Here is a 57,671-nt window from a genome sequence, read left to right as displayed (position 1 = left end):
CGCCGGCCTGACCTTCAACGACTTCGTCATGCACATGGCGCCCATCGTGGTGATCGTCTTCGTGGTGTTCGTGTTGTTCACCCGGGTGCTGTTCCGCAACTCGTTCCAGTACAACGAGGAGCACGTCGCCGCGGTGATGGCGCTCCAGGAGCGGCGGGCCATCACCGACCCGCGGCTGCTCGCCCGGTGCCTGGCGGTGCTGGCCGCCGTCGTCGTCGCGTTCGGGCTGCACGCCGTGGTGCACGTCGATCCGTCGATCGTCGCCCTGGTGGGCGCCGGGGTGATGCTGCTGGTGTCCCGCTCGAACGTGCACGACGTGCTGAGCGAGGTCGAGTGGCCCACGCTGGTGTTCTTCATGGGACTGTTCGTCATGGTCGCGGGCCTGGTCCACACCGGCGTGATCGAGGCGATCGGCACCTGGGCCGTGGACGTGCTGGGCGACAACTACTTCCTCGCCGCCACCTCGCTGCTGTTCGGCTCCAGCGCGCTGGGCGCGTTCTTCGACAACATCCCGTACGTCGCCACGATGGCCCCCATCGTGGAGGGCGTCGTCGCGCAGGTGCCCGACCCGCAGACCGGCCAGGCCCTGTGGTGGGCGTTCGCCCTGGGCGCCGACTTCGGCGGCAACGGCACCGCGGTCGCCGCCAGCGCCAACGTGGTCGCCATCGGCATCGCGGCCCGCACCGGACACAAGATCAGCTTCTGGCAGTTCACCCGGTACGGCATCGTCGTCACCGTCCTCAGCACGGCGATGGCCTGGCTGTACGTCTGGCTGCGCTACTTCACCTGACGCCGCCCCTGAGGACGGGCCAGGGTGAAATCAGGGACGATCACCGATGGGCCGGCCAGGCGCGAAGGGGCATCGTGATCCCATGAACCCTGCGAACCGCCTGGCCCAGGCGTCCTTCACCGCCGGGCCGGCCGCGCTGCTCGGCGGCTGGCTCCTCATGCGTCCCATCGACGGCGACCTCGTGCCAGGCCCCTGGTGGACGGCCGCTCACGTGGTCTGGCTGGCCGGCTTCGCGATGTTCGGCGTCATGACGCTGGCCCTGCGCGGCGTGGCCGGGCCCGTGACGGGCGGACGGCGCGCGGCGGTGGACGTGGCCGTGGCGGCGGCCCTGCTCGGTGTCGCCGCCAACGTCGTCCAGCTGGCCATCGACCTGTACGCCGGCTTCAACGCCGCCGACGAAGCGGCCATGCGGGCGGTCTTCGAGCAGGTGAAAGGCTATCCGGGGGTTGAGGTGCTGGTCTACTCGGCGGGGGCGCAGCTGTTCTTCGCCGCCCTCGTGGCACTGGCCGTCATCCTGGCCGCGCTGCGCCGGGTCACCCCCGTCGGCGCCGGCGTCACCGTCGTCGGGGTGGCCGTGATGGCGGTGGCGACGTTCCAGACGGGCCGCGACTCGGCGCTGGTGGCGGTGGGCATGGCGCTCATCTGGCTCGGCGTGCTGCTCCTCGGCCGCGGCCCCTCCACGGGCCTGTCCACGGGCCCCTCCACCGGTCCCTCCACCGGGCTCGGAGCCCCGCCCGCCGCCGGGCCCGGCCTCGGGACGGGCTCCGCCCGGATCGCCGGGCCGCGGGCCTCATGGGCGGCACCCCGCCCATGAGGCCCGTCGCTAGACGCGCCGGCCGTTGACCCATACGTTGCGCAGCACCAGGCCCCTCACGTCGGTCACCACGTCGTCCTCCGCCATCTCCTCGAACACGCTGTTCGTCACCCGCATGCCCCTGATCGGGTTGCCCGGGTTGCCGATGAGGGAGAACGCCCTGGGCGCCCGCCCGGCCCGCAGCCGCCGGATGTCGATCCGCCCGACGTCGGGAAAGTAGGGGCCGGTGTGCTTGTTCTCGTAGTTGAGCGCCACCTCGATGACCGCGTCGGCCGCCTGCCCCACGGTGATGTCCCTGAAGTAGACGTCCCTGACGTACCCGCCGCGCTCGGGGTTGGTCTTGACGCGCACCGCCCGCTCCAGGCGCGCGCTGCTCATCGTGCAGTTCCACGCGAACACCCAGCTCACGCCGCCGGTGGTCTCGCTGCCGATGGTCACCCCGCCGTTGCCGTCGCGCATCACGCACGAGTCCACGAGCACGTTCGTGGACGGCGCGTTCACCCGGCGGCCGTCGGCGTTCTTGCCCGCCTTGATCGCCACGCAGTCGTCGCCCGTGTTGAACTCGCACCGCTCGATGAGCACGTCCACGCAGGACTCGGGGTCGCAGCCGTCGTTGTTCGGGCCGTGCGGGCTGTCCACGGTGACCCCGCGGACTGTCACGTTCGTGCACAGGACCGGGTGGATGTTCCACATGGGGGAGTCCTTGACGGTGACGCCCTCGATGAGCACGTTGCGGCACCGGTAGAGCTGGATCAGGTTCGGCCGCAGGTGGTGGCCCTCGCCGAACACCCGCTCCGCGACCGGCACGCCCTCCTCGGCCATGCTCGCGAGCAGCTTCTTGTCCGGACCCTCCGTGGGGGGCGGGTCGCTCGACCAGTCCCACCAGTGCTCGGCGTCGGCCTGACCGTCGATGACGCCGTCGCCGGTGATCGCGACGTTGGTCCTGCCGTGGGCGTAGATGAACGGGGAGTAGTTCATCAGCTCGATGCCCTCGTACCGGGTGTACACGACGGGCAGGTAGTCGGCGGGGTCGCGGCTGAACCTGATCGTGGCGCCCGCCTCCAGGTGCAGCTCGACGTCGTCGGCCAGGTGGATCGCGCCCGTCAGGTACGTGCCCCCAGGCACCAGAACGCGCCCGCCGCCCGCCGCCGAGCAGGCCGCGATCGCGTCACGGAAGGCCTGGGTGCACATGGTGTCCCCGTCACCGGCGGCCCCGTGGTCGGTGATCGGGAAGGTGCGGCGGGGGAAGCGCGGCGGCCTGATGCGCCGCCTGATCCGCGGCACCCGGCTCCACGCCGCGGCGGCGGGGTCGGTGACGGCGCCGGTGGCCAGGGCGGCGTCCGCACGGCCGGCCACCCCGGCGGCCAGCAGGCCGCCCACGGCGCCGGCCAGCAACCTTCTGCGTAACTGGTCCATCGAATTCCTCCGTCTGCGATAGGGGGTCAGCCTTTTACCCCGGTCAGCGTGATGCCCTGGATGAACGTGCGCTGGGCGAAGAAGAACAGCACGATGACCGGGACGAGGATCACGGTGCTGGCCGCCATCAACGGCCCGAACTGGGTGCTGTACTGGGTCGAGTAGTAGGTCAGCCCGAGCGACAGCGTGTACATGTCGGAGTCGGACAGGTAGATCAGCGGCCCCAGCAGATCGCCCCACGCCGCCAGGAACTGGAACAGCGCGACCGCGGACAGCGCCGGCTTGGCCAGCGGCAGCACGATCCGCGCGTAGATCCGCAACTCGCCCGCGCCGTCCACGCGGGCCGCGTCCAGCAGGTCCTTCGGGATTCCGCGGAAGAACTGCCGCAGCAGGAACACGAAGAACGGCCCGCCGAAGAAGTGCGGCACGATGAGCGGCAGGTACGTGTTCGTCCAGCCCATCTCCCTGAACAACGAGAACAGCGGCACCATCGTCACGTAGAACGGGATCATCATGGTGGCCAGCAGCGCCACGAAGACGACGTTGCGGCCGGGCCACTCGATGCACGCGAGCCCGTACGCGATGAACGAGCTCGACAACACCGCGCCGAGCATCGACAGCGCGCAGATGACCATCGTGTTGACGAAATAGCGGGCGAACGGGAAGACCTGCAGTCCGTCCAGGTAGTTCGAGAAGGTGATCTTCTCGGGGAACCAGACGACGGGGAAGGCGTTCAGCACGTCGACGGTCTTCAGCGAGGTCGTCACCATCCACACGAACGGCAGCAGGAAGACGATCGAGAGCGTGATCAGCACCGCGTGCGCGGCCATCACCCGCATCAGCCGCCGCCAGTTGCGCCGCAGCCGCCCGGCGTCCCGCTCAGCCGCCGGGGCCATGGTCAGGGTGCCCATCACCGGCCTCCGTAGTAGACGCGGCGGCCCACCAGCCGGAACGTGGCGACGGTGATGGCGGCGACGAGCGCGAAGAGCATCCAGGCGATCGCCGACGCGTAGCCGACCTTGAAGTACTGGAACGCGTTCTGGTACAGGTACAGGCCCGACACCAGGGTCGAGCCCGCGGGGTTGCCCGTGCCGCCGGTCATGACGAAGACCGGCGTGAAGAACTGGAACCCGCCGATCAGCCCGGTCACGAGGGCGAACAACATGTGCGGGCTGACGTAGGGCAGCGTGACGTGCCGGAACCTGGACAACACGCCCGCCCCGTCGGTGGACGCCTGCTCCTGCAGCGTGGCCGGCACCTCCTGGAGCCCGGCCAGCATGATGACCATCAGGTTGCCGACCCCCCACGCGCTCATCACGATCAACGCCGGCTTGGCCCAGCCGGGGTCGGACAGCCAGCCGGGCCCGGCGACGCCGACCTTGGCGAGCGCGTCGTTCAGCAGCCCGTACTGCGGGTCGAAGATGTACATCCACAACACGGCGGAGGCGACCGCGGGCACGATCGTCGGCAGGTAGAACACCGTGCGGTAGACCGACCTGCCGCCCACGCCCATGTTCAGCAGCAGGGCCAGCCCGAGCGCGGCCACGATCCCGAGCGGCACCGACCAGACGACGATGTAGACCGTGTTCCACAACGACGACCACCACACCTGGTCGGTCAGCAGGTCCGCGTAGTTCGCCCAGCCGATCCACTTCGGGGGGCCGACCATCGTGTACGACGTGAAGCTGTAGTAGAGCGAGGCGAGAACGGGGTAGGCGGTGAACCACAGCAGCCCGATGATCGCGGGCGAGGTGAACACCAGCCCCCACATGAGGTCGCGGCGCCGCTTCCGTGAGCGCATGTCACAGTCCCATCTGGTTCTTGAACCGTTCGGCCTCCCTGCGGGTGTTCTCCTTGACCACCCGCATGGCCTCGCGCGCGGACACCTCGCCGTAGACCGCGCGCGCCACGTGAATCTCCAGTTGCTGGCTGAAGTAGTTGGTCTCCGGCAGCGACGGCTTGATGTTGGTCGCGGCCAGCATCGCGTCGTACGACGGCCGCAGGATCCCGTCGGACCGCATCCGCTCCATCGCCGGTGACTTGAGGTAGCCGGGCGGGTAGTTCACGGTCTCGAACTCGGCCAGCGTCCCCTCCGGCGTGGCGGCGAACCACCGCAGGAACTCCCACGCCGCCTCGGGGTGCTTCGCCTCCGACGGGATGAAGGCGCCCCACCCGCCGATCCACGTTCCCGCCCCGGGCCTGTCGGCGCCCGGCGGCTGGTACGGCAGCAGCGTCGAGCCGTACGAGAAGTCCGGCCTGGCCTCCAGGATCTGCTTGACGCTGCGCGGCCCGAGCGCGGCCATGCCCATGGCGCCGTAGCCGAAGGGGTTCATCTGCAGGGTCGGCGGCGCGACGTTGAGCCGGTCGGCGCCGCCCAGCGACCTGGCGTACCCGGCCATCCAGTCGACCGCCGCGACCACGTGCTCGTCGTCGGGCGTCACCTGGCCCGTCTCCGGGTCCACGAACGTCCCGCCGAAGGCGAAGCCCCAGGTGAAGGCGGCGTTGGCGAAGCCGGCCACCTGCCAGGGCACGGTGCCGACGCGGGACGCGCCCTGCCTGCCGACCTGGGTGATCTCCGCGGACAGCTCGTCGACCTCGGTGATCGTGCGCGGCGGCCGTCCGGGGTCGAGACCGCACTCGGCGAACAGCTGCTTGTTCCAGTAGAAGGGAAAGTTCGGGTCGACGTCCCACTGGAGCTGCCAGACGCGGTCCTTCCACCGCATGCCCTGCCACACGGCGGGCAGGAAGTCCCGCTCCGTCAGGCCGGCGCCGCGGGCGAGGTCCGTCAGGTCGGTCATGATGCCCAGCTCGGCCCACTGCGGCACCTGGAACGGGATGACCATCGCGAGGTCGGGCGGGTCGCCGGCGGCGATGGACACCAGCAGCTTCTGCTGCTCGCCCTGGCCGGTCGTCGGCGCGTAGACCACCTCGACCCCGATCTCGTCCTGGACCGCCTCGAACCGGGTGGCCAGGTCGACCCAGCCCTGCCCGTCCACGCCGCCGAACAGGCTGTAGAACGTGATGGTCGTGCGCCGCCCCGGCGCGGCCTTCTTGCTGAGCCCCTGGGTGCTGTCGGGCGGCTCACCCTCCACGACGGTGCAGCCGGGCAGCGCGGCCAGCCCCGCGGCCCCGCCGATCGTTCTGAGCGCCTGTCGCCTGCTGATCCTCATCGTGTTCCCTCTAGCCGCGGGCCATCGAGATGCCCCGCCTCTCCACCTGTGTGTGCTCGCCGACCTGGTACGGCGGGCAGCGCCGCACCGCCGTGTAGAAGTGGTACGGCCGGCCGTCCCGCGAGACGACCGCGGGTTTGTGCGCGTACGTGTCGTCCACCGACCCGGGCGGGCCCACGTCGACGAGGATCTCGCCGCTCTTGTGCCAGGTGCGCAGGTCGCGGGAGACCGCGTAGCTCTCGCGGGCGTGCCCGTCGAAGGAGAGCCCGAAGTAGAACATCACCCACCAGTCGCCGTCGCGCAGCACGCACGGGTCGGAGGCGAACCGTTCGTCGAAGGCTCCCTCGCCGCCGTGCGGCACGACCGGTCCGGGACCGGGCCGCGCCCAGCGTTCGAGGTCGGGGGATACGGCGTAGCCGATCTGCTCGCGCCAGCCGCCGTAGGTGCGGTCCTTGGCGTTGTAGAAGCAGTAGTAGAGGCCGTCGTGGCGCAGCAGCCACGACTTGTACAGCCCGCCGCGCTCCCAGGCGCCGCCGTCCTGCGGGCGCAGCACCGCGCCGGTGTCCTTCCAGGTCCGCAGGTCGTCGCTGGCCAGGAAGCCGATGACGCCGGCGCCCACCTCCATGCCGGCCTCCGGGTAGGCGTGGTAGGTGGCGAGCGCCCGGCCGTCCAGCCAGGTCACCTGGCCGGCGGAGCCGAGCCGGTTGTCGCGCAGGATCGACGTGAGCGCCGCGTTGTGGCGCCGGTGGGGGTGGCCCGGGTCACGCGGCAGGATCACCTCTCCGGGGCTCCACGACTCCAGGTCCGGTGAGCGGCTGAGCGCGGTCTGGTAGCCGGTCCCGTCGAAGCCGACGTACGTCATCAGGTACTCGCCGCCGTCGGAGCACACGAACGGGCAGTCCACGAAGAGGCTGTCGAAGCGGCCGGGTTCCCGCGACGGCTCGACCAGCAGCCGGCCCGCCTTGTGCGGGGTCCTGACGCGCGCCGGGTCGTACCCGCTCGCCGGCCCGCTGGTCGGCCCGCTGGTCGGCCCGCTCGCCGGCCCGCTCGCGGGCCCGCATGTCTCCTCGCTCATCGGGTCGCCCCGAACGTCCAGCGTCCGGCGGGCACCTCGTAGGCGCGGCCGCCGAGCGCGACGGCGCCGTCCGGGGAGGTGTGCCGGGGCAGGCCGAGGTCCGGCAGCCGCACCTCGGCCGACGAGCCGGGCGGGACCTCCACGTCGAGCGCGAACCCGCCGTCGCGCCGCTCCCACGACACCGCGACCCTCCCGTAGGGCGTCGCGGTGCCCGCCCGCACCGCCTCCAGGTCGCCGGGCGCGGCCGGCTCGATCAGCAGCCGGCGGAAGCCGTTCGAGCCGGGCGCCTGCCCGATGCCGCCGAGACCCCGGTAGAACCAGGAGTCGATGGCGCCGAGCATGTAGTGGTTCTGCGACAGCCCGCGCGTCGGACCGTCCCACGCCTCGGTGAGGGCCGTGGCCCCGTGCCTGACCTGGTAGCCGTAGCTCGGGTTGCCCGTGGAGACGGCGAACTCCCACAGCGCGTCGTGCCGTCCCGCGCGGGACAGCACCCGGAACAGCGCGGGCAGCACGACCTCGCCGACCGTGATGCCGCCGCCGCGCACGGCCTCGCTCACCTGGTCGAGCACGCGGGGCACGAGGTCGCCGGGCACGACGCCCATGTCGAGCGCGAGGACCTCCGACGCCTGCGTGGCCTTGCCGAATTCGCCGGAGAAGGCACCCGTGAACGCCGCCGAGATCCGCTCCGTCAGCGCGCCGTACTGTGCGGCGTCGTCGTCGCGGCCGAGCACGCCGGCGACGCGCGCCATCGTGCGGGCGGCCTGCCAGTAGCCCCACGTCGACACCAGCGGCACGGGCGTGGCGGGGTCGGGAGCGAGCCAGTCGCCGAGCCCGTGGCCGAGGATGCCGTCCTCTGCCCGCCCGGTCAGGTAGTCCACGTAGCGGCGCATCGCGTCGTAGTGCCGATCCATCGCCGACGTGTCGCCGTACCAGCGGTAGAGCTGCCACGGCACGCGCACCAGCGCGCCGCCCCAGTTGGGGTCGTCCCTGAAGGGGCCGTCGAACACGACGTACTCGGGCGCGATGTCCGGCACCAGCCCGTCCTCGGTCTGCGCCTCGGCCATCGTGACCAGCAGCTCGCGATAGTAGGCGGCCACGTCGTAGTTGTAGGCCACGACGTCGAAGAGCAGGTGGGTCTGCTCCAGCCAGCCCAGCTTCTCCCGGTGCGGGCAGTCGGTCAGGACGCTGTACATGTTGCCCCGCACCGCGCGGTCGATGATCTTGTGGATGTCGTTGACCAGCGGGTCCGACGTCTCGAACACGCCGGTGGGCGTGTTGTCGGCGCGCAGCACCAGCGCCGTCACCGCCTCGGGGCCCACGTGCTCGGGCAGGCCCTGCACCTCGACGTAGCGGAAGCCGTCGTAGCGGAAGCTCGGGTGCCAGGTCTGCGGGCCGTCCGTGGTGACGTACGTGTTGAAGATCGGCGCGCCCGTCGTGGGCTTCGACTGGATCACGCGGCCGAAGTCGTCCAGCTGGTCGCCGGGCAGCAGCCGCAGGTAGCGCCCGGCCGGGAGGTCGAGCCTGAGCTCGGCCCAGCCGGCGACGACCGTGCCGACGTCGAACACCGCCGTGCCGTCCTTGGCGACCAGCTTCTCCACGGCGGGCAGCGTCTCCGTGACCCGGATGGGCGGGCAGGTGCGCGCGCGCAGCGAGACGGCCGGCTCGTCCGGGACGGTCACCGGCCGCCAGCCCGAACGGTCGGCGCCCGGCGTGTCCCACCCGGCGACGGACAGGCGGGCGTCGTGGTCCTCGCCGCCGAACCAGTGCGAGCGCGTGGTCGGGCCCTCGGTGGCCAGCCAGTCCGGCCCGGTGCCGAACGTGCGCGACGACCCGTCGGCATAGGCCACCTCGAGCTGCGCGATCGCCTTCGGCGCGCCCTTGGAGCCGTAGAACTTCATGTAGCGGTCCTGGTGCGGGTACACGTGCGCGATGCCGGGGCCCAGCGCGATCCCGACGGCGTTCGCGCCCTCGCGCAGCAGCGCCGTCACGTCGTGCGTCGCGTACGCCACCCGCCGGGTGAAGTCGGTGTACGCCGGCTCCAGCACGGCGTCCGTCACCGGCCGGCCGTTCACCGACGCCACGTAGACGCCGAGCCCAGCGACGTGCAGCCGGGCCCGTGCGACCGGCCCCGCCGCGGTGAACTCGCCGGCCAGCAGCGGCAGCGGGAGCCCCTCGCCGGCGCGCGGATTGCCCGGGTCGTGCCAGCCGGGGTGGGTGATCCAGGAGGCCGTCCAGTCGTCCGCGTCCAGAAGTCCCGTCTCGAACCGCGCGCCCGGGCTCCACGCGGACCACGCGCCGCCCGAGTCGCGGACCCGCACCCGCCAGTGCACGACTGCCCGGCTCGCCGGCTCGGCGCCGCCGTACGTCACGCGCTGCCCGGCGGACTCGACCTCGCCGGTGTCCCACAGGTCGGCCGCGCCCTCCGCGGTGCCCGCCTGCACGTGGTAGGCGGTCTGCACGAGGCCGCCGGCCAGCTGCCAGCTCAGCGGGGGCCGGGTGATCTCGATGCCGAGGGGGTCGGTCAGGTCGCACGTTCGCAGGTTGCTCACCAAGACAGGGGCTCCTCAGGTGATTTTGATCATGTACGCGGCCGTGGTGGGCGGCTCCGGCGGCAGGTCGGCGTAGAGGGCCTCGGGGGCCAGCCGCCAGCCGACGGGACCGTGGCCGAGCAGCTCCACGGCGGCGGGGCGGCGCTCCAGCAGCCCCGCCGCCGTGCCCAGGCTGGTGATCCTGGCCGTGCGGTCGTCCGGCCAGGCGAGCAGGGTGGCGTACACGGCCTCGCCCTTGCGGGTGAAGCGGATGTCGCCCGGCCGGTACGCGCGGTCGGCCTCGTTGTAGCCCTCGTAGCCCTTGACCTCGCCCAATCCCGTCGAGCCCTCGCTCGCGCGCAGCCAGGGCGTCGTGCCGTAGACGCCCTCGCCGCAGACCCGCAGCCAGCCGCCCACCTCGGCCAGCAGCGCGCGGGCGCGGGCGTCGACGGTGCCGTCGGCGTGCTGGGGGACGTTCAGCAGCAGGCAGCCGTTCTTGCTGACCACGTCGACCAGCAGGTGGATGATCTGCTGCGGGGTCTTGCGCGGATGGAACATCGGGGCGTCGTCGGCGCAGTCGAACCACTCGCCGTCGCTGGTGTCGAACTGCCACGGGTGGGGCTGGGCCTCGTCGAGCTGGCGGCGCTCGCAGTCCATCACCACCGCGGTGCGGTCGGCGTCCGGCACGTCCTTGATCGTCACGATGCCGCCGGTCGGGCACGTGTTGTAGTACCGGGCCAGCAGCTGCAGCCCGGCCGTGCTGACCGGCTCCGACTCCACCACGCTGCCCGCGTCGAACGGCAGCCGGCCGTCGTCGAGATAGACCAGGTCAGGACGGTAGCGGTCGAGCGCCTCGCCGACGCGGGCGTAGAAGCGCTCGGCGACGTGCGCAGGCGGCCGGGCGCCCGGGTCGTGCCGCTCCGGGTAGAGGGTCGCGGGGTCGAGGCCGTCCCACCAGGTGCCGGCGCCGTCGGCCCTGGTCAGCGCCCCGTCGTACGGTTCGCCCGTCTCGGGGTCGCGCCCGTGCGCCACGTCGAGCCAGCGCCACGTCCAGTTGTGGTGGAAGCTGAGGCCGAAGGGCAGCCCCGCCGCGCGGGCCGCCCGCTCCCACGCGCCGACGATGTCGCGATGGGGGCCGACGCGGGCGGCGGTCCAGTCGTGCTGACGGGAGTCCCACAGGTCGAAGTTGTCGCAGTGGGTGGCCAGGGCGACGAAGTAGCGGGCGCCGCTGGAGACGTACAGGTCGATCAGCTCGTCCGGGTCGAAGCGCTCGGCGCGCCACCGGTGGAACAGATCCTTGGCCCCGCCCGCGCCGAAGTGGGCGCGGTGGTGGGCGTGCTGGCGGCCCGCGCGCACCCGTTCCCACGGCTCCGACCAGGGTTGCATGCCGTAGAGGTGGCGGGCGTACCAGTCGCCGGAGCGGGCCACGGACTGCGGGCCCCAGTGCGACCAGATGCCGAACTTCGCCTCACCGAACCACGCGGGCACGCTGTGCCGGCGCAACGACTGCCAGTCCGGCAGGAAACCGCTCACCGGATACCTACAGGTTGGAGGCCCCGTCCTTCAGGGCGGGGAGGAAAGCCGGAACGGCCGGACACTGTGGTCTCCCGGTTTTGTCGGTGGCGGTCGGTAGATTGATCGGTATGTCCCGCTACCGGCTCCAGCCCTCGCCTGCCCAGGAGGCAGCACTGCTGGAGCATTGCGGGCACGCCCGGTTCGTGTGGAATCTCGCGGTTGAGCAGCACGCGCACGGGAAGCCGGGACGCAAGAGCGCGCCAGGGTTCGTCGACCAGTGCCGCCAGTTGACGGATGCGCGGGCAGAGTTCGAGTGGCTGCGCACCGGATCGGTCATCGTCCAGCAGCAGGCTCTGAAGGACTTCGCGCAAGCCATGGCGAACTACTGTGGCGGAAACCATAGGCGTCCGACGTGGCGCAGGCGCGGGTGCGGCGAAGGGTTCCGGATCGTCGCCGTCAAAGGGGGTGACGTGCGCCGCTTGTCCCGCCACGTGGGCGAGGTGAAGGTCCCGAAGGTGGGATGGATTCGCCTGCTGCGCAAGCTTGCCAGGGCCGAGCGCGGATCGAACCGGCGCGCCAAGGTCAAGGCCGCCATCGCCCGCGTGAAGGCGCGGGAGACCGACCGGCGCAAGGACCGGGTGGAGAAGACCAGCACCGATTTGGCATGCCGGTTCGACGTGATCGCCGTCGAAGACCTGAAGATCCGCAACATGACCCGGTCGGTGCGCGGCACTGTCGAAGCGCCCGGGCGGAACGTTCGGGCCAAGGCTGGGCTGAACCGGTCGATCATAACCGCCGCATGGGGCCATCTCGTCCAACGACTGGAACACAAGGCACTCGGGCGGGTGGTGAAGGTCAACCCCGCGTACACGAGCCAGCGGTGCTCGGCGTGCGGGATCGTGGACCGGGTAGCGCGCGAGAGCCAAGCGCGCTACCGGCGCCGATCCTGCGGATACGCCTGCAACGCCGACGTGCACGCGGCCAGGAACATCAAACACGCGGCAGGGCATGCCGTGTCTACGCGGGAAGGGCCACGGGTTGCCGGGCCGGTGCACCGCGAACCTCAACGTGACCTCCTCCTCGTGGGGTAGTTGCCGTTGGAATCCCCGCGCTTCAGCGCGGGGAGGATGTCAAGTGATCACCCGTACGTCGAAGGGGGCCAGCCGGAGCGGGCCCCGGTCGAGGGGCCGCCGCTGCCCGGTGATCTCGACGGCCGGCCGGGTCACGGTCACCGCGTGCTCGCGGTCGGACCAGTTGTGCACGAACCAGAGGCGCTGCCCGCGCGCGTTCACCGCGGAGCGCACGGTGACCTGCGGCTGCCCGCCTTCGCCGACCAGCGGGGCAGCGTGCTGTTCGGTGGCCCGGGCGGCGATGCGGCGGAACAGCGCCGCCGCCAGCTCCCTGCCGGGCAGGGTGCCGACGTAGGTCACCGTGCCGCGCCCGACGCGGTGCTCGGTGACGGCGGGCCAGCGGCCGAAGTGGTGATGGTCGTAGCGGGCCAGCGCCTCGGCCCCCTCCGGCTCCAGCGCGTCCGCCCAGGCGCGGGCCACCCCCTGCTTCCCGAGCCCGTGCACGGGGACGGGGCCGAGCATCGTCGAGTACTCCAGGTAGCGCACCCCGGCCAGCTCGCGCAGCGGCCCCGGCGCCACCTCGGGCCGCGCCCGCGCCTCCTCGTCCGCGTACCCGGTGCGGAAGGTCAGCACCAGATGCCCGCCGTCGCGCACGTATCCAGTGAGCGCTTCGGCCGTCGCGTCGGACAGGCAGTAGAGGGCGGGCGCCACCACGACGGGGAAGCGCCGGGCTCCGAACTGCTCGGGCGTCACGAACCCCGCCTGCAGCCCCGCGTCGCTCGCCCCCTGGTAGAAGGCCGCGACGATCCGCTCGTAGGAGTCGCGGTCGGGGCTGCGCCCGTCGAGCGTGAGCGGCGGCTGGAACGCCAGCGCCCACTTGCTGTCGGGGGAGTGGACGAACCCTACGTCGGCGTCGGGGGTGAGCCCGTCGAGGTCGTCGCGCGCCCGGTCGAGCTCCGCGCCCAGCGCCGCGATCTCGTCGTAGATCCGGCCCGGCGTCACGGCGTGCCCGAGGATGCCGCCCCAATACGTCTCGGCGCCGTCGTGCAGCGTGTTCCAGTGCCAGTAAGAGATCATCTCCGCGCCGCGCGCGACCAGCGCCCAGGCCGCCTGGCGGAGCTGGCCGTCGTAGGGCGTGACGTTGAGCTGGGATCCGGCGATCGACGTCGCGTTCGTCTCGGTCACCCAGTAGCGGCGCTGCTTGGAGCCGTACATGCGGTCGGCCGCCTGGAACAGCGCGTCGGGCCCGGCGGCGAACCAGCCGAGCTCGGCTGGCCGGTCCTCGGCGTCGCGGGTCAGCGCGTCCTGCGCCAGGTAGTAGGCGTTCCCGCTGGTGACGGTCAGGTGCTCGGACAGCCGTACGTCGTCCAGGGCCGGCCGCTGGTAGGCCAGGCACGTGGTGAGCGCGCGGTCGCCGGGCACCAGCTCCCGCACGAGAGCGGCCTGCCAGGCGATGAACCGGGTGGTGAGCTCGGCCTGGAAGCGCCGCCACGCGAGGTCGTACGACGGGGTGGTGTTGCCGTCGGGCCGCCAGAGCTCGGCCCAGTCGCCCAGGCGGTGCGACCAGTACGCCAGCCCCCATTCCTCGTTCAGCCGTCCGACGTCGCCGTACCGTTCGGCGAGCCAGGCGGTGAACCGCTCGAACACCGGCTCGTTGTGGATGAGGTGCAGTCCCGGCTCGTTGTCGAGCTGGATCCCGATCACGGCGGGGTGGCCGCCGTGCCGGCCGACGACGGCGCGGATGACACGCTCGGCGTGGCGCAGGAAGGCCGGCGAGGTGAAGTCGACCTCCTGTCGCGCGCCCCAGGGGATGCGGGCTCCGCCGGCGCGCACGATGGCCAGCTCGGGGTGCTTGCGCTGCAGCCAGGGCGGGATGGCGTACGTCGGGGTGCCCAGCAGCACGCCGATGTCGCGCTCGTGCGCCGCGTCCAGGACGGGCGTCAGCCAGTCGAGGTCGAACTCGCCGTCGCGGGGCTCCCAGGTGGACCAGACGGATTCGCCGACGCGAATGCTGTCGATCTTGGCCTGGGCCATCAGGTCGAGGTCGCGCTTCGGATCGGGGGAGCGGAGGTATTCGGGATAGTAGGCCGTGCCGAAGCGGATGCCGGGGCTGCGGGTGGGGGGCGGTGGCGTCATGGGGGCTCTTGCCTCCTCCCCAGGTCGTGACGGACCGGTGGCATATCTTAAAACGATTTACCGAATGATATATTTATTCAGCCTCTCATGTCAATGCCCTGAGGGCGCTTCGTTGCTGTCCCGTTTCCTGTGTCCCGAGCCAGGGCGGCGGATCGTCGGAGGCAAGAGAGGGATGGTGTCGGCGGATCACCGCGTATAGGCTTAAAACGTTTTGTCTCACCGGAGGGACGTTCGGATGGTCGACTTCCACGAGGACCCCGGGCCGGGCTCCGGGCGGCGGGCGGCGCGCGCGGACTTCGTCTCCGACGCGCCGCGGCTGTCGCTCAACGGCCTGTGGCGCTTCCGCCTCTCGGACACCGCCGCGGGAACGGGTCCCGCGCTCCCCGACCCGGCGCTCGACGACGGCGGCTGGGACACGATCAGGGTGCCGTCGCACTGGGTGCTGGAGGGCCACGGCCGGCCCCTCTACACCAACACCGCCTACCCGTTCCCCATCGACCCGCCCCACCTGCCCGACGACAACCCGACCGGCGACTACCGGCTCCGCTTCGAGGTGCCCGCGGACTGGCCCGCCGGCCGGACCGTGCTGCGCTTCCAGGGGGTCGACTCCTGCGGCACCGTCTGGCTCAACGGCGAGCTGCTCGGGCACTCGAAGGGCAGCCGGCTGCCCTTCGAGTTCGACGTCACGGGGCTCGTGCGGGCCGGCGGCAACCTGCTCGCCGTACGCGTGCAGCGCTGGTCGTCCGGCAGCTACCTGGAAGACCAGGACATGTGGTGGCTGCCCGGCATCTTCCGCGACGTGGAGCTGCTGGCCAGGCCCGAGGACGGCATCGACGACCTCACCGTCCGGGCCTCCTACGACGCCGCCACCGGCTCCGGCGCGCTCCTGGTCACCGCCGACGCCCCGGGCCTGGTCGAGATCCCCGAGCTCGGCATCGCCGCGCCCACGGGCGAGGAGGTCACGGTCGCGCACGTCGAGCCGTGGAGCGCCGAACACCCCCGCCTCTACCGCGGCACCCTCCGCGCCGCCGGCGAGACGATCGACCTGCCCGTCGGCTTCAGGACCGTCGAGATCGCCGGCGGCCGGCTGCTCGTCAACGGCGAACCGGTGCTCTTCCGCGGCGTCAACCGGCACGAGCACGACCCCGTACGCGGCCGCTCGCTCGACCGCGCCACCATGATCCGCGACATCGAGCTGATGAAGCGGCACAACGTCAACGCCGTCCGCACCGCCCACTACCCGCCGCACCCCGAGTTCCTGCGGCTGTGCGACGAGTACGGCCTGTGGGTCGTCGACGAGTGCGACATCGAGACGCACGGCTTCATCTACGCGGGCTGGGAGGGCAACCCGCCCGCCGAGCCGATGTGGCGCGACGCCCTGCTCGACCGCGCCCGGCGGATGGTCGAGCGCGACAAGAACCATCCCAGCGTGGTCGTCTGGTCGCTCGGCAACGAGAGCGGGAGCGGTGTGGCGTTCGGCGACATCGAACGCTGGATCCGCGAGCGCGACCCGACCAGGCCCCTGCACTACGAACGCGACCCGAGCTACCGCCACTCCGACTTCTACAGCCTGATGTACCCGTCGCTGGACGACCTGGAGCGGATCGGGCAGCGCAAGGAGGAGACGCCGGCGGGGGTGACCGCGGAGTCGCCTGACGACGTGCGGCGGCGCGGGCTGCCGTTCCTGCTGTGCGAGTACGCCCACGCCATGGGCAACGGGCCCGGCTCGCTGGCCGGCTACCAGGCCATTCTGGAGTCGTACGAGCGGTTCTGCGGCGCGTTCGTGTGGGAGTGGATCGACCACGGGCTGGCCGGGACCGACGAGCACGGCCGCCCCTACCACCGGCACGGCGGCGACATCGACCACCAGCCGAACGGCGGCCGCTACTGCCTGGACGGGCTGCTGTTCCCCGACCGCACGCCCTCGCCGGGCCTGGCCGGGCTGCGCGCCGCCATCGCGCCCGTGGGGCTCGCCGTGGACACGGTCGCGGGAGAGGTGGCCGTCACCAACAAGCACGACCTGATCGACCTCGCCCACCTGGAGTTCCGCTGGTCCACGGAAGTGGACGGCGAGCCCTGGCACGGCGGGACGCTCCCCGTGCCGCGCTGCCCGGCCCGGGAGACGGTGCGCGCTCGCCTTCCCGCCATGGCGGTCGCGGCGGAGGGCGAGACCTGGCTCACCGTCGAGGCGTCGCTCGCCGCCCCCGCCCGCTGGGCGCCCGCCGGCCACGTCATCGCCTGGACCCAGGCCCGGCTCGGCTCCGGCACCCACCGCCGCCCGGCCCAGCCCGCCGCCGAGCCCTCCACTGAGCCTTCCGCCGCGCCGTCCATCGAGCCCGCCGCCGAGCCTTCCGCTGCGCCGTCCGCCGAGCCTTCCGCCGTGCCCCCCGCCGGGGCCCCGCCTCGGGCAGGGGCGGGTGTCGTGCGCCTGGGCGCGGCGGCGTTCGACGGCAGGAGCGGGCGGCTGATCAGCCTGGGGGACGCCGAGCTCGACGGGCCGGTGCTGGACGTGTGGCGGGCACCCACCGAGAACGATCGCGGCCAGGGCCCCAGGAACGCGCTCGCCGCCGACTGGGAGGCCGTCGGCCTCGACCGTTTCATGCACCGCACCGCGAGCGTCGAACGCCCGGACGACCGCACGCTCGTGGTGCGCGGACGCAGCGGCCCGGCCACCCGCACCCTGGGCTTCCGCACCACGTACACCTGGCGCCTGCGGGACGGCGCGCTCCACCTGACGATCGAGGCCGAGCCCGTCGGCGACTGGCACGACACCGCCTACGGCCACCTCAGCGTCACCCCGCCGCGCATGGGCGCCAGGTTCGCCCTCCCCGGCGGCTACACCGACGTCGCGTGGTTCGGCCGCGGCCCCGGCGAGTCGTACGCCGACAGCCTGGCCGCCGCCCGCGTCGGCCGCTTCGCCCGTACGATCGACGACCTGCAGACCCCGTACGTCTTCCCGCAGGAGAACGGCAACCACGTCGGGACCCGCTGGCTTGAACTGTCGGGCGACGGCCTGCCGACGGTGCGCGTGGACGGCGAGCCGCACCTGGACTTCACCGCCCGCCGGTGGACGAGCGAGGCGCTGGCCGCCGCGCTCCACCCGCACGACCTGGCCGACTCCGGCCGGGTCTGGCTCAACCTGGACCACGGCCAGCAGGGCCTCGGCAGCGCCTCCTGCGGTCCCGCGCTGCCCGAGCGGTACCGGCTGCCGGTCCGCCGCCACACCTGGTCGATGACCCTGTCCTCCCCGGAGCCCCCGCGAAGGAGTTACCGATGACGTCGAAGTTCGACTTCTGCCCGTGGCTGTACTGGGACCACGCGACCGACGAGGACCGCCGCGCCCAGGAGAGCCACCTGGCCGGACTGCGCGCCAGGATCGCCGTCGAGGCCTCGGAGAAGGTCTTCGTCTCCCCGCTCGCGGCCGTCCACGCCGACAGCCTGCGCATGGGCGACCACAGCTACATCGCCGCCCACGCCTACGTCACCGACACCCTCGTCATGGGAGACGACTGCACGCTCAACCCGTACGCCGTGGCGCGGGGCCGCGTCGTGCTCGGCGACGCCGTACGCGTGGGCGCCCACACGTCCCTGCTCGGCTTCAACCACGGCGTCGAGCCCGATCGGCCGGTGTTCCGCCAGCCGATCAGCTCGAAGGGCATCACCATCGGCGACGACGTGTGGATCGGTTCCAACGTCGTCGTCCTCGACGGGGTCACCATCGGCGCCCACGCCGTCGTCGGCGCGGGCGCGGTCGTCACCAAGGACGTGCCCGCCTGGGCCATGGTCGCCGGCAACCCGGCCCGCCCCATCCGCGACCGCCGCACGGGGTCACGCCCTGGGGGCGACCTGGAGGGGCTGCTCGCCGCCTTCGCCGACCGCGCCAGGGACCAGGCCGAGGCGGTGCTCGCCCGCTGCTGGACGGGCGAGCGGTACGTCGACCGCCCGGACGCCCCGCCCACCGTACGCGCCTGGTGCGACGCCGTGGAGATCGCCGACCTGCTCCTTGGCGGCCCGCCGCCGGTGCCCGCGCGCGAGGAGATCGTCGCCTTCCTGCGCGACCGCCAGGACCCCGCCACGGGACTGATCCCGGAGATCGGCGCCCCGGGCTCCCCGGAACGCACGCCCGACCAGGGCGGCGGCGGGCCGGAGGACTCCGGCGGCGGGCCGGAGCTGGAGGGCGTCACGGCGTACCACGTGCTCTGCGCCGGTTACGCGCTCGACCTGCTCGGCACCGGCTTCCAGCACCCCGTCCACGCCGTCCACGACCTCACCGGCAAGGACCTGACCGCCGCGCTCGACGCACTCGACTGGGACCGCGAGGCCTGGACGTCGGGCTCGGTGGTGGACGCCATCGGCACCGGCCTCTACCGCAACGTCGCCGGCTTCGGGCTGCGCGGCGACCTCGAGACCCTGTACGGCTGGCTGACCACCCGCTGCCGGCCGAGCCACGGCATGTGGGGCGAGCCCGACTCCGACGCCGGCTGGCTGATGGTGGTCAACGGCTTCTACCGGCTCACGAGGGGCACGTACGCGCAGTTCGGGCTGCCGCTGCCGTACCCGGAGCGGGCCGTCGACACCGTGCTCGCCCACGCCCGCGACCCCCGCTACTTCCATGGGGACACCGGCAACGCCTGCAACGTGCTGGACGTCATCCACCCGCTGTGGCTGGCGGGCAGGCAGACGGCGCACCGCCGCGAGGAGGGCGAGGCGTGGGCCCGGCGGCACCTGCGCCGCGCGCTGGGCGGCTGGCAGGACGGCGCGGGCCTCAGCTTCGCCCTCACCGGCGGCACCGGCGCGGCCCGCCTGCCGGGCCTCCAGGGCACGGAGATGTGGCTGGCCATCATCTGGCTGCTCGCCGATTACCTGGGTCTCTCCGGCGCTCTCGGCTACCGCCCCCGCGGCATCCACCGCCCAGAACCGCCCCCCGGTCTTGAGGTGTGACGGCACGTCTCCCACCACAGGGGTAGACCCCGGCGGGAGATTCCCTCTCGCAGGGGAGGACACGAGGTGCGGGACGCATGTCGACTGGTCACATGGGTTCCCCCGCGTTTTCTCCTGATCGTGCCGAAGCCCCCGCGCGACCCGGCACGCGTATCGTCGTGACCGGCCTGCTGGTGGCCCTGTGCTGCGTCGGCTTCGCCGTCGTCAACGTCATCTTCGAGCTGACCGGTCGTTTCGACGGCGGCCCCTACGCCGCGTACGCATCAGGCCTTCTCGTGATGAACTGGCTGGTCGTCGTCCTGAAGGTGGTGGGTGCGGGTGCGGCGTTGTCGTCGATCGCCGGCCGCCCCAGGACCCTCCCCCCGGCGGTTCTGGGCGTGGTGTTGTGGAGCGCGTTCGCCCTGCTGTCCATCTACGCTCTCGGCGCCGTCGGTCAAGCGATCGGCATGGCGCTGGGCCTGATGGGCTCGGCCGACCAGATCACCCTGGCCGGAGTCGCTTACGTGCTGTTCTTCACGTTGATGGCGATCGGATTCGGCGCCCTGGCGATCTCCTACTCGCGGCGCCTGCAGATTCGTAAGGGCGTCATCGCCCTCGGCGTCCTGGGCGGGCCCGTCGCCCTGGGGCTGATCCTGATGGCCATGCCGATGCTCCTGACCGCCCTCGGCGTCATGCCCGCCGCCTGACCTCAGCGGTGTGCTGCCTCCCCAGGACCGCGGCGGCCATCGACTGGTGGCCGGACGTGCTCGGGTGGAGGTGGTCGCCGCAGTCGTGGCGGGGGAGCAGGCGGGCAGGGTCGGCGGGGTCGCGGAGGGCGGCGTCGAAGTCGGCCACGCCGTCGAACGCGCCCGCGCTCCGGACGTACGCGTTGACCTCCTGTCGCGCTCGTTCCCCCTCCTCGGTGTGGTAATCGGCGCCCGCGTACGGGGTGAGCGTGCCGCCGACCACGCGGACCCCGGCGGCGCGGGCGGTCGCGGCGATGCGGGCGTACGCGGCGATGAGGTCACCCGCCCGCGCGCCCGCCCCGAGGTCGTTGAGCCCGGCGAACAGGATCACGACGGCTATGCCGGGTTTGGTCAGGACCTCGGCGGTCAGGCGGGCCTCGGCGGGGCGTCCGGTGCCCGCCGTCAGCACGCGGCCGCCGGAGACGCCCTCGTTGACCACGGCCAGTGGTGGCGATCCCTCGGCGGCCAGGTCGGCGAGGAGGTCCACCCAGCCGTGGCCGGTCTCGGAGCCGACACCGGTGGCGATCGAGTCTCCCAGCACCGCCACGGTCGACACGGGGGTGGGCGCGGTGACCGTCAGCGCGTCCAGCCAGTGCCAGACCGCCACCTCCTCGGTGAAGGCCCCCGAGCCCTCGTCGGCGGCATGGTCACCGGGGACCGACCGGTAGGCCGGCGAGGTGGCGGGTTCCCGCTCGGCGCACGAATGCCGGTCGCGCAGTGGCCGGTGGGCGTGGGTGGCGGGCTGCGGGGTGAGGACGGGCGGCGGGCACGCGGGGGCGGTGGCGCGGTTGCGGCCCGTCAGCGTCCCCGCCTCGCCCCGGACGTACAGGCTGATCGCTAGACGGCGGCGCGGGCGCACCCGTACGGGGAGCGGGTCGCTGAGAATCGTCGCGCCCGGCGGCACCGTGACCTCGGGGCTCCCGCCGAACGTCAGCATCCGGTTCGACCCCGGCTGCAGCGCCGCCCCCGCCGACGGGACGCCCACGCAGACGCGCCCGAACGTCACGGGCCGGTCCCCGAAGGCGTTGGTCAGCCGTACGCGCAGGCCGCTCCCGCCCACGGTGGTCCGCACGATGTTGCGCACGGTCAGGTCACGCAGGCCGCCGCCGAGCCGTTCGGCGGCGGCGGCCCACGTGGTGACGGGCCGGCCCGTCACCGTCCCCACGACGCGGTGAACGTGTACCGGCCCGACGCGACCCGGCACACCAGCGCCGAGCCGGAGACCCCGGCCGCCTCGACCCCCGCGACGCCCGAGACCCCCGAGACCCCCGAGACCTCCGAGACGCCGGAGACCCCCGCGACGCCCGAGACCCGCGCCCGCCGGTCGCCGGTCTGCGGTGCCGCCGGCCCGACGGTCACCGGCGTGCCGGACTCGCGGACCGACGCCGGGTCCGTGGTGGGCACGTGCACGGTGGCCAGCGCGCCCGGCGGGACGCGCACCTCCAGCGTCAACGCGCCCTCGGAGACCTCCCACCGGCTGCTCAGCCGCCCCAGCGGCGTGTCGTACGCCGCGGCCGCCCACCGCAGCCGGCCTCCGGGCAGCGGCCGGATGAGCGGCCGCCGGAACCCCACCGAGTCCTCCTCCTGCCCGATCCCCGCCACCCCGCTGTACAGCCACTCGCCCACCGAGCCCAGCGCGTAGTGGTTGAAGGAGTTCATCGCGACGGGCCCGAAGCCGTTCTCCTCCGTCCAGCCGTCCCACCGCTCCCAGATCGTGGTGGCCCCGCGCTTGATCGAGTAGCCCCAGGACGGGTAGCGGTCGTCGTGCAGCAGGTCGTAGGCGAGGTCGTGGCGTCCGTACGCGGACAGGACGGGGCCGAGCAGCCCCACCCCGGCGAACCCGGTGGTCAGCCGCCGCCCCCGCCGCTCCAGGTCGGCCACCAGGTGCCCCACGGCCGCGGGCACCAGGTCGTCGGGGACGAGGTCGTGCGCGAGCGCCAGCAGGTATCCCGTCTGCGTGTCGCCCGAGACCCGCCCGTCGGCGGACACGAACTCCCGCACGAACGCGTCCCCGATCCGCGCCCGCAGCCCCGCGTACCGTTCGGCGACGTCCGCGAGACCCAGCACGGAGGCGGCCCTGGCGGTGAGGTCGGCGCTCAGCGCGAAGTACGCGGTGGCCATCACGTCCCGGGAGGTGCGCACGCCCGCCTGCAGCCAGTCGCCGTAGTGGCTGCCCACCCGGTCACGCCAGACCAGGCCCGGGTTGTGGCGTTCGACGTGGTCCACCCACCGGCGCATGCTGGGCAGGCTGTCGCGCAGGACCCGCTCGTCGCCGTAGACCCGGTAGAGGTGCCACGGCACGACCGTGGCGGCGTCGCCCCAGCCGGGGGCGCCGTGCCGCTCCGTCATCACGTGCGGCACCACGTCGGGCACCGCGCCCTCGGGGGTCTGCGCGCAGCGCAGGTCGGCCAGCCAGCCGGTGAAGAACGCGGCCACGTCGGCGTTGTAGCAGGCGGTGGGCAGGAACACCTGCGCGTCGGCGGTCCAGCCGAGCCGCTCGTCCCGCTGCGGGCAGTCGGTCGGCACGGACACGAAGTTGCCCCGCTGGCTCCACCGGATGTTGCTCGTCAGCCGCCGCACCATGGCGTCGGAGCAGGAGAACTCGCCGGCGACCGGCGTGTCCGAGTGCATGGCCCGGCCGACCAGCTCGACGTCGGCGTGCCCGGTGACCTCCACGTAGCGGAAGCCGTGGACGGTGAAGCTCGGCTCGAACGTCTCCTCCGGCAGCCCCGCGGCCACGTAGTGGTCGGTCGCCTCGGCCGAGCGCAGGTTGGCGGTGTAGAGGCCGCCGCCGTCGTCGAGCGTCTCGCCGTGGCGCAGCGTGACGCGGGTGCCGGCCGGGGCGCCGCGCAGCGTCAGCCGCACCCGGCCGGCGATGTTCTGCCCCAGATCGACGATGGTACGGCCGTCGCCGTCCCGCCGGGTCTCGACGGGCACGAGGTCCTCGGTGACGCGGACGGGCCCGGCCGCGGCGGGCACGAGGACGTCGTGGTCGGTGTCCACGACGCGGACGGGGGCCCACGACGAGTCGTCGAAGCCGGGCAGGTCCCAGCCGGGCTGTTCCAGGCGGGCGTCGTACCACTCGCCCATCAGCAGGTCGGCGTAGCGCAGCGGCCCGGTGCTCTCCCGCCAGCTCCCGTCGGTGCCGACGACCGTGCGCGAGCCGTCGGCGTGCTCGGCCACGAGCTGGACGAGCAGTTCAGGACGCCTGCCGTACCGCTGGGCCTGCTGCCGGCCGTCCCAGCCGAGGCTGCCCGACCACCAGCCGTCCGCGAGCACCGCCCCCACGCAGGCGGGGCCGTCGCCGATCAGGTCGGTGACGTCGTACACCTGGTACGGGACGCGGTAGCGGTAGTCGGTCCAGCCGGGGGTCAGCTCGCCGTCGCCCACCCGGTGGCCGTTGACGCGCAGCTCGTACAGGCCGCGGGCGGTGCACGCGATCCGTACGGCGGTCACCGGTGACAGGTCGACGACGCGCCGGAAGTAGCGGGGCGCGGGCAGGGACCCGGTGCGTACGCTGCGGGGCTCACGGTCGTCGGCCGGCGGTTCGAACGGGGGCAGGGTCTCCGGGTCGTGGCCGATCCAGGCGGCCGCCCACTCGTCCGGGTGCAGCACGCCGGTGCCGAACCACGACTCGGCCGCCGCGACCGCGCCTTCGCTTGGGCCGTCCGCGGGCCGGACATGGACCTGCCAGGTGTAGCGGGCGAACGACGCCAGCGGCGCGCCCCCGTAAGAGGCGCTGGTGTCCTGGCCGTCGATCCAGCCGCTGTCCCAGGCCAGAGCGCCGCCGGAGCGGACCGTGATCCGGTACGCGGCCTGCGCGTCGCCGCGCCGGTCGGAGGCCAGCCGCCAGCTCAGCCTGGGCGCCCTGGCGGCGATGCCCTGCGGGGTGCCGAGGTGCTCGCAGCGCAGGTCGTACGGGTGCAGCGCGGCGCCGGCCGGAACCGCGGGGAGAGTCCATCCGCTCACCGCGTTCACCAGGCCCATTCCGTGGCCGGCCGGGCCAGCGTGTAGTGGCGCCGTGGCGCGGTGGGGTGGATCTTGCGCCCGCTGTACATCGGCCGGGCGGTGCCCTCGGGGCTGATGCCGATCACGTCGTCGCCGCGCCAGCGCACCTGGAACTCCCGGCCGGACGCGACCTCCGTGCTCGTCGACTCGGGCACGGGGAACGTGACGGTGACGCGCTCGCCCCGCCTGGGCGCGCGGACGGACAGGTAGCCGTCGGGCGCCCACGCCCCCGTCTCGGTCCCGCCGAACCCGTCGCCGTCGCGGGTCACGCGCACCTTGGCGTACCCGGCCCATTCGGGCACCCGCATCCGCAGCTCGCGCAGGTCCTGGTGCACGTCGAGGTCGACGCGGCCCTCGTGGGGGAGGTGGCTGAGCACGGTGACCCGCTCGGTGGCCCGGGTGAGCAGCAGGTTGACCCGCACGTCACGGTCGTCGCCGGTGACGATGGAGTTCCACCCCCAGAACAGCCCGCGCAGGCCGGAGCCGACGCAGCACGCCTGCACGTCGGCGGTGTGCCCGCGGCCCAGCTCGATGTCGCAGACGTAGTCGTTGGGCGCGCCGTACCCGGCGAAGGCGCCGCGCACCCGCTCGCCCACCCGCACATGCGTCACCCAGCCGGGCTCGTCGCCCGAGGTGTCGGGGGCCGACTCGACCCAGCCCAGGTCGAGCAGCTGGGACTCGACGAGGTGGTTGCGCAGGAACCGCTCCACCACGCCCCAGTAGCCGGTGTGCCCGGACCGGGCGAGCGTGACGCCGGTGCCGATCAGGTCGACCAGGGAGCAGCTCTCGTGCTCGTAGCGCTGGCCTTCGAGGTCGCCGGGCGTCCAGCCGAACCGGGTGGCCTGGGTGAGCGCCCAGTCGTAGGAGCGGCGTACGAACGCGGTCAGCTCGTGGTCGCCGGTGTGGCGGGCGTAGCGTGCCAGCCCTTCGAGGGTGCCGAGGCGGGTGTGGAAGTGGCCGCTGCGGTAGGCGCGGGCCGCGTTGAAGCTGCCGTCCTCGTGGTAGACGCCGCTCTTGTGCACGATCAGCCGGGCGAACCAGCCGCACAGCTCCAGCGCGTCCTCGTTGCCGGTCGCCTGGTGGTAGCGGAGCAGTGGCATGATCAGCCGGCCGCTGAACGACGCCGGGTCGGGGGCCAGGTGCAGCGCGATGGCGTTCGGGGACGGCCAGCCGTCGGGGGTGTACTCGGAGGCGGGGTAGAACCAGACGTCCCGCTCCTTGATCGCGATCCGCTTGAGCGCGGCCACGTGCCGGTCGGCCAGTTCCCTGGCCTTGGGGTCGCCGTCGGACACGTACCACGTGGTGAGCGACAGGAGCACGGCACGCTGGTCGATGAGGTTGGCGTTCGGGGCCCAGCCGGCGTCGGGGCGGGCCCGCCGATAGCTCAGCCCGTCGGGGCCGAAGAAGCTCGTCAGCCGCCGCCTGAAGCCGTCCTCGACCTCCCGCCAGGTGTCCTTGCCCGTCATGTGCCGGGCGAGCAGGCACGCGTCGAGCAGCCGGCCGTGGCTGGAGCCGTAGTCCCAGTCGCCGTGCCGCAGTGCCGCGGGCCGGGCGAGCAGGTCGGCGCTGAAGTACGGAATGCCGTCCATGTCCGCGTCGGGCAGTCCGGCCACCGCGTTCATCGCCAGCTCGGCCCGCTCTTCGAGCAGCACGGTGTCGGGGATCTCTGGCATGGGCCATCCCTTCGTCGCACATAAATATTCAACTGTGCATAGATGTCACATTCAGCCTGCTTCGCCGGTTGACTCGCGTCAAGGTGTGCATAGATATTCGTATCTTGTTGTATATGTAACGGTGAGGGAGGATGGTGGCATGAGCGTTGATCCGGTGGTGCGGCCAGGTGCTGGTGCGGCGGTGACCCTGCGGCCCGTGACGGGAGCCCGCCTCCAGGACGGGTTCTGGGGGGCGCGGCAGCGGGTCAACCGCGCGGTGACCATCCCGCTCGGCGGCGAGCGGGTGCGCGACTCCGGCGCCTTCGACAACCTGCGGCACGCCGCCCGCGGCGCCGGAGGGGAACACCCCGCCGAACACCGGGGGAAGGTCTTCGCCGACTCCGACGTCTACAAGTGGCTGGAGGCGCTGGCCTGGGAGCGGGGGAGGCGCGAGGACGACGGCCTCGCCCGGTCGTACGCGGAGGCGTCGGAGCTGGTCGCCGCCGCGCAGTGCGCCGACGGCTACCTCCACACGCACACCCAGCTCACCGGCCGGCGACGTTACTCCGACCTGGCCTCCAGCCATGAGCTCTACTGCGCGGGCCACCTCATGCAGGCCGCCGTCGCGGGCCGCCGCGCCACCGGCGACGAGACGTTGCTGCGGGTCGCCGCCCGCTTCGCCGACCACCTGGCCAAGGACCTCCCCGGGGACGCGCTCGACGGTCACCCCGAGGTCGAGATGGGCCTGGCCGAGCTGCACCGCGAGACCGGCGCGCCCGCGTACCTCGATCTCGCCGCCCGCCAGGTGGCCGCGAGGGGCCGCTCGCTCATCCAGCTCAAGGGCCACCACGGCCCCGGCTACCGGCAGGACCGCGTGCCGGTCGCCGAGGCCACCACGGTCGAGGGGCACGCCGTGCGCGCGATGTATCTCGCCGCGGGAGCGACCGACGTCGCCGTCGAGACCTCCGACCTCGACCTGCTCGCCGCCCTCGACCGGCAGTGGCGCGACATGGTGGCCACCAAGACCTACCTGACCGGCGGTCTCGGCTCCAACTGGTACGGCGAGGCGTTCGGCGGCCACCACGAGCTGGCGCCCGACACCGCGTACTGCGAGACCTGCGCGGCGATCGGCAGCATCCAGTGGTCGTGGCGGATGTTGCTGGCGACCGGCGACGCCGCGTTCGCCGACCTGATCGAGCGCACCCTCTACAACGCCGTGCTGCCCGGCGTCTCGCTCGACGGCGAGCACTTCTTCTACGTCAACGCGCTGCGCGTGCGCGCGGGCGCGGACCCCGACGACCTGCGCGCCCCCGCGCGGGGCCGGCAGGGCTGGTACGGCACCGCCTGCTGCCCGCCGAACGTGATGCGCCTGTTCTCCTCCCTCGACCACTACCTGGCCACCCGCGACGGCGACGGCGTCCAGCTCCACCTGTACGCGCCCGGCACCGTGCGCGCCGGCGGCGTGCTGCTGGAGGTGGAGACCGGCTACCCGTGGACCGGCCGCGTCGAGATCGTGGTCAAGGAGACCCCCGACCACCCGTGGACGCTGTCGGCCCGCATCCCCGCCTGGGCCGACGCGGCCGGTGTCGAGGCGGCCGGCATCGACGGGCGGCCGGCCGAGCCGGGCGGCTACCACCGCGTGCGCAGGACGTGGCGGCCGGGCGACCGGGTGGTGCTGGACCTCGCGATCCGCCCCAGGCTGACGGCCGCCGTGCCCCGGCTCGACGTCGCCCGCGGCCAGGTCGCGGTCGAGCGCGGGCCGCTGGTCTACTGCCTGGAGCAGGCCGACCACCCGGGGGTGATCGTCGACGACCTGTGCCTGGCCGCGGCGGACCTCCGCGACGCGAGCGCGGTCGCCGGCCTGCCCGCCGACGTGGTGCCGGTCACCGCGCGCGGCCGGGTCCACGTGCACCGGGAGGACGACGGCGGTTTTCCCTACCGCACCGCCGTCGCCCCCCAGGACCCGGAGCACGCGGGCCCGGCCGATCTCACGTTCGTCCCGTACTACGCGTGGGCCAACCGCGGGGCCGGGCCGATGACGGTCTGGACGCCCATGCACCGGGCCTGACCCGCGTGCCGGCGCGAGCGCGTCCAGCCTGGCGCGCTCCCTCGCCTGGCGCGCTCCCTCGCCTGGCGTGCTGCCCCGCCTGCCCGGCCTCCCCGGCGGCCGGGCAAAGGAAGGGTCATGATCTGTGATCACAGGTGGAAAACGGGTATGTCGTAGCGGCCGTTCACGATGACTTCCGATCGCGCCATGCACAGCCCGAGAGCGGAGGCGGCCCCGATGGAAGCGGTGCGGTGGAAGCGGTGGACGGCGGGATGTGATGATGTCCCCAACGCTACGGGGAGGAAGCGATCGTGGGGTCCCTCGCGGGCAGCGGGCTGCCCCCGGATGACGTCGTCGTCTCCGCTCTTCGGGCGGGCGACGAGGAGATGTTCGCGACGCTGCTCGACACCTGGGCGCGGGGCATGCTGCGGGTGGCCCGCTCGTACGTCTCCACCGACGACTCCGCGGAAGAGGTCGTGCAGGACACGTGGCTGGCGGTGATCGGCGCCATCGACGGTTTCGAGGGGCGCTCGTCCGTGAAGACCTGGGTCTACCGCATCCTCGTGAACACGGCGAAGAAGCGCAGCGTGCGGGAGAGCCGTACACTGCCGTGGAGCGCCTTCGAGCGGGACGCCGGCCCGGCCGTCGATCCCGCCCGGTTCGACGGGATCGACGCGGCCCTGCCGGCAAGCTGGAAGGAGGCACCCGCGGCCTGGCCGACGCCTGAAGGGCAGGCGCTCGCCGCGGAGGTGCGGGGCCTGATCGGCGAGGCGCTGGCGACGTTGCCCCCGCGGCAGCGCATCGTGATCACGCTGCGCGACGTCGAGGGATGCACCTCCGAGGAGGTGTGCGAGATCCTGGAGATCTCCGCCGTCAACCAGCGGGTGCTGCTGCATCGAGCCCGTGCGGCGGTCCGCGATCTGTTGGAGAGTTACTTCGAGTCGGTGAAGCAGCCAGAATAGGTGAAACGGTTCAATACGCGGAAGGTAAGGCGGTTAACGTCGTGAAGCGGTTCACGTGCGGCGAACTGGTGGAATCCATTACCGCTTACCTCGACGACGCCCTCGACCCGCCCGACCGCGCCGGGTTCGAGACCCACGCGGCCTGCTGTGACGACTGCCGGCGCTACGTCCACCAGTTCCGCGTCACCATCCGGGCGGTCGGCGACCAGCCTCCGGAGAAGTTGACGGACCGCACGCGGGAGCGGCTGATGTCCGCCTTCAAGCAGCGGCGACAATCCTGACAATTCCCCCGTAACGCTCGCGCGGCTGGCGGCTCTATAGAGCCATGTGCCACGCGAGGGCAAGACGATGATCGGGCTCACGGCCGAGGGCTCGCCGCTCAGAGACGCCTCGGAGGTCGGGGACTACGCGCACCGGTGCTTCCGCTCCACCGGTGACGACCGGGTGGGCGTGGAGCTGGAGTTCCTCGTCTTCGACCGCACGTCGGCCACCCGCCACGTCCCCATGGACAGGGTCGAGCGGGCGTTGCCGCCACTGCCCGGCGGGAGCCGGGTCACCTTCGAACCGGGCGGCCAGCTGGAGCTGTCCGGCCCGGCCGGCTCGCTGACCGGCGCGATCGACGGCCTCACCGCCGACGTGGCCGCCGCCCGCCGGGCCCTGGCGCGCGACGGCATGGTGCTGGCGGGCGTGGGCCTCGACCCGATGCGCCCGGCGGTACGGCAGTTACAGCAGCCGCGGTACGACGCGATGGCGGAGTTCCTCGGCCGGCCGTACGGGGCGCTGATGATGTGCTGCACGGCGTCCATCCAGGTCAACCTGGACCTGGGGGAGCAACCCCGGACGCGGTGGGAGCGGGCGCACCTGCTCGGCCCGGTGCTGACCGCGGCCTTCGCCAACTCGCCGCTGAGCCGGGGCCGGCCGTGCGGATGGATGTCGGGCCGCCAGGCCGTGTGGGAGCACCTCGACCCCACCAGGACGGCGCCCGTACCCGCGTCCGCCGACCCAGCGGACGATTGGGCCCGCTACCTGCTCGACGCCCGCGTCATGCTGGTGCGGGAGGGCGAGGAACGCTGCCGCACCGTCCGCGACGGCTCGACCTTCCGCGACTGGCTGGGCTCGCGCGAGCGCCCGCCCACCGCCGAGGACCTGGCCTACCACGCCACCACGGTGTTCCCGCCCGTGCGGCCCCGGGGCTGGCTGGAGCTCCGCTTCCTGGACGCCCAGCGTCCGGCGGACTGGCCGGTGTGCGTGGCCGTCACCCACGCCCTGATCAGCGACGACCGCGCCGCCGACGCCGCGCTCGCCGCCGTCGAGTCCTGCCTGGGACCCCGGTGGCGGCAAGGGTCCGGGCCGGAGCGCGCGACCTGGGCGGCGGCCGCGCGCCGCGGCCTGTCCGACCCCCGGCTCGCCCGCGCCGCGGACGCCTGCTTCCGCGCCGCCCTCGAGGCGCTGCCCCGCCTGGGCGCCACCCCCGCCCTGATCGGCGCGGTGGCGGCGTTCGCCGACCGGTACGTGACGACCGGCCGCTCCCCGGCGGCCGACCTGATGGACCTGGTGAGACAACCGGGGCGGCGGCTGCCGGCCTGGCTGACCGAAGAGGCACAAAGTTGACCTACTCCCCACGGCCGAAGCCGAGGGTCTCTGACGAAGGAGCAGCCTTGACGAGCGACTTCAAGGAACGCATCGCGAACGATCTGCTCGCGGTGCGCAGCCGGTCCCTGACCTACACGGAGGCGGACGACGACCTGCTCGTACGCCAGCATTCACCGCTGATGTCGCCCCTGGTGTGGGACCTCGCGCACGTCGGCAACTACGAGGAGTTGTGGGTGCTGCGCGAGGCCGGCGGCATCACACCGCTCAGGCCCGAGATCGACGACATCTACGACGCCTTCAAGACCCCGCGCAAGGATCGCCCCAGCCTGCCCATCCTCGGACCGGCGGAGGCCCGCCGCTACATCGAGGGCGTGCGCGGCCGCGTCCTCGACGTCCTGGACGCCGTCGACTTCGACGATCCCGCGCCGCTGCGCCGCGACGGTTTCGTCTTCGGCCTGGTCATCCAGCACGAGCACCAGCACGACGAGACCATGCTGGCCACGCTGCAGCTGTCGAAGGAGCCCGGCCTGGTACGCGACGGGCACCTGCCGCCGGCCCGCAACGCCGGACGGGACGAGGTGTTGGTGCCCGCCGGCCCCTTCCTCATGGGCACCGACAGCCAGCCGTGGGCCTACGACAACGAGCGCCCCGCCCACCGCGTCGACCTGCCCGGCTACTGGATCGACCGGCTGCCCGTCGGCAACGGCGCCTACGCCGCGTTCATCGAGGACGGCGGCTACCACGACCCCCGCTGGTGGACCCGGGAAGGCTGGGAGTGGCGGCAGCGGATCGGCGTCTTCGCCCCGCTGTTCTGGACCAAGGACGGCGGCGCCTGGCACCGCACCCGCTTCGGCCGCACCGAGCCCGTGCCGATGGACGAGCCGGTGCAGCACGTGTCCTGGTACGAGGCCGACGCCTACGCCCGCTGGGCGGGCAAGCGGCTGCCCACCGAGGCCGAGTGGGAGAAGGCCTGCGGCTGGGACCCCGAGGCGGGCCGGGCACGGAAATACCCGTGGGGCGACCACGAGCCCACCCCCGACCTGGCCAACCTCGGCCACCGCGCCGCCCGGCCCGCGCCGCTCGGCGCCTACCCGGCCGGCGCCGGCGCGTACGGGACCGAGCAGATGATCGGCGACGTGTGGGAGTGGACCGGCACGTGGTTCGACGGCTACCCGGGTTTCCGCAGCTTCCCGTACCGGGAGTACAGCGAGGTCTTCTTCGGCCAGGAGTACAGGGTGCTGCGCGGCGGCTCGTGGGCGGCCGACCCGGCGGCGATCCGCACCACGTTCAGGAACTGGGACTACCCGATCCGCCGGCAGATCTTCACCGGGTTCCGCTGCGCCCGTGACGGGGAGCGGGCCTAGTGTGCCGGCACGCGGCCTGGCTGGGCGCCCCCCGCGCCCTGGCCACGCTGATCCAGGAGCCCGAGCACGGCCTGCTCGCCCAGTCGTACGCGCCCCGGCGGCAGCGGCACGGCACGGTCAACGCCGACGGCTTCGGCATGGGCTGGTACGACCCCGCCCGCGCCGAGCCCGTCCGCTACCGGCGCGCCATCCCGATGTGGGCCGACGCCAACCTGCCCGCGCTCGCCCAGGTCGCCCTCTCGGGCTGCCTGCTGGGAGCCGTACGGTGCGCCACCGTCGGCATGCCGGTCGAGGAGAGCGCCACCGCGCCGTTCACCGACGGCCCGTGGATGCTCAGCCACAACGGCCGCGTCGAACGGGACGCGGTCAGGGCGCTCGCCGACAGCGCCGAGAGCGCCTGCGACTCCGCCTGGCTCGCCGCCGCCGTCTTCCAGCGGTTGCGCGCGGAGCCCGACCTCGGGGAGGCCCTCACGGAGGTCGTCGCCCACGCCGGGGAGAAGGACCCCGGCGCCCGCCTGAACCTGCTCGCCTGCGACGGCGCGTCCATCGCCGCGACCGTCTGGGGCGACACGCTCTTCGTCCACCGTCACCAGGACGGCGTGGTCGTGGCGAGCGAACCGCTCGACGACCTGCCCGGCTGGCAGGCCGTGCCGGACCGCAGCCTGCTGCTCGCCTCGTCCGAAGGCGTGCGCGTCCAGCCCATGTGACCCTTTCCTGAGGAGACACCGTGCCCGTCAGCCATTCGACCGTGCGTCTGATCAACCACCTCGACCTCGACTACTTGCGCTCCTCCCTCGAAAAGGATGTCAGGATTGGCCTGACATCGACGCCGAAGTCCCTGCCGCCCAAATGGTTCTACGACGAGGCCGGCAGCGACCTGTTCTCGCAGATCACCAGGCTGCCCGAGTACTACCCGACCCGGCGCGAGCTGGCCATCCTGCGGGAACGCGCCGCCGAGCTCGCCACCGCCAGCGGCGCCGACACGCTGGTCGAGCTGGGATCGGGCACCAGCGAGAAGACCGTGCTGCTGCTCGACGCCCTCACCGCGGCCGGCACGCTGCGCGGCTACACGCCGGTCGACGTCGACGCGGTCACGCTCGCCGCGGCGGCGCAGCGGCTGGCCGAACGCTACCCGGGGCTGGCGGTACGCGCGGTGTGCGCCGACTTCGAACGCCACCTGCGGCTGCTGCCCCGCACCGGCCGGCGCATGGTGGCCTTCCTCGGCGGCACGATCGGCAACCTCGAACCCGACGCCCGCCGGGTCTTCATGAAGGAGTTGCGCGGCACGCTCCGTCCCGGGGACACGTTCCTGCTCGGGGCCGACCTGGTGAAGGACAGGAGGCGGCTGGTCGCCGCCTACGACGACGCGGCCGGGGTGACGGCCGCCTTCAACCGCAACGTGCTGCACGTGATCAACCGGGAGCTGGACGCCGACTTCGAGCCGGACGCGTTCGAGCACGTCGCCCGCTACGACGAGGAGCACGACTGGATCGAGATGCGGCTGCGGGCGTCCCGGGCCATGCGGGTGCACGTCGCGGCGCTCGACCTGGACGTGGACTTCGCCGAGGGGGAGGAGACGCGTACGGAGATCAGCGCCAAGTTCCGCCCTGACGGCCTGCGCGCCGAGCTGACCGCGGCCGGCTTCACCGTCAGCCGCTGGTTCACCGACCCCGCGGAGGACTTCAGCCTGGCGCTGGCCCAGGCATGATCGGCCAGGCGTGATCGGCAAGGCGTGGCGGGCGGCACGATCCGTCGTGCCGCCGGGCCATCTCGACGCGGCCGGCTGCAACGTACCCGGCGACCGGGTGTTCGACGCGGTCGCCGGGCACCTGCGGCTCGAACGCGAGCGCGGCGGCTACGCGGCCGAGCCCGACCTCACCGGGCCGAAGTCCGCCCTGGCCACCCTGATCGGCGCTAGCGGTTCGGTCGGCGCGATCGGCGAGGGCTTCGCGGCCGGTCCGGTCGGCGCGGGTGGCGAGGGTTGCGCGGTCGGGGCGGTCGGCGCGGGCGGCGCGTCTCCCGGCGATGTGGCGTTCGTGGAGAGCGGTACGGCGGCCATGGCGGCGCTGCTCGGCGGCTGGCGGCTCCCACCGGGCAGCCGCGTCGGCTTCGCCCGCACCGAGTACGGCAGCACCCTGATGCTCCTGCGCCGCCTGGCCGCCGGCCGCTCCTGGACGCTCGTCGAACTGCCCGTGGACGCCGACTCCCGCCTCGACCTCGACGGCCTCGATGCCGCGCTCGCCACGGGGCTGGACCTGGTCACCCTGGTCCACATCGCCTCCCACCGGGGCGTCGTCCAGCCCGCGCGGGAGGCCGGCGCGTTGTGCCGCGCCGCCGGGGTTCCACTGGTGCTGGACGCCTGCCAGTCCTTCGGCCACACGGACGTGAGCGGGGTGGGCGCGACCGCCTACGTGGGCACGTCCCGCAAGTGGCTCGCCGGCCCGCGCGGGGTCGGCTTCCTCATCGTGCCCGGGCTCGCGACGGAGATGGACGCCGCAGCCCCCGCACTCGGCGGCCATGCGTGGGCGGCGGACGGCAGTCCTGAGCCCCTGCCGGGGGCGATCCGCTACGAGGGTTCGGAGGGAGCGATCGCGTCCCGGGTCGGGCTCGGCGTCGCCGTACGGGAATACCAGGAGCTCGGCCCCGCGGACCTGCACGAGCACGTGGCGGAGCTGGGCCGCACAACCCGGCACCTCCTCCACGGCGCCGGCGGCTGGCAGGTGGCCGAGCCGCTCGACGAGCCCTCGGCCATCGTCACCCTCCGGCCTCCGGCGGGCGACTCGGTCGAGGCCGCACGGGCCCGGGCCGCGGCGGCGGGACTGCTCGTGGGCGCCGCACCCGTCGCCAGGGCGCCGCTGGACCTGCGAGAGCCCGTGCTCCGCGTCTCGCCCGCCCCCGGTACGGAGGCCGAAACCCTGCACACCCTGGCCCGCGTCCTCAGCGCGCCGTACGGACCGACCCGGCCGCCCGCGTGCTGACCTGCGCGGGCCCGGATACTGTGGAGCGAATCAGCAGAGGGAAGAGGATGGATGAACGCGCGTTCCGGGGCGGGCGACCGCCTCACCGCTCTGGGCACGCAGCTGCTCGAGGTGCACATCTGGCTGCGCGAGATGCTGGACGACCTCCAGGACGGCATCGACGACTACTTTGACGGCAACGGGCTGCCGCCCCGCGACCTGCGCGCCCACTGCCTGTCCTTCTGCACGGCGCTGACCCGCCACCACACCGGCGAGGACAGAGGCGCGTTCCCGGCGATCGCCGAGGAGTTCCCCGAGTTGCGCAAGGTGCTCTCCGACCTGCGCAGCGACCACAACCAGCTCGACTGGCTCATGGGAAACCTGCGCAAGCTCCTCGAATCCCTCCCCGAGCAGCCGGACCCCGCCACGGCCGCCAAGGTGCGCGAGGAGGTGGGGGCGCTGTCGGCGGTCATGCAGACGCACTTCATCTACGAGGAGAAGAAACTGATCTCCGCGCTCAACTCGATGGACGTTCCCGAGTGGCGCGGCAACCGGCCCGACTTCCTGCTGACCGACCACGAGGACGGCGCCTGACACCTCCTTTACCTGGGATGCTTGATCAGCCAGGTTGATGATCTTGCTACGGGCGTCGCAAATCTTCTACACTTGTTGCATGACTGCTATTCCAGCCCGAGAACTCCGAAACCATACGGCCGATGTTCTGCGGCGCGTCGAAAGCGGCGAGGAGATCGAGGTGCTCAGGGATGGTCAGCCGATTGCGAAGATCATCCCGTTCACGCGCCGCCGCCGGTGGATCTCTGCTGTCGAGGTCGGCAGTGAGCTGGCTCGCCTGGGCTCGGACACGACAGGTCTGGCAGGGGAACTGCGGGAAACCCTCACCGAGACGACAGACGATCTACCGTGGTAGAACGCAAGCGCGCATTGGCCGACACCTCGGTCTTCATTGGCTTGGAAGCAGAGCGCTTCGATGCCGCTCGGTTCGCTGACTACGAATGGGGCGTCTCAGTCGTGACCCTCGGGGAGCTCAGACTGGGCGTGCTGCAGGCTCGTGACTCCGAGACATCGGCCCGGCGGCTGTCCACCTACCAACTCGCCGAGCGCTTCGAACCCATCGTCATCGACGAGGCTGTCTCGGACGCTTGGTCCCTGCTGGTCTCCCGCCTCAGAGTCGCAGGGCGCAAGGCGCCCATCAACGACAGCTGGATCGCCGCCACGGCCATCGCCCACAAAGTCCCCGTCGTCACTCAGGATTCGGACTACGACGAGATGCCCGGCCTCGACGTGATCAAGCTCTAAGCTCCGGGGCTCGCCCTGCCGATGCCAGAATCGATGTCACTCCAGCCGGGAGCCTGGTGCCGTGGGCCGCCGTGAAAATCCCTGAGGCCCGCGTCCGGTTGGACCGGCGGGGGAGCGCAGTCTCACGGGGTTGTCGCGGCCCGCTCGGACTCGCTACGGTCGTGCAACCGTGACCGGTCCCGCGCAGCGCCCCTTGCTCTTCCTCGACGTCGACGGGCCGCTCATTCCCTTCGGCCCGCCACCGGAGCACCACCCCGACGGGCATCCGGCCTATCCGACGAGCGGCGCGTCACTGGAGTCGAATCCCCTCCTGGCCAGGATCAACCCCGCGCACGGGCCCCGGCTAAGCACACTGCCCTGCGAGCTGGTCTGGGCCACAACCTGGATGGAGGACGCGAACGAGTGCGTCGCGCCCATACTCGGCCTGCCGCGGTTGCCCGTGGTGGACTGGCCGGAGCCCTCCGACGTCGACGAGCAGGACGAGCGGAACGGGATGCACTGGAAGACCCGCGCCCTCGTCGGCTGGGCGGCGGGGCGCCCGTTCGCCTGGGTGGACGACGAGATCACCGACGTGGATCGCGCCTGGGTGTCCGCGCACCACCGGGGGCGGGCACTGCTCCATCGCGTCGATCCCCGCCAGGGCCTCGGCGACGCCGACTACGCCGTACTGACCGAGTGGTCGCACAGGATGCGCGGAAACGCCTCGCTCAGGACGGGCCGGGGTGGGTAGGCGTGGTGGTCCGGCATCTGGCACTGCCCGGCCAAGGCGGTCCCTGCCGATCCGAGCAAGCATGGGCCGCCGCCCCGCGACTCCAGGGGAGCTCCGCATGATGCATTGGCACGCCTACCAGTGGGTCGGCCCGGGGACCGACTGCGAGAACGAGGCCGAGCGGCGGCCGTCCTCGCCCGCCTTCTCCTCGTCGGTGCTGCCGCCGATGAGGACCGGCGACTGGCTGGCCAAGCCCGCCTCGCACGTCGCTGGAACGTTCCATGAGGTCGAGCAGGCGGTCGGCTGGCTGGCGGGGGAGTACGGCAAGGTACGCGACGCGCTGCGGCCCGAGGGGATCCCGCTCCACGAGCGGCTGGACACCGCCCGCGATCTGCTGTCCGGGGGCGTGGACGTGCAGTGGGGCGAATGGCTGCACGGCGGCCGGTTCGTCACGCTCGGAGTGATCTGCTGCCCCAACCGCCACGCCTCCCACCCATGCCCGCTCCGCCGGGGAACGGTCACCCAGGTCGTGCGGGGCCCACCTTGACGTCTGAGAGCGTCAACCCGGCCACGTCGCCGGCCACGTCCGCGCGCTGCACGTGGGCGAACGTGCTGTCCCTGATCGTGATGTCCCTCAAGGGCTGCTCGGGATACCCCCGCAGCAGGTACGCGCTGCGCGTCCGGTCGCTGCGCAGCCCTGCCACGTTGATGTTGCGGATGGGGGGCGGGTCGTCGCCGTTGTGGCCGTCGCCGTGGTAGAGGTCGATGGAGACGGCCTCCTTGGTCAGCTCGCTGATCTCGACGTCCTTGACGTAGACGTTCTCCACGTAGCCGCCCCGCACGGAGTTCGTCTTGATGTAGAGGCCGAAGTAGAGTCCGGGGCCGCCCCAGCGGCAGCGGCGGACGAAGACGTTGCGGATGCCGCCGGTGGTGTCCGTGCCGATGGCGACCGAGCCGTACCGGTAGCGCATGTCGCAGTCCTCGATCAGCACGTCCTCGCACGGCACCCCCACCCGCCGGCCGTCGGGACCGCGGCCGGCCTTGATGGCGATGCAGTCGTCGCCGACGTCGAAGACGCAGCCCGAGATCACCACGGAGCGGCAGCTCTCCGGGTCGCAGCCGTCGTTGTTGGGCCCGCGCGAGTAGATCGAGACGTTCCTGACCAGGACGTTCTCGCACCGTACCGGATGGATCTCCCACATGGGGGAGCGCACGATGCGCACACCCTCGACGAGCACGTTGCGGCACAGGTACGGCTGGATCATGTTCGGCCGCAGGTGGTGGCCCGCGCCGAACACGCGCTCCTCGACCGGCACCCCGTCCGCGGCCATCCGCTGCAACGCGGCCCAGTCGCCGGCCTCGTGCGGCATGCCCGGCTTCCAGCCGAAGGCCGGCGTGCCCACCCACCACCACCAGTGCTCGGGTCCGGCCCCGCCGTCGAGCGTCCCGGTGCCGGTGACGGCGATGTTCTCCTGGCCGTGGGCGTAGATGAAGGGGGAGTAGTTGTAGCACTCGATGGCCGAGAAGCGGGTGAAGACGGCCGGGAGGTAGTCGGCGGGATCGGTGCTGAACAGGATCGTCGCGCCCTCCCCCACGTGCAAATCCACGTTGCTGAGCAGGTGGATCGCGCCAGTAAGGTACGTGCCGGGCGGCACCCGCACGTGCCCGCCGCCCCTCTCGTGGCAGGCCTCGATCGCGGCCCGGAACGCCCCGGTCCACGTGCCCCCGCTCCCGAAGTCGGTGACGTCGAACCACCGGTCGGGGAACTCCGGCGGACGCACCCGGTCACGCAGCTCGTCCGCGTACCGCCAGGCCTCTTCCTCGTTCATGACACCTTCCTCGTGCGCAGCGCGTGGTGGAGGGGCAGGGCGATCACCCAGGACGGGTTCCACGTGTTCGCCTCGCCCTTGCGCTGCCAGTTGGTCTGGAAGAACCCCTCGCCCTGCTCCCCGGGCACGTCGAAGCCCCAGTCGCCGGGCTCCGTGCAGATGCCCTGGCCCATGGCGTGCAGGATCGTCTCGGCGCGTTCCACGTAGCGGGCCTCGCCGGTCATCAGGCCGAACTCCATCAGCTCGGACGTCGGGAAGAACACGTCGAGGTGGTGGTTCTGCACGCTGACCGCCGGCCAGCCGCACGCCTTGAAGCCGCGCCGCTCGAACGTGCTGCCCTCGTCGAACTCGGGCGACCACACGTAGACGAACGTCAGCAGCCAGTCGGCCGCCGTCTCCGCCCACCGCGCATAAGTCTCCCGCCCGGTGAGGCGGTAGAGCTCGAAGGCGGCCTGGAAGTAGTACATCCCGGCCTCCTTGTCCTCCCCGCTGGCGTCGAGGGTGGCGTGGGCGAAGGGCCGCTCGAACGTGGCCGCGTGCAGCCGGTGGTACTGGCCCAGCATCTCCTCAGCGCGCCGCAGCCACACCTTCTCGCCGCCCAGCCGGTACGCGCCCAGCAGGGCCTGCACGCACACCACCCCCGCCGCGGTGATCATGGGGGAGAACGGGACGCCGCCGGGCGTCCAGCCGAGCGGGACGATGCCGTCGGGCAGCCGGGTCCGCCAGAAGAACGCGGCGGCGTCCTCCACCGCCTCCTCCCAGGCCGGCGGCGCCGCCAGGCCCGCCTCGCGGAACCGCAGCGCGAGCTCGGCCAGGTCGGCGACCGTCTCGCCGTGGGCGCGGCTGGAGACGAAGCCGGCGCCGTCCTTGCGGAACGTCTCCCACCTGTCCTCGTCGAGCAGGTAGCGGCCGTGGCGCAACCCGCGTACGGAGGTCCGGCTGCCCTCGACGTAGAAGCCGGCGGCGCGGCGGGCGCGCCCGACCCGCTCCGGCTCGTCGCGGTCGAGGCCGAGTTCGGCGTCGCAGCGGGCCAGTTTCATGCACTGGCCCGTCCAGCCGTACAGGTAGGAGCGGGGCCTGCCCGGCCGGGTGCCGTCGTAGGCGAGGTAGCCGTCGCCCGCCCAGCGCGCGTCCATGGCGTTCGCCTTGAGCCGGACGATCTCGTCGCGGGACAGCGGCCTGGCGCCCCGGTCGTCGTAGAGGCGGGTGTGAACGAGTTTCGTGAAGCCGAGGCCGCGCGGCTCGACCGGGCCCCAGTCGAGGGTGTGGCGGGTGGTGACGGTCTCGCCGGGTGCCAGGTCGCGGTAGCCGAGGGGCCGGTCCGCCACCTCCGCCTTGCTGACGTAGCAGACGTCCGGCTTGCCGTCGAAGGCGATCACGCCGGTCATGGCCGCGACGGTGAGGCCCGGCGCCCGTACGACGCCGAGCGAGCCGTACGCGACCGTGCCGTCGTCGAGCCTGGTCGCCGTGGGGTGCGCGAACAGGCTGACGTAGCGGCCGTCCCAGGCGGCGTTGACGGCGGGGATGGGCAGGCGGTGCTCCTCGCCCACGAACCCCTCGCGGGGGACCTTCCTGCGCGGGTCGGATGAGGGGTTGCCGTTGTAGAGGACGCCGGGCATGGTGACGTGCGCGTCCGCGGTGGGGAGGGGCAGCAGGAGGCCGGCCGCCACGTCGGTGACCTCCTGATCGGCGTCGTTGCGCCAGGTGGTGGTGAGGGTGAGCAGGCCGCCGGGGGCGAAGGCCAGCTCGAGCCGGGCGCTCAGCGGCCCGAGCCCGGCCGTGACGACGACGGTCCCGCCCGCCGAACGTACGCGGACGGAGTCGCCGAAGGCGGGCTCGATGCGCCACGGACGGCCCGTGGAGGCGGTGAGCATGCCGCTCAGCGGGGCCCGCAGGTACGACCCGTCCATGTCGCGGCGGCGCAGCAGCATCTCGGGCCCGCCCGCGCCGGCCACCACCTCGACGACCTTCCCGCCCGGCTCCTCCACGGCCATGAGGACGTCCGCCGTCATGGGCGCCGCCGGATCCTGACGGCCTGGCCGACCGTCCCGGGCAGCGGCACCGCGATCGTCCCGCCGTCCAGCACCCCGAGCGGCGTGACGGTCATCTCCCACGTGTCGATCACCTCGACCTCGTACCGCCCCTCCGGCACCTCGTACGTCCTGTCGGGGAAGCGGTGCTCCCCGCAGTACTCGAGGTAGAACTCCCCGGGCACCTCCAGCATCGGAGCGTCCCGGTCCTGGTAGCGCGCCTCGTCCGGGGTCGCGGCGACGACCTGGCGCAGCAGCGCGAGCCTGGGCACGGCGGCGCCGGTGAGGGTGCCGCCGTCCTCCGACCAGGTCAGCCCGTCGTCGTCCACGTACGACTCGCCGTGCGTCAGGTGACGCCGCCGCACCGACCCGTCCCAGGCCATGGTGACGACCTTCTCGGGCGGCAGGCTCAGCGACGGGTCCTCGGCGTCCCCCTCGTACCCGCACGCGTCCATCAGCACCGGCTTGTGGTGGTCGCGCGTCGGCACCCACGCGTCGCGCGGGCTGGGCGCGCGGACGCTGCCGTGCGTGAACGTGCGCCGCCACAACAGCGGCGAGTCCGCGGGGACGGTGATCGACCGCGGATGGTGGCCGGGGTCCTCCTCGGCCACCAGGTCGGCCAGCCGCACCCAGTCGTGCTCGCTGAACGCCGGGAACCGCGAGGGGTCGGCGGCCAGCGACCACCACACGTTCGGATGCGCGGCCAGGCGGGGTACCACGTCCCGCACGTAGCGGGACGCGGTCTCGACGTCGGAGACGCCCTCGCCGGGGTGCATGAGGACCAGCTCGGCGGTCACGCCGATCCCGGCCAGCTCCGCCACCCGCTCCTCCAGCGCGTCCAGCGAGCAGCGGGTGGCGAACGCCGCCATCCGCACCCGGTCGAACGGCGACGACTCGAGCGTGGCGAGGGTGCGCGCCCGCCGCTTCTCGTCGTGCAGGTGCCAGCCGAGCGCGGTGGTCGCCATCGGCCCGATGTTCATCGGTCTCCCACTCTCGTCATCCGCAGCGCCAGGTACGGCCTGCGCGGCAGCCCGACCCGCACCCGTTCGCGGTGCACCCCGTCGACCGGGGTGATGGTCATGTTCCAGGTGTCGATCAGCTCGACCTCGTAGGCCTCGCCCGCCGGCAGGTCCACCGTGACCTGGGCCGGTTGCCGCCGGCCCAGGTAGCGCAGGAGGGTGCCGTCACGGCGCTGCTCCATGACCGTGCGCAGGAAGGCGATCCTGGCCGGGCTCTCGCCGTACAGGCCGCCGCCGTTGCCGATCCACGCGCGTTCCTGGAAGCCGGCCAGCGACTCGCCGTGGCCCACGTAGCCGCCGCGCGACATGCCTTCCCAGAACCGGTCCATCAGCTCCTGGGCGGTGACGTTGCCCCAGCGTTTGCCGATGTTCCCCTCGTAGGAGATCTCGTCGATCACGACGGGTTTGGGGCAGGCAGAAAGCCAGGCGTCCGTCGGGGTGGCGTCCCAGTGCTGGATGCTCTGGTGCGTGATCCACGGCTTGGTGAAGTCGTACAGCGACGCGACCTCGAACATGCGCGTCCCGTTGTGGATGGAGCGCAGGTGCTCGTACGGGTCGTGCCGCACGATCGTCCGGAGGATGTCGTCCCAGTCGGCCACGGTCTTCGACCGGTTGAAGTCGTACTCGTTGGCGGCCGACCACCACACGTTGCGGTAGGCGGCCAGGCGGGCGACGACGTAGCGCACGAAGGCGTGGTCGACCTCGCGGCCCATGTCCTGGAAACCGCGCACCCCGCCGTCGTACGGGTGGAAGAGGATCACGTCCGCCTCCACGCCGATGTCGCGCAGTTCGCGGACCCCGGCCTCCAGGTGGCGGAAGAACACCGGGTTGAACCGGGTCAGGTCCAGCCCGTCCGGGTCCTTCCCGGCGAACGGCACCTCCGGCGGCGCCATCGGCCCCGTCGGCAGCACGCACATGCGCAGCTTGTTGAACGGCGACGACTTGAGCGTCCGCAGCGTCTGGCGTTCCCGCTCCTCGTCCATGTCGTGCGTCCAGTGGTACGCGGTCGTGCCGAACGGCAGGTACGGCGTGCCGTCCGCGTATTCGAAGCCGGTGCCGGCGGCCCGCACGGGGCCGTGGTTGCCCGGGCCGGGCGGCCCCACGTCGAAGCCGCCCGAGCACCCGTCCAGCTCTTCCACGTTGCTGACAGTCGTGAACCGCCACGGGCCCACCGCGTCCGGCATGAACCGGACGCGGTAGACGCCGTCCCCGTCGTAGAAGCCGTCGGCCTCGACGACGCGGTTGCGGTACTGGTACCGGGCCGACAGGCGAACGTCCGCGAAGGGGTTGCCGCCGGTCGGTCCGGCCAGTTCGATCTCGTGGACGCCCCAGCGTTCCACGGTGGTGGAGAACGTCACCAGTCCTTGCCCGCTTCCGCCTGTGCCTTGATGTAGTTGGGGATGTCCTGCTGCTGGGAGAGGCTCAGCGCCTGGTCGGGCGTCCCGCCGTCCCGCAGGATGTGCTGGCGGTAGACCGACCACAGCGGCAGGTCCCAGTACTCGGTGTTCCGGTAGTTCGAGATCGCGGCGTTCTCGCCCCAGTAGACGGCCGAGGTGTCGATGCCGGCCAGCTCGGGGATGGCCTTGCCGAAGCTCTGCACGACCTTGTCGGTCTGCAGGACCGCCTTGACGCCGTGGCTGGACAGTTCGGTCTGGCCCTCCTCGGAGACCAGCCACTTCACGATCTGCAGCGCCTGTTCCTTCTTGGGCGAGGACGGCGGGACGAACGCGGCCCGCGTGTTCGGCTGGTAGGTCGTCTTGGACCCCCTCTTGAGCACCGGGATCGAGCTGACGCCGATGTCGACGCTCTTGGCCTGCTCGGCGAAGGACTCCTCGTCGCCGTCCTCGATGAACAGCTCGCTGCCGGCGTACATGTTCAGCCGTGACAGCGTGTCGACCGCCATGGCCAGGTGGCCCGGCTGGCTCATGTCGCCCTTGAAGAAGTCGGTGACGGTGGTGAAGTCGTTGCGCGGGATCTCCAGGAAGCGGTACAGGTTGTCGACGTACGTCTTCCAGGCGTCACTGCTGATGTCGACCTTGACGTCCTCGGGCGCGGGCTCCTCGCCCGTCGTCGGCAGGAACGGGTAGAGACCGGCCTGGTTGAAGTCCAGGTACTGGTCAGGGTGCTGCATGTAGCCCTTGTAGTGGTCCAGGCCGTCGTCCTTGGTCAGCTGCTTGGCCTTCTTGTACGCCTCGTCGTACGTCATGCCGGGCTCGGGATACTTCACCCTGAACTTGTCGAAGATCTTCTTGTTGTAGAGCAGCACGTGCTCGTCGATGAACAGCGGCACGCCGTAGATCCCGCCGTCGGAGCGCGACCTGGTCAGCTCCACCGCGGACTTGTTCAGCGTGTTCAGGTCGATGCCCGCCTTCTCGAGGTCGGGGGTGAGGTCGCCGACCCAGCCCATCGGCTCGAGGTCGCGGTCGATGCGGTTCTTCGGGTCCTCGATGATGATGTCCGGGGTGACCCCGGCGGCCTTGAGGTCCTCGTACCGCACGGGGTAGTCCCACGTCGCGTACTTGATCTTGACGTCGGGGAACGTCTCGCGCAGCTTGTTGCCGATGATCTCGTCGAAGACCCTGGTCGCAGCGCCCTGCTCACCCTCGACGGTCGACTCGAACGGCTTGTAGTTGACGGCGAAGATGAACAGCTCGTCGTCGCAGACGCTGAACGGCAGGTTGTACCTGTTGGGCACGTCCTTGCAGGCGGCCGACGGCTGCGGTGCGGCGTTCGCGGCGGCGGGGACGGCAGTGGTCACGGCGAGGGCGAGCGCGAGCAGCGCGAAGCCGCGGGACTTCTTCATGTGATCTCCCTGAGACTGTTTCGCAGGCCTATTTCGCGGGCGAGTAGCTGCACCGGCGCACGACGTTGCGCCGGACGCCGTTCTTGAACTCGGTGATCGTGTGCTCGGGCCAGTTGGACAGCAGGCCCACCGCGTCGCGGAGATACGGCTCGTTGAAGACCACGTGCCGAATGTTGTTGCGGTTGTAGGAATAGACCATGTGGATGAAGCCGTCGCCGCTCTGGGTCAGCACGGGATAGGTGAACTGCGGCCCCGACTGCGCCTCCACGTCGACGGAGTTCTCCCACGTGCGGCCCTTGTCGGGCGACAGCGACAGCCGCATGGGGGAGCGGTGCTCGACCCACGGGTTGTAGGCCAGCACGAGCTTGCCGTTGTCGAGCTTGAGCGCGGCGACGCGCGAGTTCGGGTTGCCGATGGGCTCGGCCACGGGCGCGCTCCACGTGCGCGCGAAGTCGGTCGAGTCGCTCGTGTAGATGGCGCCGTCGCCGGTGCGCATGTAGGCGCGCAGCCGTCCCGGCTCGACCTCCACGACGGTCGGCTGGATCGACCCCTCGGGCGTGCGGATCCAGCTGCCGTGCTCCTCCGGGTACGCCTTCCACGACGACATGTCCTCGCTGAAGACGTAGAAGCCGGAGCTGGAGCCGCCCTCGTCGTAGATGGGCAGCAGCACCTCGCCGTTGGACATGCGGATCGGGTTGGTGCCCACCATCCATCCCCACTCCTTGCGGATGGTGGTGGGATCGCTCCAGGTCCTGCCGCTGTCGTCCGAGGTGATCAGCCGGATCGGGGCCTGTTCCCAGCCGTGTCCCTCGATCGTCACGAAGAACAGGTGGAGCCGCTTGCCGTCCGACCACAGCACGGGGTTGCCGTCGGCCTTGTCGGGCTCGTCGAACACCACCTCGGGCGCGGACCAGGCGTGCTCGCCCGCAGCCAGCCGCGACATGTAGAGCGCCTGGTTCGGCGCCCCTTCCGTGGTGCCGCCGTAGTAGACGGTCAGCATGTCGCCGTTCGGCGCCTGCGCCAGCCCGGCCGCGTGCACCTTGGGGACGTCCGGGTCGGGCGCGGCGACGTCCTGGCGGCAGGCGTAGGAGCCGGTCGGCTCCACCCGTACGTCACCGTCACCGGCGCTCTCGCCGGTGCCGTTCGCCAGGTAGGAGGGGACCGCCACCGTCACCGCCAGAGCCCCGTATAACATGCTCTGCCGAAGTTTCATCACAGGCCAATCTCTTGATATTTGATGGTTTTCCGGAGGTAGGAGAAGGCGACGTCCACGCGCCCGTCCCCGCCGTCAATGACGCTCGGATAGGAGTAGCCGAGCTCGTTCTGCCAGTACTCGCGGTCGGAGTCCTGCAGGACCCGCCGGTACGGCCAGCTCTCGCCGCCGTCGTCCGACACCGCGAGCACCAGGGGCGTGCGCAGCGCCTTCTTGCGCTGCTTCCCGTTCTTGACCACCCACCTGTACTGCTCGCGCTCCAGGCTCGCGTCGTTGTAGACGAGCGCCAGCCGTCCGTCCCCGAGCTTCGTGAGCTGGACGGAGGAGTCGTTGTTCGGCAGGCCGGTCCGTTCCGGCGCCGACCACGCCCGGCCGTCGGCCGAGGTGGAGGCGTAGATCCGTCCCGCCCGCCGGTCGCGGTACATCGCCAGCAGCCGCCCGTCGGGCCGCTCGGCGACGGTCATCTGCACGAGGTCGCCGCTGTCGGGGACCGCGTGCTCGGCCCACGTGCGCCCGCCGTCGTCGCTGACCTCGACCACGCTGCGGTCGCCGGCCTTGCCGCAGTGGTAGGCGGGCAGCAGCCATGTCCCGTCGGCCAGGATGACCGGCGGGTGCCGGACGAAGATGCCCGGCTCGGCGAAGAGCACGTCCGGCTCGCTCCAGGTGCGGCCCGCGTCGGCCGACGTCCTGATGACGACGTGCGCCGTCGTCTGGTCGTACGGTTCGCTGGAGGTGTGCAGCAGCCGGATCAGCCCGTCGCCGCCGTCGAACAGCACCGGGTTCTGCTCGCTGCGCAGCGGGTCCGCGGCGACCAGCCGGGGGGTCTCCCAGCGCTCGCCGGCCAGCCGGGAGACGACCACGTTGGTGCCGGGAGCGCCCTCCTCGGGGCCGCTGAACCAGGTGCACAGCAGCTCGCCGTCCCGGGTGCGCAGCAGGTTGGCCGCGTGGTTGTCCGGTCCGTGCGGCGCGGGCAGCAGCGCCTCCCGCACGCCCGGCAGCGCGCCGGACGGGCGGATGACGCCGTCGAATCGGTTGTCGGTCATGCGGTCATCACCGGGTCCTCGCGCACGTCCGGGTCGGGGACGCCGCGCAACTCGAGTTCCTCTGCGAAATGGCAGGCGACGCGGCGCCCTCCGACCTCGCGCAGCGGCGGCGGGTCCGTGCGGCACACGTCCTTGGCGTACACGCAGCGCGGGTGGAAGGGGCAGCCGGGCGGCACGTGCGCCGGGTCGGCGATGTCGCCGAGCAGCTTGATGCGCTCGCGGCGCTTCCTGGCCGCCGGGTCGGGGTCGGGCACCGCCGACAGCAGCGCCTCGGTGTAGGGGTGGAGGGGGCGTCCGTAGAGCTCGCCGGTCGGGCCCTGCTCGACGACCTTGCCGAGGTACATCACCGCGACGACGTCGGCGACGTGCTCGATGATGCCGAGGTCGTGGCTGACGAACAGGAAGCCGATGCCCGACTCCTCCTGCAGATCGGTCAGCAGGTTGAGGATCTGCGCGCGGACCGACACGTCGAGCGCGCTCACCGCCTCGTCGGCGACGACCAGCCGGGGCGACAGGGCCAGCGCCCGCGCGATCCCGACCCGCTGGCGCTCGCCGCCGCTGAAGGCGTGCGGGTAGCGGTTGGCGTACTCGGGGCGCAGGCCGACGCGGTCGAGCAGTTCGCCGACGCGGGCGTGGATCTCCTCCTTGGCGCCGTACCGGTGCGCCCGCATCGGCTCGCCGATGATCTCGCGCAGCGTCTTGCGGGGGTTGAGCGACGAGTGCGGGTCCTGGAAGATCATCCGCACCTGCCCCCTGTACGGCTTGAGCTCCTTCTCGCTCAGCCCCGCCACGTCGACCACCGAGCCGTCCGGCCGCCGGTAGAGCATGCGCCCGCCGGTGGGGTCGTGCGCCCGCACGATGCACCGGCCCAGCGTGGTCTTGCCGCAGCCGGACTCCCCGACCAGCCCGAGCGTGGTGCCCTCCTCGATGGTCAGATCCACCGCGTCCACGGCCTTGACCGCGCCCACCTGCCGGCCGAGCAGGCCGGTGCGGATGGGGAAGTGCTTGGTCAGCCCTTCGATCTTGAGCAGGGGTTCCGTGCTCATGGACGCTCCTCCTGCTCGTCGTCGTAGAGGAGGCAGGAGACCTCGCGGTCGCCCACCGGGATGCGGCTCGGGGTCACGGTGTCGCACCGTCCGGTCATGGCGCTGTCGCAGCGCGGGTGGAACGTGCAGCCGGCCGGCCGCGCGAACGGCGGCGGCACCATGCCCTTGATCGCCGCCAGCCGGGTCCGCGAGGCGCGCCCGAGCCGGGGCATCGAGCGCAGCAGCGCCTGCGCGTACGGATGGCGGGGAGCGGAGAGCACCTGCTCGGCGGCGCCGTACTCGACCACCCGGCCCAGGTACATGACCGCCATCCGGTCGGCCACCTGCGCGGCCACGCCGAGGTCGTGCGTGATCATCATGATCGCCATGCCGAACTCCGCCTGCAGGTCCCGGAGCAGTTCCAGGATCTGAGCCTGGGTGGTCACGTCCAGCGCGGTCGTCGGCTCGTCGGCGATGAGCAGGCTCGGGCGGCACGACAGCGCCATCGCGATCATCGCCCGCTGCCGCATGCCGCCGCTCAGCTCGAACGGGTAGGCGTCGACGCGGCGCCGCGGTTTGGGGATGCCGACGCGGTCGAGCATGTCGATCGCCCGCTCGCGCGCCTCGGCCTTGCCGACGTTCTCGTGCAGCCGGACCGCCTCGACGATCTGGCTGCCGATGGTGTGCACCAGGCTCAGCGAGGCCATCGGCTCCTGGAACACCATCGCGATGTCCCGCCAGCGGACCTGCCGGAGCAGCCGCTTGTCCGCCCCGACCAGCTCGACGGGTCCGTCCTCGCGGTGCAGCGTGATCCGCCCGCCCTCGATCTGCCCCGGCGGGTCCACCAGGCGCAGGATCGAGCGGGCCATGACGCTCTTGCCGCAGCCGGACTCGCCGACGATGGCCAGCGTCTCGCCCTTGCGGACGCGCAGGTCCACACCGTCCACCGCGCACACCACACCGTCGTCGAGCAGGAAGTGGGTACGCAGGTCCTCGATCTCAAGCAGCACGTCGTCTTCGGGCACGCCTGCTCACCTTCCTGTCGCCGTGTTGATGGTCGCGCTCGCTCGCCGCCCCGCGCGGCCACGCCAGAAGGGTTTCTTCCTCCGGGCCCGGCCCGCCGAGCCGTACGGGTCGGCCGCGTCTCTCAGGCCGTCGCCGAAGAAGTTCATGGCGACCACGACGACCACCACCGCGACGCCCGGCGCCAGCAGCCACGGCGCGTTCGCGACGACGCGCACGTTCTGCGCGCCCTCCAGCAGCACGCCCCAGCTCACCGCCGGCGCCTGCAGCCCCAGGCCGAGGAAGCTCAGGCTGGTCTCGCCAAGGATCATGGCCGGGATGGCCAGCGACAGCGAGGCGATGATGTGGCTGGCGAACGACGGGATCATGTGCCGGAAGATGATCGACAGCCGGCCGACGCCGTCCAGCCGGGCGGCCGTGACGAAGTCCTCCTCGCGCAGCGACAGGAAACGCCCGCGCACGTCTCTGGCCAGCCCGGTCCACCCGATCAGCGACAGCAGCACCGTGATGGCGAAATATCGGGTCAGCGGCCCCCAGTCCGTGGGGAGCGCGGCCGACAACGCCATCCACAGGGGCAGCGTCGGGATCGCCATCAGGAACTCGATGACCCGCTGCACGACGTTGTCGACGCCGCCTCCGAAATATCCGGAAATGCCGCCTATAAGCATGCCGAGTAAGAAGCTGGCGGCGACCCCGACCAGCCCGATCGACAACGACACCCGGGCGCCGTGGATGAGCCTGGACAGCAGGTCCCGGCCGTTCTCGTCGGAGCCCAGCAGGAAGAACTGCTCGCCCTTGGTCACGGGGCCGATCAGGTGGATGTCGGACGGGATCAGGCCGAGCAGCTTGTACTCGTCGCCGTGCACGAACAGCCCCACCTCGATCACCTGGGTGGGATCCTCGGTGTAGGTCTGCGCGTACGTCGTCGCGTCGCGTTCGGTCGTGTACCCGTAGACGTGCAGGCCGTGCTCACCCGAATACCGCACCACCTGCGGCGGCGCGTACGTCATCGACGTGTTCGCCGTCGAGCTGGACATCGGCGCGAAGAACTCCGCGAAGATCGCCACGAAGTACACCGGGATCAGGATCGCCGCGCCGGCCATCGCGAGCCGGTGCCGGCGGAACTGCCGCCACATCAGCCGCCACTGCGGCAGCGTCCCTACTTCCTTGGTCGGTCGCCTGAGGAACATGTGGCGCTACTCTCTCTTGTACCGTTTGCGAATTCGCGGGTCCCACCACGCCAGCGCCAGGTCGCTCACCACGGTGCCGACCACGGTCAGCGTGCTGAGGATCATGATGAAGCTGCCGACCAGGTACATGTCCTGGCTCATGACCCCGCTGAGCAGCAGCGGGCCCCCTGTCGGCAGGCTCATGACGACCGACACGATGGTCTCCCCGCCGATCAGCCCCGGGAGCAGCCAGCCCACCGTGCTGAAGAACGGGCTGAGCGACATCCGCACCGGGTACTTCAGCAGCAGCTTCCACTCCGGCAGCCCCTTGGCCCTGGCCGTGTGCACGTAGGGCCGGTAGAGCTCGTCGAGCAGGTTCGCCCTGGTCACCCGGATCATGCCGGCCGTGCCGGACACCCCGATGACCAGGATCGGCACCCACAGGTGTCCCATCAGGTCCAGGACCTTGCCCAGGTTCCAGGCCGCGTCCTGGAACTCCGGTGAGAACAGGCCGCCCACGCTCGCCCCGAAGAAGCGGAACCCGATGTACATGAGGACCAGCGCCAGCATGAACTCGGGGACCGCCATCCCGATGAAGCCGAGGAAGGAGAATCCGTAGTCACCCCAGGAGTACTGCTTGACCGCGCTGTAGATCCCGATGGGGAACGCGATCGCCCAGACCATGAGCAGGGAGCTGATCGACAGGATCGCCGAGAGCGCCACCCGCTCGCCGATGAGCGTGGCGACCGGCTGATTCCAGGCAAACGATTGACCGAAGTCGCCGTGGAGGAGGATGGCGGTGATCCAGCGCCAGTACTGGACGAAGATCGGATCGTCCAGGCCGTAGCGCAGCCTGAGGTTCACGATCTCCGCCGGAGTGAGGCCCTCGCCGCCCGCCTGCGCGTTCGCGATCAGCGTCGAGACATAGTCGCCCGGCGGCAGGTTGATGATGACGAAGGCGGCGATCGAGATCGCCCACAGCGTCACCACCACGTACAGCAGGCGGCGGCCGAAATAACCCAGCATGCCGGCGCCTCAGAAGGAGTACTGCTCGGGCTGGGTCGGCCCGGGGTTCACGGGACAGACGGACATGGAGTCGGGCACGTTCTTGACATCGTTGGAGACGATGCCGTACTCGTCGGGGTGCGAGCTGATGCCGATCGCGTAGAACTGGTCCTTGGAGATCCGCACGACCTCCTTGGCGTGCTCCAGCGCCTTGTTGACGTCCGGCTCGGTGCGCATCGCGGTGAACGCGTCGAGTTGCTTGCGCACCTCCGCCGGCGGCTCGTCACCGTTCTTGCCCTTGCTGCCGTACCACAGGGCCCAGCGGATGGCGTAGCGGGCGCTGCCCGAGTTGCTCGGCACGTAGTAGTGGCTGCCGCCGGTGCCGGTGATCACGTCGAAGTCGCTGCACGTGAACGTGGACGCCTGCGGGTTGTTGCCCATCGTGCGCTCGGTGAACAGCGTGTCCGAGACCGGATCGACGCGCAGGCTGATCCCGACCGCCTCCCAGTGCTTCTTGACGAACTCCAGCGCCTGGACGTGGTGCGGGAACTCCGCGCTGGTCATGACGGTGATGATCAGCGGCTTGCCGTCGGGGCCCAGCCGCCTGCCGCCGGCGTCCTTCTTCGTCAGCCCGGCCTTGTCCAGGTACTCGCCCGCCTTGGCGACGTCGTACTCGGTGTACTGCTTGGCGAACTCCGCGTCGTAGACGGCGTTGTTCTTGGACGGCGCGGCCTGCCAGGGCTCGCCCTGCCCCGCGTACACGCCGTCGATGATCTCCTTGCGGTTGATCGCGTACGACAGCCCGATCCGGAAGTCCTTCTTCTGGAACAACTCGCGCAGGTCGTCGTCGCCGATCGTCTGGTTGAACTGGATGATCATCGTGTTGCTCAGCCGGCTCGGCACGTTGAACAGCCGGTACTTGCCCTTCCCTGCGTTCTGCGCGACCAGCGGCTTGTTCTCCGGCGTGTTGAAGTTGCGGAGCTGCATGTGGATCTCGCCGTTCATGATCTTCAGCAGCTCCACCTCGACGTCGCCGAGGAGATCCGACCTGAACCGGTCGATGTAGGGAAGCTGGCGCCCCTGGTCGTCGACCTTCCAGTAGTACGGGTTCCGCTCGGCCACCACCGCCGTGCCGTCACCGATCGCGGTGGTGATCTTCCACGGGTGCAGCGTGGGGATGTCGGCGTTGTGCGCCCAGTCGTTCTTCTGCATGAACAACTGGGTCCAGTCCTCGAACTGCTGGTCCTTGGCGAGCTTGTCGGCGTCCGGGTTGTACTTCTTGTGGAACTGCTTGAGGTAGTGCTTGGGCAGCAGGAGACCGGTGGCTCCGCCACGCTCGAACGTGGCGACCGCGATCTGGAACAGCAGGCCCGCCTTCGGCTCCTTGTAGACGTAGCGGACCGTCCGCTCGTCCACCTTCTCCACCTTGACCAGCTGGTCCGTGGTGCCGTTCTCCAGGAAGAGGTCGTAGACGCCGGTCGTGTGCAGGCCTTTGTAGACGGTCACGTCCTCGAAGGCGAACAGCAGGTCGTCGGCCGTGCAGGGCTGCCCGTCGGACCACTTCAGGCCGTCGCGCAGCCGGAAGACGTACTCCCGGCCGTCGCCCTTGACCTCGAACTCGACCACGTTGGGGATGATGTCGCCCGGGCCCTTCTGGCCGTTGGTGCCGGGCCTGAGCCGGACGAGGGGCTCGTAGGCGAGGGTGTAGATCAGCCAGTCCCAGTCGTCCTCGCCCACCATGGCCGAATTCCACGTGCCGCCGTAGTTGCCGGGCTCCTTCAGCGGCTTGACCACCAGGGGGTTCTTCGGCAGGCGCTCGGCGAGCGGCGGCAGCTTGCCGTTCTTGACCAGCTCGGCCAGCGCGGGGGCCTCCTTGGCCGACGAATCGACCGCCTGCGCGACCTTGCCCCCCGTGTCGGGGCTGGTGTCGAAGAAGCCGCATCCACTGGCGGACGCCAGCAGCAGGAAGCCTCCGCCGGCGAGCAGACCCCTCCTCGTCAACGGTTGTGGTGTCATGAGCATGCTCCTGTCTTGTCAGCCATTGATCTTCACGAGGCTGAACTGCGCCGTGGTGTAGTTGCGGACGGCGATCGCCTCCTGGTTCCCGTCGACCGCGAGGCCGATGTAGAACCGGCCGCTGCGCATCGCGATGCGCTCGTAGCCGATGCGGTCCCAGTTCAGCGAGTTGTCGGAGAGGAAGGCCTCGAACTCGTTGTCACCGGTCGGCAGGCTCCGGCAGACCAGGCGCAGCCAGTACGGCTTCACGCTCAGCGGATCCTCGCCGTCGTACGGCCAGAGGCCGACGCTGGGCTCCTTGCCGTTCGAGGCGACCCTGATGGCCTTGGCGCGCAGGCCGGCGCCGTCGTCGCCGCTCGCGGAGTAACCGATGCCGGCCATCATGAACGGCGAGTTCGGCGCGAGGTCCTGGCGCACCATGACGCCCGCCACGGCGTCGATGTGACCGGTGCTGATGTTGTCCAGCCGCGCGGTGATCTCGACGACCTGCCCCCGCTTGGTGAACCCGACCGCCTGGTGGGCGAAGTGGAAGGAGTCCTTCCAGCCGGCGATCTTCCCTGATCCCTTCAGCGTGAGCACGCCGTCCTTCAGCGCCGTGCTCCCGGGGATGGGCACCTCGCCGATGTCCTGCGCCTTCCACGGCTTGTGCGTCCTGGTGCGGGTGACGTGGATCGGCACCAGCGACGAGGTGGTCGCCGACCCCGTGCTGTCGGTCGCGCGGGCCGTCAGGCAGTAGGTGCCGTCGGCCGCGTCCGCCCAGGTCACCTGGTACGGCGCCGCGGTGGCCTCGCCGATCTTCTTGTCGCCGTGGAAGAACTCGACCGTGGCGATGGACGCGCCGTCCAGGGCCTTGGCGTCGGCCTCGACCACGATGGACTGCTTGTCCTGGGCGGCCGCGAACACCTGGTCGGCCTTGGGGGAGAGGATCGCCACCTGGGGGTTGCGGGCCCCGGCCCGCTGGATGGAGTTCAGGTAGCGCTCCAGGTTCGTGTACCCGCTGCCGTCCACCGTCTTGGCGTCGTCGGCGTTCTGCGGGTCCAGCCCCTGCGCGGTCTCCCAGTCGTCCGGCATGCCGTCGTGATCGCTGTCGGCGGGAGCGGGCACCTCGGACGGCAGCGGCAGCCGGCCGCCCACGTCCTTCTGCGAGTTGATGTGCCGCCCCGTGCCGGTGCGCGCCTCGTTGACCACCCGGGCGTCGACGGCGTCCCGCCGCGGCAGGGTGGCTCCGGCCTGCTCCAGGACCGTGGCGTACGCCTGCGCCGGGGTCTGCTCCGTGATCCCGTTCTCGAACTCCACCGGCCTGGGCAGCAGCGTGATGCCGCCGGCCGGAAAGGTGATGCCGAGCGTGTTGTCGGCCGTGATGTCGTCGTGGCCCTCGACCGTGTTGCCGCTGACGTGCCACTGGCCGAACCGGCCGGGCGCCACGATGGTCCTGGCGATCGGGGGCCGCGTGTTCGGGCCGGGCTTGTAGTAGTTGCCGACGATGTTGATGCCGTTGGACCACTCGCCGCCGTAGCAGGACGTGATGCCGGGGTTGTAGATCACGTTGTTGCGGTGGTCCACGACCAGGCTCATGCCTTCGGTGAAGCTGAAGCGCGGGTTGCGGCCGTTCTCGTGGACGAGCAGGTTGTGGTGGTAGGTGATGGTGTCGCCGCCCCACAGGCCGCCCATGCCGTGGCGGCCCTTGGGGTGCACCGAGTTCACCAGGCCCTCGGAGATGATGCACCACTGGACGGTCACGTTGGTGTTGCCGTAGACGGAGAAGCACTCGTCCACGCCCCAGCTGAACGAGCAGTGGTCGATGATGAGGTCCCGCACGCCGCGGGCGCCGAAGGTGTCGATGGCGGTGCCGAGCTCGTCGCCGCCGCGGAAGCGCAGGTGGCGCAGGATGATGTTGTCGCCCTTGATCTGCGTCTCGTTGCCGGTGATGGTGACGCCGTGGCCGGGAGCGGTCTGGCCGGCGATGGTGAGGTTGGAGCCGGTGATGTCGAGCCCGCCCTTGATGCGGATGTCACCGGCGACCCGGAAGACGATCGTCCCGTCGGACTTCGCGACCGCCTCGCGTAACGAGCCGGGGCCGTCGTCGTCAAGGGTGGTCACCTCGTACACGGCGCCGCCCCGGCCGCCGGTGGTGTACATCCCGGCCCCCTCGGCGCCGGGGAAGGCGGGCACACCCTTGGCCCGCTCTTTCGCCTCGACCGTGGGGGTGGGGCTCGGGCTCGGCTTCGCCGCCACGCTCGATGTGCTCGCCCACGCCACGGCGGGTGGGGCCAACGCCGCGGTTCGCACGAAAGCCCGGCGGCTGAATGGTGATTGATGGCGATCGAAGCCAAGGGCCTCGGTCATGCGAAACGCTCTCTTTCCGCCCCGAATAGACAGGGCTGTGCCGTCTTTCGGCACGACTCCGGAACCACGCTGGCGCTTGTTGAGAATTTTTATTCAGGCATGAATGGAGTGGATTCATCACATCGTGAACGACACGGTTGTGGCTGTCAAGAGTGGTTACGTACGCGGATGAAACAGTCAGTTAACAGACCCGTCACGGCGTCCTGGGAGCGCAGACGGCGAAGGCCGCCGGGCCAGATGCCCGGCGGCCTTCGCGCACGTGAGAGCCCCAGGGCGGGATCCGCCCAGGGGAGCGGGGGGTCAGTCCTTGAGCAGCTGCTCGGCCACGCCCACGTCCGTGATCAGGGTGTTCACCCAGCCGCCCCTGAGCGCCGCGCGGATGGCGGCCGCCTTGCGGCGACCCCCGGCGATCGCGATGCGCCGGGGCACCCGCAGCAGGTCGGTGGCCGGGATGCCCAGGATGCGCCGCTCCAGCGGCGAGTCGATCAGGCGACCCTCGGCGTCGAAGAACCGCAGGCACACGTCGCCCACCGCGCCCAGACCGCGCAGCGTCTCCAACTCCTCCTCGTCGATGGCGTTGCCGCTGTCACGCAGCAACGGCGACGGGTCGAGGCTGCCGATGCCGACCAGCACGGTCGTCAGCCGCGACCACGCGTCGACGACCTGCCGCACCACATGGTCCTCCGACAGCGCCTGGCGCGCCTCCGGCGTGCCGACCAGGCCGGGAGCGGGCAGGAACACCGGTTCGGCGCCCGTCAGATCGGCCAGGTGGGCGGCCAGCCGGGTGGCCTGCACCTGCGCCGACCCCTTGCCCACGCCGCCGATGAGCTGCACGACCTCCTCGGCCACCCGCACCGGACGGCGCTGCATCGCCTCGACCGTGGCCAGCAGGCTGGCGCTCCACGACGAGATGCCGAGGTGCTCGCCGCCGATGAGGGTGGCGTCGAGGTGGGTCGCCCCGGCCGAACCCAGCGCGGCCACCACGTCGTGGTTGTCACCCGCGGCGTCCACCACGATGATCTGCTCCACGCCGTATTTGCGTTCGAGGTCCTCCTCCAGCAGCGCGTGCACGCCGCTGGGCACCACGACGACCGTGCGCACGATGCCGATCTCCGCGGCCTCCTTGAGCAGCCGGGACACCCGCGGCTGCGAGATGCGCAGCTGGGCGGCGATCTGCGGCTGGCGTACGCCGTGCTCGTGGTAGAGGCGCGCGACCCGCACCAGCAGCCGCATGCGCTCGGACTCCTGGCTGAGCCGGCGCCCGGTGTATCTCACGGGCTCACCGCCGGCGCGGCTCTTCTCGAACTGACTGTCAGCTCCCACGATCGCTGGCCTCCGCTTCGGCTCCGCCGCTCCTGCTGGTCCGGTGGCGAGCCCGGGCCACTGCTGAGTGCCATTCTGCTAGGGCGCGGCGGCGCTCGCACACCGGAAGGCCGGGCGTGTAGCACCGGCCGTGGCGGGGCAGCCCGGACAGCTCCCGGCGGGACCATACACCGGACACCACCCCGGCCAGGTATGCGGCCCCCAGCGCGGACAGCTCGGGCCGCCGCGCCACCCGCACCGGGCGCCCGGTCACGTCGGCCTGCCACTGCATGAGGTCGGCGTTGGCGGTGGGACCCCCGTCGGCCAGCAGCTCGTCCACCGGGCCCGCCGCCCGCTCCAGGGCCGCCACGACATCGCCGACCTGCAGCGCGATCGAGTCGACCGCCGCCCTCGCGAGGTCCTCCCTGCCGCTGCCCAGGCCGAACCCCGTCATGACCGCCACCGCCTGGTCATCCCACCACGGCGCGCCGAGTCCGCCGAACGCCGGCACGAGGTGCACCGCGCCCCTGCGTCCCCGGGTCGCCAGCCGCGCCAGCTCCTCCGGCTCCGTGCCGAGCACCCCGGCCAGCCAGGTGATCGTCGCCCCGGCGGACAGGATGTTGCCCTCCAGCGCGTACGCGGGCGCCTCGTCCTGCCAGCCGATGGTCAGGCACAGCCCCTCGTCCCCGCCGGTTCCCGGGTCGGCCAGCCCCATCACCGAGGAGCCCGTGCCGTACGTGACCTTGACCCGTCCCGGGCGGCCCGCCGCGTGCGCGAACAGGGCGGCGTGCGAGTCGCCGAGCACCGCGCCGACCGGCACGCCGGCCAGGGACGGGTGCAGCGCGGCGGCGTCGGCGTGCGCCCCGGCGGAGGGCACGATCCGGGGCAGCGTCTCCTCGGGGATCCCGAACAACTCCAGCAGGTCCGGGCTCCAGCGGCGGGCCCGCACGTCCAGCAGCTGGGTACGCGAGGCGCTGCCGACCTCGATCACGTGCCCGGCGCCCAGCCTGGACAGCAGCCACGAGTCGACCGTGCCCAGGCAGAGGCCGCCCACCCGAC

The 57,671-nt window shown here is 71.7% G+C and carries 45 protein-coding genes (1 of these 45 running past the window's edge); 19 read left to right on the top strand and 26 right to left on the bottom strand.

The features are described from left to right. Both E1292_RS05990 and E1292_RS05985 read left to right on the top strand, forming a co-directional pair. Positions 1–790, top strand: partial view of an ArsB/NhaD family transporter gene (locus tag E1292_RS05990; protein ID WP_281284006.1) — the 3' portion only. Its footprint begins 311 nt before the window's first position; only the last 790 of its 1,101 coding nucleotides appear in the window; its start codon lies beyond the left edge, outside the window; the stop codon is at positions 788–790. An 82-nt stretch (positions 791–872) separates the two neighbouring features. After that, entirely contained in the window at positions 873–1,604 is a 732-nt protein-coding gene (locus E1292_RS05985; protein ID WP_132592824.1) for a hypothetical protein, read from the top strand. A 9-nt stretch (positions 1,605–1,613) separates the two neighbouring features. Here E1292_RS05985 and E1292_RS05980 read toward each other — a convergent pair whose 3' ends face one another. Genes E1292_RS05980 through E1292_RS05950 form a run of 7 tightly spaced genes read right to left on the bottom strand, consistent with a single transcriptional unit; the run spans position 1,614 to position 11,326 of the window. Further along, complete coding sequence (locus E1292_RS05980; RefSeq protein ID WP_132592822.1) at positions 1,614–3,020, bottom strand: glycoside hydrolase family 28 protein; 1,407 nt, start codon at positions 3,018–3,020, stop codon at positions 1,614–1,616. A gap of 26 nt (positions 3,021–3,046) precedes the next feature. Further along, positions 3,047–3,931 carry a carbohydrate ABC transporter permease gene (locus E1292_RS05975; RefSeq protein WP_220446679.1) on the bottom strand — a complete coding sequence of 295 codons (885 nt, stop codon included), beginning with the start codon at positions 3,929–3,931 and terminating at the stop codon, positions 3,047–3,049. Continuing rightward, positions 3,931–4,821: a carbohydrate ABC transporter permease gene (locus E1292_RS05970; protein ID WP_132592820.1), complete on the bottom strand. Its 891-nt coding sequence runs from the start codon at positions 4,819–4,821 to the stop codon at positions 3,931–3,933. Before E1292_RS05970 ends, E1292_RS05975 begins: the two co-directional genes overlap by 1 nt. Position 4,822: 1 nt before the next feature. Further along, positions 4,823–6,190: an extracellular solute-binding protein gene (locus E1292_RS05965; protein ID WP_132592818.1), complete on the bottom strand. Its 1,368-nt coding sequence runs from the start codon at positions 6,188–6,190 to the stop codon at positions 4,823–4,825. Positions 6,191–6,200: 10 nt separating this feature from the next. Further along, a complete protein-coding gene (locus E1292_RS05960; RefSeq protein ID WP_132592816.1) occupies positions 6,201–7,265 on the bottom strand; it encodes a glycoside hydrolase family protein in 1,065 nt (354 codons plus the stop codon). After that, positions 7,262–9,814: a family 78 glycoside hydrolase catalytic domain gene (locus tag E1292_RS05955; RefSeq protein WP_165974405.1), complete on the bottom strand. Its 2,553-nt coding sequence runs from the start codon at positions 9,812–9,814 to the stop codon at positions 7,262–7,264. The genes E1292_RS05960 and E1292_RS05955 overlap by 4 nt, the downstream gene beginning before the upstream one ends. Before the next feature lie 15 nt (positions 9,815–9,829). Beyond that, positions 9,830–11,326: an alpha-L-fucosidase gene (locus E1292_RS05950; protein ID WP_132592812.1), complete on the bottom strand. Its 1,497-nt coding sequence runs from the start codon at positions 11,324–11,326 to the stop codon at positions 9,830–9,832. A gap of 110 nt (positions 11,327–11,436) precedes the next feature. On the opposite strand from E1292_RS05950, the gene E1292_RS05945 reads away from it, so the two are divergent. Then, on the top strand, positions 11,437–12,399 hold the full coding sequence (locus E1292_RS05945; protein WP_132592810.1) for an RNA-guided endonuclease InsQ/TnpB family protein: 963 nt from the start codon (positions 11,437–11,439) through the stop codon (positions 12,397–12,399). A gap of 39 nt (positions 12,400–12,438) precedes the next feature. Here E1292_RS05945 and E1292_RS05940 read toward each other — a convergent pair whose 3' ends face one another. Then, a complete protein-coding gene (locus tag E1292_RS05940; RefSeq protein ID WP_132592808.1) occupies positions 12,439–14,514 on the bottom strand; it encodes a beta-galactosidase in 2,076 nt (691 codons plus the stop codon). 235 nt (positions 14,515–14,749) lie between these two features. On the opposite strand from E1292_RS05940, the gene E1292_RS05935 reads away from it, so the two are divergent. The 3 genes from E1292_RS05935 to E1292_RS05925 all read left to right on the top strand — a co-directional run bounded on the left by E1292_RS05935 (position 14,750) and on the right by E1292_RS05925 (position 20,141). Continuing rightward, positions 14,750–17,791 carry a glycoside hydrolase family 2 TIM barrel-domain containing protein gene (locus E1292_RS05935; RefSeq protein ID WP_132592806.1) on the top strand — a complete coding sequence of 1,014 codons (3,042 nt, stop codon included), beginning with the start codon at positions 14,750–14,752 and terminating at the stop codon, positions 17,789–17,791. After that, positions 17,788–19,455 (top strand): acyltransferase, encoded by a 1,668-nt coding sequence (locus E1292_RS54805; RefSeq protein ID WP_132592804.1) that lies wholly within the window; start codon positions 17,788–17,790, stop codon positions 19,453–19,455. Before E1292_RS05935 ends, E1292_RS54805 begins: the two co-directional genes overlap by 4 nt. A 158-nt stretch (positions 19,456–19,613) precedes the next feature. Next, the gene (locus E1292_RS05925; RefSeq protein WP_132592802.1) at positions 19,614–20,141 is read left to right on the top strand and encodes a hypothetical protein; all 528 of its coding nucleotides are present in this window, start codon (positions 19,614–19,616) and stop codon (positions 20,139–20,141) included. On the opposite strand, the gene E1292_RS05920 is transcribed toward E1292_RS05925, so the two are convergent. From E1292_RS05920 to E1292_RS05910, 3 genes are read right to left on the bottom strand one after another with little or no spacing between them, the layout of a single operon-like run. Then, positions 20,125–21,336, bottom strand: coding sequence for a GDSL-type esterase/lipase family protein (locus tag E1292_RS05920; protein WP_132592800.1), 1,212 nt, complete (start codon positions 21,334–21,336; stop codon positions 20,125–20,127). The genes E1292_RS05925 and E1292_RS05920 overlap by 17 nt on opposite strands. Next, positions 21,333–24,149, bottom strand: a complete 2,817-nt coding sequence (locus tag E1292_RS05915) for an alpha-L-rhamnosidase (RefSeq protein ID WP_132592798.1) — start codon at positions 24,147–24,149, stop codon at positions 21,333–21,335. The genes E1292_RS05920 and E1292_RS05915 overlap by 4 nt, the downstream gene beginning before the upstream one ends. A gap of 5 nt (positions 24,150–24,154) precedes the next feature. Continuing rightward, entirely contained in the window at positions 24,155–25,861 is a 1,707-nt protein-coding gene (locus E1292_RS05910) for a glycoside hydrolase family protein (RefSeq protein ID WP_132592796.1), read from the bottom strand. A gap of 139 nt (positions 25,862–26,000) precedes the next feature. On the opposite strand from E1292_RS05910, the gene E1292_RS05905 reads away from it, so the two are divergent. The 13 genes from E1292_RS05905 (at position 26,001) to E1292_RS05845 (ending at position 37,336) form a co-directional block, all read left to right on the top strand. Beyond that, positions 26,001–27,908: a glycoside hydrolase family 127 protein gene (locus E1292_RS05905; RefSeq protein WP_132592794.1), complete on the top strand. Its 1,908-nt coding sequence runs from the start codon at positions 26,001–26,003 to the stop codon at positions 27,906–27,908. Between the two features lie 290 nt (positions 27,909–28,198). After that, positions 28,199–28,849 (top strand): RNA polymerase sigma factor, encoded by a 651-nt coding sequence (locus E1292_RS05900; RefSeq protein ID WP_246089954.1) that lies wholly within the window; start codon positions 28,199–28,201, stop codon positions 28,847–28,849. 41 nt (positions 28,850–28,890) lie between these two features. Next, the gene (locus E1292_RS05895; RefSeq protein ID WP_132592792.1) at positions 28,891–29,130 is read left to right on the top strand and encodes an anti-sigma factor family protein; all 240 of its coding nucleotides are present in this window, start codon (positions 28,891–28,893) and stop codon (positions 29,128–29,130) included. 67 nt (positions 29,131–29,197) lie between these two features. Continuing rightward, positions 29,198–30,460: an ergothioneine biosynthesis glutamate--cysteine ligase EgtA gene (egtA, locus tag E1292_RS05890; protein WP_132592790.1), complete on the top strand. Its 1,263-nt coding sequence runs from the start codon at positions 29,198–29,200 to the stop codon at positions 30,458–30,460. A 47-nt stretch (positions 30,461–30,507) separates the two neighbouring features. Then, entirely contained in the window at positions 30,508–31,806 is a 1,299-nt protein-coding gene (gene egtB, locus E1292_RS05885; protein ID WP_132592788.1) for an ergothioneine biosynthesis protein EgtB, read from the top strand. After that, positions 31,806–32,513 carry an ergothioneine biosynthesis protein EgtC gene (egtC, locus tag E1292_RS05880; RefSeq protein WP_132592786.1) on the top strand — a complete coding sequence of 236 codons (708 nt, stop codon included), beginning with the start codon at positions 31,806–31,808 and terminating at the stop codon, positions 32,511–32,513. The genes egtB and egtC overlap by 1 nt, the downstream gene beginning before the upstream one ends. Before the next feature lie 20 nt (positions 32,514–32,533). Beyond that, positions 32,534–33,514 carry an L-histidine N(alpha)-methyltransferase gene (gene egtD / locus E1292_RS05875; protein WP_132592784.1) on the top strand — a complete coding sequence of 327 codons (981 nt, stop codon included), beginning with the start codon at positions 32,534–32,536 and terminating at the stop codon, positions 33,512–33,514. 10 nt (positions 33,515–33,524) lie between these two features. Then, entirely contained in the window at positions 33,525–34,784 is a 1,260-nt protein-coding gene (locus E1292_RS05870; protein ID WP_132592782.1) for an aminotransferase class V-fold PLP-dependent enzyme, read from the top strand. Positions 34,785–34,835: 51 nt separating this feature from the next. Beyond that, entirely contained in the window at positions 34,836–35,357 is a 522-nt protein-coding gene (locus E1292_RS05865; RefSeq protein ID WP_132592780.1) for a hemerythrin domain-containing protein, read from the top strand. 79 nt (positions 35,358–35,436) lie between these two features. Further along, entirely contained in the window at positions 35,437–35,691 is a 255-nt protein-coding gene (locus tag E1292_RS05860; RefSeq protein WP_132592778.1) for a type II toxin-antitoxin system Phd/YefM family antitoxin, read from the top strand. Next, entirely contained in the window at positions 35,685–36,080 is a 396-nt protein-coding gene (locus E1292_RS05855; RefSeq protein ID WP_132592776.1) for a type II toxin-antitoxin system VapC family toxin, read from the top strand. Before E1292_RS05860 ends, E1292_RS05855 begins: the two co-directional genes overlap by 7 nt. Before the next feature lie 169 nt (positions 36,081–36,249). Further along, positions 36,250–36,810, top strand: coding sequence for an HAD domain-containing protein (locus E1292_RS05850; RefSeq protein WP_132592774.1), 561 nt, complete (start codon positions 36,250–36,252; stop codon positions 36,808–36,810). Positions 36,811–36,907: 97 nt separating this feature from the next. After that, positions 36,908–37,336: a hypothetical protein gene (locus E1292_RS05845; protein ID WP_132592772.1), complete on the top strand. Its 429-nt coding sequence runs from the start codon at positions 36,908–36,910 to the stop codon at positions 37,334–37,336. Here E1292_RS05845 and E1292_RS05840 read toward each other — a convergent pair. The 15 genes from E1292_RS05840 to E1292_RS05770 form a co-directional block, all read right to left on the bottom strand. After that, complete coding sequence (locus tag E1292_RS05840) at positions 37,308–38,618, bottom strand: glycoside hydrolase family 28 protein (protein ID WP_132592770.1); 1,311 nt, start codon at positions 38,616–38,618, stop codon at positions 37,308–37,310. The genes E1292_RS05845 and E1292_RS05840 overlap by 29 nt on opposite strands. Then, entirely contained in the window at positions 38,615–40,630 is a 2,016-nt protein-coding gene (locus E1292_RS05835; protein ID WP_220446678.1) for an AGE family epimerase/isomerase, read from the bottom strand. The genes E1292_RS05840 and E1292_RS05835 overlap by 4 nt, the downstream gene beginning before the upstream one ends. Beyond that, positions 40,627–41,628 (bottom strand): DUF5605 domain-containing protein, encoded by a 1,002-nt coding sequence (locus E1292_RS05830; protein ID WP_132592768.1) that lies wholly within the window; start codon positions 41,626–41,628, stop codon positions 40,627–40,629. Before E1292_RS05830 ends, E1292_RS05835 begins: the two co-directional genes overlap by 4 nt. Continuing rightward, positions 41,625–43,025: a DUF5060 domain-containing protein gene (locus E1292_RS05825; RefSeq protein ID WP_132592766.1), complete on the bottom strand. Its 1,401-nt coding sequence runs from the start codon at positions 43,023–43,025 to the stop codon at positions 41,625–41,627. The genes E1292_RS05830 and E1292_RS05825 overlap by 4 nt, the downstream gene beginning before the upstream one ends. Next, complete coding sequence (locus tag E1292_RS05820) at positions 43,022–44,470, bottom strand: ABC transporter substrate-binding protein (protein WP_132592764.1); 1,449 nt, start codon at positions 44,468–44,470, stop codon at positions 43,022–43,024. Before E1292_RS05820 ends, E1292_RS05825 begins: the two co-directional genes overlap by 4 nt. Positions 44,471–44,498: 28 nt before the next feature. Further along, on the bottom strand, positions 44,499–45,665 hold the full coding sequence (locus E1292_RS05815) for a sialidase family protein (RefSeq protein ID WP_165974404.1): 1,167 nt from the start codon (positions 45,663–45,665) through the stop codon (positions 44,499–44,501). Positions 45,666–45,682: 17 nt separating this feature from the next. Beyond that, complete coding sequence (locus E1292_RS05810) at positions 45,683–46,726, bottom strand: sialidase family protein (protein WP_132592760.1); 1,044 nt, start codon at positions 46,724–46,726, stop codon at positions 45,683–45,685. Continuing rightward, positions 46,723–47,772 (bottom strand): ABC transporter ATP-binding protein, encoded by a 1,050-nt coding sequence (locus E1292_RS05805; protein ID WP_132592758.1) that lies wholly within the window; start codon positions 47,770–47,772, stop codon positions 46,723–46,725. The genes E1292_RS05810 and E1292_RS05805 overlap by 4 nt, the downstream gene beginning before the upstream one ends. Next, a complete protein-coding gene (locus E1292_RS05800) occupies positions 47,769–48,776 on the bottom strand; it encodes an ABC transporter ATP-binding protein (RefSeq protein ID WP_132592756.1) in 1,008 nt (335 codons plus the stop codon). The genes E1292_RS05805 and E1292_RS05800 overlap by 4 nt, the downstream gene beginning before the upstream one ends. A gap of 6 nt (positions 48,777–48,782) precedes the next feature. Next, entirely contained in the window at positions 48,783–49,964 is a 1,182-nt protein-coding gene (locus E1292_RS05795) for an ABC transporter permease (protein ID WP_132592754.1), read from the bottom strand. Between the two features lie 6 nt (positions 49,965–49,970). Then, complete coding sequence (locus tag E1292_RS05790; RefSeq protein WP_132592752.1) at positions 49,971–50,969, bottom strand: ABC transporter permease; 999 nt, start codon at positions 50,967–50,969, stop codon at positions 49,971–49,973. Positions 50,970–50,978: 9 nt separating this feature from the next. Next, complete coding sequence (locus E1292_RS05785; protein WP_165974403.1) at positions 50,979–52,964, bottom strand: ABC transporter substrate-binding protein; 1,986 nt, start codon at positions 52,962–52,964, stop codon at positions 50,979–50,981. A gap of 18 nt (positions 52,965–52,982) precedes the next feature. After that, on the bottom strand, positions 52,983–55,199 hold the full coding sequence (locus tag E1292_RS05780) for an Ig-like domain-containing protein (RefSeq protein WP_132592748.1): 2,217 nt from the start codon (positions 55,197–55,199) through the stop codon (positions 52,983–52,985). A 411-nt stretch (positions 55,200–55,610) separates the two neighbouring features. Then, positions 55,611–56,585: a sugar-binding transcriptional regulator gene (locus tag E1292_RS05775; RefSeq protein ID WP_246089953.1), complete on the bottom strand. Its 975-nt coding sequence runs from the start codon at positions 56,583–56,585 to the stop codon at positions 55,611–55,613. A gap of 37 nt (positions 56,586–56,622) precedes the next feature. Further along, positions 56,623–57,671: FGGY-family carbohydrate kinase (locus E1292_RS05770; RefSeq protein WP_220446677.1), on the bottom strand; the 1,049-nt coding region annotated here is incomplete at its 5' end.

The organism is Nonomuraea deserti (assembly GCF_004348685.1).
GTDB lineage: Bacteria > Actinomycetota > Actinomycetes > Streptosporangiales > Streptosporangiaceae > Nonomuraea > Nonomuraea deserti.
Note: the sequence above shows the minus strand (reverse complement) of the source record. Positions and strands in the feature narration are given on the sequence as shown.

Coding starts and splice junctions, on each gene's coding strand:
- E1292_RS05985 (WP_132592824.1), top strand. CDS start 873: ATGAACCCTGCGAACCGCCTGGCCCAGGCGTCCTTCACCGCCGGGCCG.
- E1292_RS05980 (WP_132592822.1), bottom strand. CDS start 3,020: ATGGACCAGTTACGCAGAAGGTTGCTGGCCGGCGCCGTGGGCGGCCTG.
- E1292_RS05975 (WP_220446679.1), bottom strand. CDS start 3,931: ATGGGCACCCTGACCATGGCCCCGGCGGCTGAGCGGGACGCCGGGCGG.
- E1292_RS05970 (WP_132592820.1), bottom strand. CDS start 4,821: ATGCGCTCACGGAAGCGGCGCCGCGACCTCATGTGGGGGCTGGTGTTC.
- E1292_RS05965 (WP_132592818.1), bottom strand. CDS start 6,190: ATGAGGATCAGCAGGCGACAGGCGCTCAGAACGATCGGCGGGGCCGCG.
- E1292_RS05960 (WP_132592816.1), bottom strand. CDS start 7,265: ATGAGCGAGGAGACATGCGGGCCCGCGAGCGGGCCGGCGAGCGGGCCG.
- E1292_RS05945 (WP_132592810.1), top strand. CDS start 11,437: ATGTCCCGCTACCGGCTCCAGCCCTCGCCTGCCCAGGAGGCAGCACTG.
- E1292_RS05940 (WP_132592808.1), bottom strand. CDS start 14,514: ATGACGCCACCGCCCCCCACCCGCAGCCCCGGCATCCGCTTCGGCACG.
- E1292_RS05935 (WP_132592806.1), top strand. CDS start 14,750: ATGGTCGACTTCCACGAGGACCCCGGGCCGGGCTCCGGGCGGCGGGCG.
- E1292_RS54805 (WP_132592804.1), top strand. CDS start 17,788: ATGACGTCGAAGTTCGACTTCTGCCCGTGGCTGTACTGGGACCACGCG.
- E1292_RS05910 (WP_132592796.1), bottom strand. CDS start 25,861: ATGCCAGAGATCCCCGACACCGTGCTGCTCGAAGAGCGGGCCGAGCTG.
- E1292_RS05905 (WP_132592794.1), top strand. CDS start 26,001: ATGAGCGTTGATCCGGTGGTGCGGCCAGGTGCTGGTGCGGCGGTGACC.
- egtA (WP_132592790.1), top strand. CDS start 29,198: ATGATCGGGCTCACGGCCGAGGGCTCGCCGCTCAGAGACGCCTCGGAG.
- E1292_RS05865 (WP_132592780.1), top strand. CDS start 34,836: ATGAACGCGCGTTCCGGGGCGGGCGACCGCCTCACCGCTCTGGGCACG.
- E1292_RS05860 (WP_132592778.1), top strand. CDS start 35,437: ATGACTGCTATTCCAGCCCGAGAACTCCGAAACCATACGGCCGATGTT.
- E1292_RS05845 (WP_132592772.1), top strand. CDS start 36,908: ATGATGCATTGGCACGCCTACCAGTGGGTCGGCCCGGGGACCGACTGC.
- E1292_RS05840 (WP_132592770.1), bottom strand. CDS start 38,618: ATGAACGAGGAAGAGGCCTGGCGGTACGCGGACGAGCTGCGTGACCGG.
- E1292_RS05835 (WP_220446678.1), bottom strand. CDS start 40,630: ATGACGGCGGACGTCCTCATGGCCGTGGAGGAGCCGGGCGGGAAGGTC.
- E1292_RS05830 (WP_132592768.1), bottom strand. CDS start 41,628: ATGAACATCGGGCCGATGGCGACCACCGCGCTCGGCTGGCACCTGCAC.
- E1292_RS05820 (WP_132592764.1), bottom strand. CDS start 44,470: ATGAAGAAGTCCCGCGGCTTCGCGCTGCTCGCGCTCGCCCTCGCCGTG.
- E1292_RS05815 (WP_165974404.1), bottom strand. CDS start 45,665: ATGTTATACGGGGCTCTGGCGGTGACGGTGGCGGTCCCCTCCTACCTG.
- E1292_RS05810 (WP_132592760.1), bottom strand. CDS start 46,726: ATGACCGACAACCGATTCGACGGCGTCATCCGCCCGTCCGGCGCGCTG.
- E1292_RS05805 (WP_132592758.1), bottom strand. CDS start 47,772: ATGAGCACGGAACCCCTGCTCAAGATCGAAGGGCTGACCAAGCACTTC.
- E1292_RS05795 (WP_132592754.1), bottom strand. CDS start 49,964: ATGTTCCTCAGGCGACCGACCAAGGAAGTAGGGACGCTGCCGCAGTGG.
- E1292_RS05790 (WP_132592752.1), bottom strand. CDS start 50,969: ATGCTGGGTTATTTCGGCCGCCGCCTGCTGTACGTGGTGGTGACGCTG.
- E1292_RS05785 (WP_165974403.1), bottom strand. CDS start 52,964: ATGACACCACAACCGTTGACGAGGAGGGGTCTGCTCGCCGGCGGAGGC.